Consider the following 55,943-nt stretch of genomic DNA (forward strand, 5'->3'; position numbering starts at 1 on the left):
CGTTCCGGTCGCGGGGGATGTCCAGAACGACCTTGCCGCTGTCGGTGGTCACGGTCTTCTGACTGCTGCCATTGCGCCGATTGGCCGGCTGATTATACCCCTCAGGGGCTTCCTCGGCGCGTTCTTCACCGAGATGGACGTCCATCTCCGTGCTCAGTGCCCGTTCCGCCAGCGCCTTTGTCAGCTCGGACAGAATGCCGTCCTTGCCAAACAAATCACCAGGCGCGCGGCCTTCCATCAATCGGTCCAAGATCTCTTTATCGATGCTCATACGTGGGTCTCCTCTTCGAGCAGTTACCACGTCAGCGCACAAAATTCAGGATAGTCCCTGATCCTCGCGGTCGCCCCTGAGGTAATTGCTGAAGAGACAGACGCCCTCGGCTGTGAGATAGTCGCCCCGAAGGGCAGGGCATCCCCCATTGGCAAGCACCTGCGCCACAGGCTGCCGGACGGGACATACCTGCATCTCGTCGCTCCCCTGAAACACCGTGGTCGGCTTGTTGCCACTGTTCCTCTCGGCTCCGAGGGGCTTGACCGCATGGAGGCGATCCAGCGGCTCCTGGCGGACCTGCACCGCCGTCGATCAATCCCCCGCGACACCCGCCTGACCGCGCAGCAGAAAGCACGCCTGCGGCGTGTCCTTCAAGCCTCCGACGCCGCCTTCGACGGCGCGACCCAGAAGCAGATCGCCGAGGTGCTGTTCCGTACCGGTCATCTGGACCGCGATGAATGGCAGGTCTCCTCGGCCCGTTTTGCCGTCTCCAGTCTCCTTCGTGAGGGGCGTGACCTGATCGCTGGCGGCTATCGCAAGCTCCTGCGTCACCAGCGCCGCCTCTAGGTCCGCGATCCCGCACCGCGGTGTGCGAATTTACCCCTGCCAACTCCCCACTGCATCTGACCGGACGCGCTTCGCCATCGTGACCGTCATCAGCCGCTGTTTCGCGGCACTGGTCACACACAGCAGGGAGACGCCCGATGTCCGCCATCTCAACCGAACTTCCCCCGCGCTATCTGCGCACCAAGGAAGCCGCGCAGTTCCTCAGCCTGTCCGCTCGCACGTTGGAGAAGCACAGGACCTACGGCACCGGTCCCGCCTACCACAAGCTGGGCGGGCGTGTGGTCTATGCGATCGAGGACCTGCAGGCCTGGGTTGGACGCGGCGCTGTCACCTCGACCTCCGACCCGCGCGGACAGGTGCTGCCAGCGAAACGCCACACGCTCGCCAATCTCCAGCAGCCCGGCCGCTTCGTGCGCTGACGCAGCGGCAATGCCGTCATGACCGATGGACGCAAACCCCGCTCCGAGCGCGGACAGCTCGATCTGTTCCGCGCGCTGCCCGGTGACTTCGCCCCAAGAGATGCGCAGGACCTCATGGCCTATCCTTTCTTCTCGCTCGCCAAGTCGAAGCGCGTTGCGCCGATCGACTTTGCCGCTGGCAGCGTCAGCATCCGGGTCGAGGCTGTTCCCGATCACGGCATGGCCACGATCTGGGACGCCGACATCCTGATTTGGGCGGCGAGCCAGATCGTCGAGGCGCGTGACGCGGGTCTGCGCACCTCCCGGCTGATGGCCGCCACTCCATACGAGATCCTCACCTATGTCGGCCGCGGAACCAGTTCGCGGGATTACCAGCGCCTGAAGGCGGCGCTGGATCGTCTGCAGTCGACGACGATCTCCACCTCGATCCGCCAGCCGGCGGAAGGACGCCGCCACCGCTTCTCCTGGATCAACGAATGGCAGGAGCGCAGCGACAGGGAGGGGCGCCCGGACGGCATCGAGTTGATCGTGCCCGACTGGTTCTACCAGGCCGTGCTCGACAATGCGCTGATCCTCACCATCGACCGGGCTTATTTCGACCTGACTGGCGGGCTCGACCGTTGGCTCTATCGCCTGGTGCGCAAGCATGGTGGCAGGCAACGGGAAGGTTGGCGTTTCGATTTCCATCATCTTCACCAGAAGTCCGGGGCGCTGTCCCCCTTCAAGCGGTTTGCCTTCGAGCTTCGCGACATCATCCGGCGGCAGCCGCTGCCGGGCTACACACTCTTTCTCGAAACTGAAGTTGGTGGCCGCAAGCTGCTGGCTTTCGAGCCCACTCCCGGCTGTGGAAAACCTGTGAATGCGCTCGTGCTATCGGGAACCCCGACTATCGTGCCATCAGGAACCGGTGGCTCGTGCTATCAGGAACCCAAACAGGGTGTAACGTACGGAAGTAAAATCGGAAATCGCTCCCTTAACTTAGAGTCTAACGAAGACTCTAACTTTGAAGAGCGCGCAGATGATGTGGAGAACATCATCCGCAGCGCAGCCGGGGGCCTTCGAAAGGCTGAGAAACCGGACGCACCGAGCATGCCTGGCGCTGCCGGATCGCTCCCGGACAGTCCCGCATCCGACTCTGTCAGTCGCCCCGTCTTGGCACGCCTTCCACTCGATCTACCGGGAGATCGGTGATGAGCATCATTCTGGGGCCAGACAATTCGTCTGGGACTGTGGGTTACTCTTTCAGCTTCGATGGCATGACCCGTGTCGAATTGATCTGGCTGGAGAAGCGGACCGAGTTCTGGATCCGGTTCGGCAATGGGGCAGGGGAGCAGGTCCTGGACCGCAGTCGCCGCATTGTCTTCTTCCGTCCCGGCTCCGTGTTTGCCTTCGTCCGCTGGGTGGCGAATGACTATGGAACCGTCGTCTCGCGCATCGACATCGTGCGCGCGGTCGCGCCTGGCAGCGCCTGTCAGACGCTGCCCTTCGTGCGCCCAGGTGGCGAGATTTTGTTGAAGATCGAAGGCTGGCCCAAGGTCGAGAAGGTCCTCCGCCATGTCGATGCCATCGAGGGTCTCGGCATCGATCCTGCCGAGGTCGATCCCGATCACTGGCGTCATGTCGCCCACTGGATGAAGGCGGGCGAAGCGCCGCGACCCTATACGGCGGAACGCCATGCCGCATGGCTCCGGCGCGGTGGAGTGAGCACCGGTTCGCGCAGCGTGTCGAAAGCTCCGGTGGAGCTTTCGAAGGGGCGAACGCAATGACCCACGCCCGCTACACCATGGTGACGGTCGCGGCGCTCGCCATTGTCATCGCCAGCAGCATTCCGACTGCGCCACGGCTGGTCTGGAACGCCTCGGCCAGCGTGCCGATTGGTTTCTACACCATCGCGCCGGTGGGCCGGCTCGAGGTGCCAGATCTGGTCGCCGTTATGCCGCCCGAACCCCTTGCGGGTTTCATGGCCGCGCGCGGCTATGTCGGTCGCGATACGCCGATCCTGAAGCACGTCATCGGGCTGCCGGGACAACGGGTCTGCCGTGACGGCGCCGCGATCACCGTCGATGGCAGACACCTGGGGGAGGCGCGAGAGCGCGACAGCCAGGGCCGCGATCTTCCCGTCTGGCAGGGCTGCCGCACCATCGTAGAGGGCGAGGTCTTCCTGATGAACCCGGCGGTCTCTGACAGCTTCGATGGCCGCTACTTCGGTCCGTTCCCCACCTCGGCAGTGATCGGCCGGGCCAGTCCACTGTTCACCGACGAGGGTGGCGATGGCCGCCTCGTCTGGCACGCGCCGGAGCGGTGACGCGCGCTATGGCGGGACGTGCCAGCGGCCTGCCTCCCATTCACCGCATGAGGAAGGAGCTTCCAATGCCACAGATCGGCCAATTCACACGCACCCCGTCCGGCTATTCCGGACAACTTCGCACGCTCTCACTCGACTTGGAGCTGACCTTTGTTCCAACCGAGAACGTCGATACCGAGAAGGCTCCTGCCTATCGTATCCACCTCGGTGACGAGGAGGGTCCGGAGGTTGGCGCGGGCTGGAAACATACCGGCGAGACCGCAGGGGCGTTCATTTCGGTCCTGCTCGATGATCCGGTTTTCCGGCATCCGATCCGCGCCCGCCTGTTCCAGTCGGATGAGGAGGGCAGGGACTGGGGGCTGCACTGGACCCGCCCGAAGAAGCGCGATGAGCAGGACTGACCATGATCATGTCCAGCACCCGTCCCGCCTCGGGGAGAGGTGGCATCTGCCGCCGCATTCTCCTCCTTCTTCTTTCCGGTCTCCTCATCCCGGTCACCGCCACGCAGCCGCTCTTGGCGCAAACCGATGTGCCCGAACACGCAATCGCCGCGCGTCCCTACGCCGCCCAGGTCACCGAGGCATCGCAGCGCTTCGGCATTCCGACGACCTGGATCATGGCCGTGATGCGGGCAGAGAGTGCGGGCGATCTGCGTGCGGTTTCTTCCGCTGGCGCGATGGGGCTGATGCAGGTCATGCCCGACACCTGGGCGGGGCTGCGCATCCGTCATGGTCTTGGCCGAGACCCTTACGATCCGCGTGACAACATCCTCGCGGGCACGGCCTATCTGCGCGAGATGTGGGACCGCTATGGCAATGTCGCGGCGATGCTGGCGTCCTATAATGCCGGTCCTGCTCGTTACGAAGAATACCGACTGGCGGATCGTCCGCTGCCTCCCGAGACACGTGCCTATGTCGCTGCGCTTGCACCCGTTCTGCTTGGCGAGCGGCCATCGGGCACCGGTATCACTGCAGCACGACCACGCGATTGGCGTGAGGCGGCGATCTTCATCAGCCGCGACGACGGGACGCTTGCAACCGATCCTGTGTTGCCTGACCGAACGGTCGGCGGCGCTCCTTCACCCGTCCCGGCGGTGCCGCAGGCGGGCCTCACCCCGCGATCTGAGGGCCTCTTCGTCCAGCCGGAGACTGGTGAGGCCCGGCCATGATCCGCGCGACGACACTTCGCATTCTATCGTGCTCTGGCGTGCGTTTGAGGGGACGGCCGGTGGTGGCGGGCACCACGACCGAAAGATGGCAGGATAAAAGGGCGCACGGTGCGCGGCGGTTGGACGGTTGTTTTTGTTCATGTTTTTGCCGCGCTCCGCACCGTGTGGCGCGTGCCCGCACTGTGCGAGATGTGCCTAACGCTCTGATATTCAGTGCGGTTTCGCACTGTGTGGGGGCCTCCCATGCCCGATGATCGCGAGTTCCGCATCCGTCCGGGACGTATCCGCTCCACCCGGGCGCAGCAGGCCCGGCCCTTCATCGCACAGGCCCTGGCCGCAGCGAAAAAAGCCGGTGGTGGCGTCTCGCGGGCCGGGCGCGTCACCCCAGGCAATCGGTCCCGTTTCGGGAACGGTCAGCGCGCCAGTATTCAGGCCAACCGCCTCATCACCACCCGCACGCGCGGCGCGGTGGTCAAGGCGCGTGTAGTCCGGCACAGCGGGAAATCCGTGCCCCTCGGAGCCCACCTCGATTACCTGCGCCGAGACGGCGTGACCCGCGACGGGGAGAAGGCCAGGCTCTTCGGGCCCGGAACGGAGGATGCCGATGGCCGGACCTTTGCCGAGCGGTGTCGCGATGACCGTCATCATTTCCGTTTCATCGTCTCACCCGACGACGCGCCGGACATGTCTGACCTGCAATCCTTCACCCGCGATCTCGTCGGGCGGATGGAACAGGATCTCGGCACGTCCCTTGATTGGGTCGGTGTCGATCACTGGAACACCGCCCACCCCCATGTCCATCTGATCGTTCGGGGCGTGCGCGACGACGGCCAGGATCTCGTGATCTCGCGGGACTACATCAAGGAGGGCATGCGCGACAGGGCACGGGATCTCATCACCCAGGAACTGGGCCCACGCAGTGATCTCGACATCCGCCAGACGCTTGAACGTCAGATCGGGGCCGAGCGCTGGACGCAGCTCGATCGTCAGTTGCTCCGGGATGCCGGGTGTTCCCGCATCCTCGACATGGCGCCTGATGCGGATCGGCAGCCGGATGCGTTTCACGCGCTGAAGGTCGGGCGGCTGCGCCGGCTGGAAGTGCTCGGCGTCGCCGACCAGATCGGACAGTCGCAATGGCACATCAGGGACGATGCCGAAGCTGTTCTGCGCGAGATGGGGGAGCGTGGCGACATCATCAAGCGGATGCATCGTGCTCTGACGGAACGGGGGATTGAGCGCGGGTCCTCGAGTTACGTCCTTGCCGCGGAGAGCCTCGATGTTCCCGTCATCGGTCGTCTGGTCCAGCGGGGCCTCGATGACGAGCTGAAGGGGACAGCCTATGCCGTCGTCGATGGTGTCGATGGCCGGAGCCACCATATCCGTCTGCCTCATCTCGACGCCGCCGGCGACGGCGCCCCAGGCTCGATTGTGGAACTCCGCGCCTATGACGATGCGCGCGGCCAGCGTCGCGTCGCACTGGCGGCTCGGTCCGACCTGGACCTTGCTGCGCAGGTCTCCGCGTCCGGGGCCACCTGGCTCGACCGGCAGGCAATCGCGCGCGACCCGCTCGCCTTGTCGGACCAGGGCTTCGGTGCCGAGGTCCGGGAGGCCCTGGAAGCCCGGGCCGAGCACCTGGTCACGGAAGGGCTAGGAGAGCGGCGGGACGGCAGGGTGGTCTTTGCCCGGCGCCTGCTCGGAACCTTGCGCGACCGGGAGCTGCAGGCGGTTGGCACGCAGCTCGCAGCGGAAACCGGGTTGCCGTTCAACAAGGCGAATCCGGGTGACTACGTCAGCGGTATCTATCGCCAGCGTCTCGCGCTGGCATCGGGCCGTTTTGCCATGATCGAAGGCTACGGTGCCGACGGCGCTCTCGGCTTCCAGCTGCTGCCCTGGTCTCCGTCTCTCGAAAAGCATCTCGGCCGGGATGTCACCGGCGTCGCGCGCGGGGACGGCGGAGTGGACTGGGACTTTGGCCGTAAGCGCGGCCTCGGCCTCTGATCAACACACCGGAAAGGAGCGACAGTCATGTCCGCGACCAAGATCCTCTGGGGCCAGATCTCCATCGTCTTCCTCATCATTCTGGCCACCACCTGGGGAGCGACGCAATACGTGGCCGCGAGCCTCGGCTATCAGGCACAGCTGGGCCCGCCCTGGTTCGTGCTGTTCGGGACGCCCGTCTACTATCCACCGGCCATCTTCTGGTGGTGGTATTTCTACGAGGCCTACGCGCCACCGGTCTTCGCGACGGGCGGGATCATCGCCGCCTCGGGTGGATTCATCGCCATCGGTGTGGCCATCGCCATGTCGGTCTGGCGCGCGCGCGAGGCCCGCAACGTTGCGACCTATGGATCTGCCCGATGGGCCGAGAAGGGCGAGGTGAAGGCGGCCGGACTTCTTGACCCGGATGGCGTGGTCCTGGGTCGCTATGAGCGGGAATATCTGCGCCACGATGGGCCGGAACATGTGCTTTGCTTCGCGCCGACGCGATCCGGCAAGGGGGTCGGGCTCGTCGTACCCTCTCTTCTCACCTGGCCCGGCTCGGCCATCGTTCATGACATCAAGGGGGAGAACTGGCAGTTGACCGCAGGGTTCCGGGCCCGGCACGGTCGGGTCCTCCTCTTCGATCCAACCAATCCGAACTCTTCGGCCTACAACCCCCTGCTCGAAGTGCGCCGCGGGGAGTGGGAAGTTCGCGATGTCCAGAACATCGCCGACATCCTCGTTGACCCCGAGGGAAGTCTGGAGCGGCGAAACCACTGGGAGAAGACCAGCCACAGCCTGCTGGTCGGGGCGATCCTGCATGTCCTCTATGCCGAGAAGGACAAGACGCTGGCCGGTGTCGCCAACTTCCTCTCCGACCCGCGGCGTCCTGTGGAGTCCACGCTCCGCGCGATGATGCGGACGTCGCACCTGGGCGAAGCGGGGCCGCATCCCGTGGTCGCCAGTGCCGCCCGTGAATTGCTCAACAAGTCCGAGAATGAACGCTCCGGTGTGCTTTCGACGGCGATGTCTTTCCTTGGCCTCTATCGAGACCCCGTGGTCGCACAGGTCACGCGCCGCTGCGACTGGCGGATCGGCGATATTGTCGGGGGCACGCGACCAGTCACGCTCTACCTCGTGGTGCCGCCTTCGGACATCAATCGCACCAAGCCGCTCATCCGACTGATCCTCAACCAGGTCGGCCGACGGCTGACCGAAGATCTGCAGGGCAAGGATGACCGGCATCGGCTGCTGCTGATGCTTGATGAGTTCCCGGCACTCGGCCGGTTGGATTTCTTCGAGAGCGCGCTGGCCTTCATGGCGGGCTACGGGCTGAAGAGCTTCCTCATCGCCCAGTCGCTGAACCAGATCGAGAAGGCCTACGGCCCGAATAATTCGATCCTCGACAATTGCCACGTCCGGGTGAGCTTCGCGACCAATGATGAGCGCACGGCCAAGCGCGTCTCTGATGCCCTCGGCACCGCCACCGAGATGAAGGCGATGAAGAACTACGCCGGGCACCGTCTGGCGCCCTGGCTCAGCCATCTCATGGTGTCCCGATCGGAAACTGCGCGGGCCTTGCTCACGCCCGGAGAAATCATGCAGCTGCCGCCAACCGATGAGATCGTCATGGTGGCCGGCACTCCGCCGATCCGGGCGACGAAAGCACGGTATTACGAAGATACGCGGTTTGCCGAGCGGGTCTTGCCGCCACCCGACTTGGTGGATGTGGGCGCCTCAGGGGAGGATGACTGGAGCAGTCTTGCAGTTCCAGTGCAGGACGACGAGCAAGAGCGAGTATCCGAGATGGGAGCGGGGGAAGAGGACCCGACAGCGTCGGAGCGCCGTCTTCAGCCGGAGCTGGCGCAGCCTCAGCCGGTCGACAGGCAGTCCCCCTTTGAGAACGAGTTTGAATTCGACCCACCCGAGGATGAGGAGGATGGCGCCATCCGCAATCGGCGCATCATGCAGCAGATGCGCGGTGTCGCGCGGCAGGTCTCCCTCAATCGCGATGATGGCATGGAGCTTTGATCATGACTACCAGCCGCAAGAAGACGAAGATCTCGGTCTATCTCGATCCCGAGGTCATGCAAATGCTGGCGGAGTTTGCCGCGCGGCGTGACAGATCCCAATCGATGGTGGCCGAGGCCGCGATCGCATCCTTCCTCTCTCCGGATGACGCGGAGCGCCGCGAGGCGGTTCTAGCGAGGCGCCTGGATCAGATCGACAGACGGATCACACGGCTGGAACGTGATGTCGGGATTTCTGTTGAAAGCCTGGCCGTGTTCATCCGTTTCTGGTTGGCAACAACACCGGCTCTGCCGGAACCCGCGGCGAAAGCCGCACGGGCGAAGGCTGGGGAGCGCTATGAGGCATTTATCTCGGCGCTCGGTCGGCGCCTCGCGCAGGGGCCGAAGCTGCGGCAGGAGGTGTCGGAAGATGTGGACGGCCGGCCAAGTAGCTGAAAGAGGTGCCACCGGCCTCAGCCACAAGGGTTGGGACTGTAGGAGCGATCTTCATGATCGACCCGATCGGCCCAAACCTGCCGTTCGACGGAAGAATTCGCGCCGCAAGGCAGCATTCACCAAACCAGATGGGGTGGATGGCTCCCGCTCCCCGGCGTCGTAATGCGCCATAGTGCAGGTGTCAGAATCTGCGATCGAGAGGAGCCACCCCATGCAGGTTACCACTGTCGGCCTCGACCTGGCCAAGACCATCTTCCACGTCCACGGAGTGACAGAAGGCGGCGAAGTGGCCTTCAACCGACCTTTGCGCCGAGCGCAGGTTCTGGGGTTTTTCGAGAGACTGTCGCCCTGCCTCATCGGCATCGAAGCCTGCGCATCGAGCCACCACTGGGCGCGGGAGCTTTCGAAGCTGGGTCACACAGTCCGGTTGATGCCGCCAATGTACGTCAAACCCTACGTGAAACGGGGCAAGTCCGACGCGGTCGATGCAGAAGCCATCTGCGAAGCGGTCACGCGACCAACGATGCGGTTCGTCGAGATCAAGTCCGAGGACCAGCAGGCGCTTTTGTCACTGCACCGCGCACGAGATTTCGTGGTTCGCCAGCGTACCCAGCTGATCAACATGCTCCGGAGCCTGGCCGCGGAGTTCGGCATCGCCATCGCTCGGGGCGTGGCGCGGGCCATCGACTTTGCGAAGGGGATCATCGATGGCAAGCAGTCCGGACTCCCCGAGCTCGCCCAGGACGTCCTTCGGGTCCTCAGCCGTCAGCTGGTCGATCTGCACAACCGCCTCGGCTGGTACGAGATCACGATGCGCATTCAGGCCCGTCTCAGCCGCCAGGCCCAACTCCTGCAGACCATCCCCGGCGTGGGGCCGGTAACGGCCTCGGCCGTGGCAGCCACGATCGGGTCCGGCTGCCAGTTCCGGAGCGGTCGGGAATTTGCGGCATGGCTGGGGCTGACACCGCGCAACCATTCCAGCGGCGGTAAGGAGCGATTGGGAAAGATCACCAAGATGGGCGATCGGTATCTGCGCCAGCTCATCGTGGTCGGAATGACATCGCGCGTGCGGCAGGTCGCCAATCATCCCGAGCGCGCCGACCCCTGGTTGACGAAGCTGTTACAGAGAAAGCCAGCCCGGCTCGCGACCGTCGCAATGGCGAACAAGACGGCACGGATCATGTGGGCCGTCCTGACCAGGAACGAGCCCTACAAGCCGCACGCCGCGTAAGTCGGGGCGCGACCACGAGATAGCAAGACCGACGATGTGATGGTGTACCCTTCAGCCGCAACGATCAGGACGCTCCGCCGAATGACCCGGGCGACATTGCCCGCAAAGCAGATAGGAACCTGATCTGCGGATCCCATCAGGGCCAGCGGCAATGTCCGCGCAAACAGGCCGGACACAAGACCGCTTCTGAAAAGGTACACGCAATCTCATTTAAGCCTTGCTATGCGGGAGCCATCCACACAGGTCATTCGTAAACACTTGAAAACAGCTATTCTTGAACCCATATACCATGAGCGGGTTTTTTCGGCGGAAACGCCGTGTCAAAAACGTCATACACTTAAGTCGATTTTTGCTGTTTTGCTTCTGGCGACCGGCATCCTCTACGCACTTGGAACTTTCGGAATTGGGCCGATGTCAATTATAGGAGGACTTGCCATGGGAAAAGAACTGAACTCGCTGATTGGAAACTTTAGTCTCGGATACTGCGCTAGCTACATCTGCAACTTGACGTTTTCGCCGAAAGGACCCGTCTGGTAAAATTTTATTTAGAGCTACGAACCGCTCTGAATCTCCATTTATGGCTTCGTCTGTCGCTGCGGTGCCGATACTACAGAGCCGACTTCGCCGTTTGCTCCTGCTCCATTGCTGGTTTCCGGACTTCCCAGACTATGGTTGCCAGTGCTTAAATTCGATTGAGAAGAACCCGGGGCTACCAGCATAATCATCTCCGGATTGGTCTATGTACGTCAGCCAATACAATGATGCTGGGTTGGCATTTACGCATGGGCTGTAGCCCCTAATGTGAGTAGCCGGCCCAAACGTCCGATCCAATTCATGAGTAGTTGGCTGGCTAAGTAGTGAAAGCTCACGCCTAATGCCAAGAACCTGTTTCACGATACCCTTTTCGAACTTGGCGTTGGATTTGCACTCAACGCCCAAAACCACGTCGCTGTGCTGTGGCATGTCCCCATCATGAACACTTGGATCAATCAGTACCAAGTCGATCTCGTGGTATCCACTTTTTCCAATCCAACCCCCAATCATTGATGCGCCTAGTGTTTGGACCTGGATATCAGTGTGAAGTTCTAACAACTTGCCGTGCTTGGCCACTACGAAGAAAGATCTAGAACGATCTATGTTGCCTGGACTGGCTTTGAAATTCACCACAGTCCCGTTTGCAAGCCGAATGCTCACACCATAAGTGGATCGGAGCCATTCCAGCGTTCTAGCCAAACAATAAAGTTCATAGATCTTTCCGCCTTTTGACTTTACCAATGTCGCCTTCATGCAAGCTTTGTGTGTATTGAAAAATGCAGAGATGGCCCTCTTGGCTTTGGCTTGATCCAACATCATTCAAAATCCTCGCCATCAGCACTGCCTGAACTATCGGCCTCCAATAACTGCCCGATCAAGTTCCTCAGGTCCTTCATGGCAGAGGGGATACGTGGGTCACCTTGGAGAAATTCTTCATGATCACGCCCTTCAACGTCGATGTCGTCCCTGTCATTAATCAAGATAGCACCGTCCAGTCCTTTGCTATCACTGTTCTCTCGGATCATATTCAACGCCAGATCTACCGTGTCAGACGAATGGATTGCCATGTGCCGATCCAAGGCTTCAAGCATCAGGATTGACAGCTTCCGCGCGCCAAATGTTCGACGTGCTTCGTGGGTCTCTTCTTCATAGCCAGAGAGTTCTGCTATTGAATGAAGGCCAATTTCTCGCAGTTCCGCTTGAATGTGGCGAAGTATCTCCAACCAGTCTTCTTCGTTCATTAAATCACCACTTCAGCCGTGTTCAATTTAGCCCAAGCTAAAAGCCATATTTCCTTCGGCGGGTCGAAAACGCCTGCTCGCCGCCTTCCAAAAGCTCCTTTATCAGCTCCTGGACTTCTTCTTTGTCGATCGAACCGCACAGCTTTTGATCGATCTTCGTCCGATCTTCGCCATCTTCTACGACTGGCGTGAGACCAATTATCTGATCAGCGTCGCCCAAAACCGGGATATTTGGATTGTGGCTTGAAAACAAGAACTGGCGTTGCTTCTTGGCGACGCGCATTTTATCGACTACATGCCCTGCAATGAACTGGTTATCGAGGTCGTCTTCGGGTTGATCGATGATCAGTGGGGCATCAGACTCCAGAAGCAACAGCATCAGAACTGCCGTGGCCTTTTGACCGGCAGATAGGCGGTCGAGTTCCCTCCAGTTCTCGGCCCCGTCTCGACCAACGTTGAGTTCAATAACGGCCTCGGGCGGTATCCGCGCTTCTTCCACCAGCAAGGCCAGTGTTTCGCCTCCAGCGGCGATCTTCTGAGAGGATGAATCGGTGAACCCGAATTCATCGCTGAGCGCTTGAGCACCCTTACGGATCGTCGCGGCCAGTTTCGAAGGTAGTAGGTCCTCATGCTCTTGCAGCTTCGTCAGGGCTTGACTGATCTGCCCTTCAGTTCCATCCCGCAAAATCTGTTCCAGTGGCCCCAAATCGGAACTGGGGCGAACACTTGCCCGAACCGTTCCTTTTAGCTTTTTGCTGACCTTCTTCGCGGCCATCTCAAGGTCACGATAGGCTTTTCGGTCAGCCTTTTCCCATTCATCGACTATGCTCTGTCGCGACTTTTGTTCGATCGCGAGTTCCGAAACGGCCTGATCCTTCTCCCCTTGCTTCGGTTCAAGTACAGCGACCTGTTTTTTCACGGTCAGATAAGCGTCGGGATCGAAACCCTCACCCTCCAGTTCTTTCTTGAGCGACTTATACGTCGCCTCAACAGCATCGGCCTTTGGCTGCCACACAGATCGTATCGCAGCCAAATCGGCGGTTGCCTTTTGAGCCGCTATTTCTAGTATCTCTGCTGCTTGCACTTTGGCGTCGTGCATATCCTGCGCAATCGCTTGGATATTGGCCAAGTCATCCCTGTGCGGGAGTTTTACCTCTTTTTCTGACGGCAAAACGGTTGATGCGGATGCTCCGTCCGGCTTTAACGCGTCTCCCTCTTTCCCAAATCCAGTTATGGCGTTGGAGAAGTCGTCGAGTATTCGTTGTTCATACTGGACAGATGCCTGTTCTTGCAGGCGGGTCGCAAGCTCGGTCTCTTCGAAGCGTTTGAGTTGTTCCTTGAGTCCAGGCAGAGCCGCCAAAGCAAGGTCCAATTCGGCGATTTTTTCGTCAAGGTCCGTGATTATCTTTCGAGAGGCTCGGAAGCGTTCCCTGATCCCATCCTCACTGACCGCCGCTTCGTTATCCGCACCGACAAATCGCCCAAGCAGTTCGGCAAGCTGGCCTTTGTGCCTCGTGATCTCAGAAATCTCGTGCTGGCCGTACACCTCCAAGTCAGAAATGATGTCACCGGGCTTCAGGTCAGCCACGATTTCACCCGACTGATTTCTAACCCGGGCCTCCTGTTTGTAGGCGCGCTCAATAAGGTAGTAACCGGGCGACGGGCTTGGCGAAAAGATCAAGACGGAAACAGCTGAACGCGACCCCAATAGATGCTTGATCATCGATTCATGACTCTTCGCGGCATCCGCACCCAACGGTGGTATGTCAAAGGCGAAGCGCAGGCTTTCAACGATTGTGGACTTGCCAGCGCCACGACCGCCAATCATAACATTCAATCCAGCATTCAGCGCAACGTACTGTCCATCGAGTAGTCCGCCATCCCAAGCGACGGCGACAACTCGCGCGAATTCAGATGGCGCTTCGTCCGAGTTGAGCATGATTCGGCTTTCACCGTCGAGAAAAGCCTGCCGCAAACCTTCTATCGAGGCCTCTGTCATTTTGAGTAAGGTCGTATTGCCGGGTTTCGCGAAATCCCCAGGTGCTGAAACGTCAGATGCGTTGACAAAGCTGACGGGCCGGTCCCGTTTGTGCGCTCCATCTTTGTTCAAGCAAATTTGCCGGTATTCAGTAGGCACATCGCCAAGCGATCCAGGGATAGCTGACGCAAAATGCAATGGCGACTTCCATGCATTCATGCGCGTCTGACCGGCGAGTTCTTTGAGCAAGCCACTGTTATGGGTCACGTGTGCTGAAATTGTGATGCCGCCACGCTCATTAACAACTTCGAGAAGTTCCTCGAATCCTTTGCGTGCAATGGGTGAAGGATCGTCGCGATTTCGAATATCGCACGCACCCACATTTTCATTCATATCGGTGCCAGATGTTCCGGGTGGAAAGAGGCAAAGTATGTGTACACCTTCAGCGGAATTTGCTTCAAAGCCAGGGAAAACTGTGATCCCAGCCTCTTCCAACTTCGCTCTTAAGTTTTCGGAATCGTCAAAACGGAAGTGATCGGTAAGCGCGACCACCTGAACACCATTTTCCTGGCAAGCCTTAACCATCGCATCATTGTACTGGTTTTCATCTGTAAAACCACTCGATTTGGAATGACGGCTTCCATATGCGAACGGGTTCACCTGAAAGGCGCATTTCATGTATTGGCTGCCATCTGGGGAGGTCAATGCATCCTTGATGCCTTGTGGTGTTGCTCCGTGGGCAGCCAGTGTGGTCAGCATGGGATCTAGAAGCTTTTTCATTGAACAACTTTGTTGAAACTGTTTGGCGGGAACGGGACACGCCATCATTGATGAGGCATAAGCCCGATGCATGTAAAGATTGCTTTCTTAGTTCATAGCGAAGGTCGGCTTTGAGGCATGAGCTTTCGCCGCCTTGCTCATGCAGCGAACCACTGCTCTCCGCCCGTAACACCATTTTCTAGCGACGGTTACCATGACGCTTTCCCCGTGGGATGGGTTAGGGTACGGGCCACCGATCACCTGTCTTTGCACGCCGCGCTACTACGCCCCTCGGAAACCTGTTGAGCCGTAGGCATTTACGGCTTTCTTAATCGACCCCGATCCAGGGCGGCCTGTTGGAGGCGCCCGTGAGGGAACGGGGCCGGCATGGCGAAGACCGATCAGAGACCAGAAGTGAACCGGAGAGGCGCGCGGATGCTGCGCACCGCGCTCGGGCCGGCGATCGCCGGGTTTCTGGACGACCCCATGACCGTCGAGGTGATGCTCAACCCCGATGGGCGGCTCTGGGTCGACCGGCTTTCGGAGGGGCTGGCCGACAGCGGCAAGACGCTGAGCGCAGCGGACGGCGAGCGCATCGTTCGACTGGTCGCCCATCATGTTGGCGTCGAAGTTCATGGACTGTCCCCTCGCGTCTCTGCGGAGCTTCCGGAAACCGGCGAGCGCTTCGAGGGGCTGCTTCCGCCCGTGGTCGCTGCTCCGGCCTTCGCCATCCGCAAACCTGCCGTCGCCGTCTTCACCCTCGAAGATTACGTCACCGCCGGAATCATGACCGGGATGCAGGCCGAGGCGCTGCGTCTGGCGGTCGCCACCCGCGCCAACATCCTCGTCGCCGGCGGCACGTCCACGGGCAAGACCACGCTAACCAATGCGCTGCTCGCCGAGGTAGCGAAGACGCAGGATCGCGTCGTGATCATCGAGGATACCCGGGAACTGCAATGCGCCGCGCCGAACCTCGTGGCGATGCGGACCAAAGATGGCGTCGCCACGCTATCGGAGCTTGTCCGATCCTCGCTGCGTCTGCGCCCCGATCGTATTCCGATCGGTGAGGTGCGTGGCGCCGAGGCGCTGGACCTGCTCAAAGCCTGGGGCACCGGCCATCCCGGCGGCATCGGCACCATCCATGCCGGTACCGGGATCGGCGCGCTGCGCCGTCTCGAGCAACTCATCCAGGAAGCCGTCGTTACCGTGCCCCGCGCCATGATCGCGGAGACCATCGACCTCGTGGCCGTCCTGGCCGGGCGCGGCTCCGCACGGCGTCTGGCCGAACTCGCCCGCGTCGAGGGCCTGGGGCCGGACGGCGACTACCGGATTTCCCCCGCCATTTCAGAACCCGCCATCCCTCACGAACAAGGAGACCCCGAATGATCCGTCACGCCTTGCGCATCCGCCAGCACATCGCCACTGCGGTCGCCGCCACTTATGTCAGCCTGTTCATCGCTCCGGCTGCCCACGCCTCCGGGTCTTCCATGCCCTGGGAAGCGCCGCTGCAATCCATCCTCGACTCCGTCGAGGGGCCGGTGGCCAAGATCGTGGCGGTGATCATCATCATCGTCACCGGTCTGACGCTGGCTTTCGGCGATACCGGCGGTGGCTTCCGGCGGCTGATCCAGATTGTCTTCGGGATTTCCATCGCCTTTGCGGCCTCGTCCTTCTTCCTCAGCTTCTTCAGCTTTGGTGGCGGAGCGCTGATCTGATGGCGGTGAGTTTCGAAGCCCTCGACGCCGTACCGGGGTTCAGCGTGCCGGTTCACCGCGCGCTGACCGAGCCGATCCTGCTCGGCGGAGCCCCACGCTCGGTCGCCATTCTGAATGGCACGCTCGCCGGTGCGGTCGGCCTCGGGCTTCAGCTCTGGCTGGTCGGGATCCTGATCTGGGCCGTCGGCCAGATCGCTGCCGTCTGGGCGGCCAGGCGCGATCCGCTCTTCGTCGAGGTCGCCCGCCGCCATCTGCGCATTCCCGGTCATCTCTCGGTGTGAACCCCCATGATGAATCTCGCAGAATACCGTCGCACCGCCTCGCGCCTCGCCGACTACCTGCCCTGGGTGGCGCTGGTCGGGGAGGGCGTGGTCCTCAACAAAGACGGCTCGTTTCAGAGGACGGCGAAGTTTCGGGGTCCCGATCTGGACAGCGCCGTCGCGGCCGAACTGGTCGCGGTCGCCGGACGGTTGAACAACGCATTCCGCCGCCTCGGTTCGGGTTGGGCGATCTTCGTGGAAGCGCAGCGCTCTGAGGCCGCGACCTATCCTGCAAGCACCTTCCCGGATGCGGCATCGGCGCTGGTCGATGCCGAGCGCAAGGCCGATTTCGAGGAGGAGGGGAGCCATTTCGTATCCGGCTATTTCCTGACCCTCCTCTGGCTTCCGCCCGCCGAGGATGCGGCACGCTCAGAATCCTGGCTCTACGAGGGCCGCGAGACCTCAGGTGTGAACCCCTGGGAACAGGTGCGCGGCTTCATCGATCGTACCGATCGCGTGTTGGCGCTGCTCGACGGCTTCATGCCGGACTGCCACTGGCTCGATGACGCCGATACGCTCACCTACCTGCATTCGACGATTTCGACCAACCGACACCGCGTGCGCGTGCCCGAGGTGCCGGTCTATCTCGACGCGCTCTTGCCCGACCAGCCGCTGGCCGGCGGGCTGGAGCCGCGCCTGGGCAATCAGCATTTCCGCGTCCTGACGATCACCGGCTTTCCCGGCGCCACGACCCCGGGCCTGCTCGACGATTTGAACCGGCTGGCCTTTCCCTATCGCTGGTCGACCAGGGCCATTCTCATGGACAAGCTGGATGCGACGAAGCTGCTGACCCGGATACGCCGTCAGTGGTTTGCCAAGCGTAAGTCCATCGCCGCGATCCTCAAGGAGGTGATGACCAACGAGCAATCCGCGCTGGTCGATACAGATGCCGCGAACAAGGCCGCCGACGCGGACATGGCCCTGCAGGAACTTGGCGCGGACGTGGCTGGCATGGCCTATGTCACCGCGACGATCGTGGTCTGGGACGAGGATGTCCGCCGCGCTGACGAGAAGCTGCGGCTGGTCGAGAAGATCGTCCAGTCCCGCGATTTCAGCGTCATGGTCGAGACGGTCAACGCCGTCGATGCCTGGCTCGGAAGTCTTCCCGGCCATGCCTATGCCAATGTCCGGCAGCCACCGATCAGCACATTGAATCTCGCCCATATGATCCCGCTCTCGGCGGTCTGGGCAGGGCCGGAACAGGATGAGCATTTCGGCGACGCTCCGTTGCTCTACGCCAGGACCGAAGGCTCCACCCCGTTCCGGTTTTCTCTTCATGTCGGGGATGTCGGTCACACCCTCGTCGTCGGCCCGACCGGCGCGGGCAAATCCGTGTTGCTGGCGCTGATGGCGCTTCAGTTCCGGCGGTACTCGCGCAGCCAGGTCTTCGCCTTCGACTTCGGCGGCTCGATCCGCGCCGCTTCGCTCGCCATGGGCGGCGACTGGCATGACCTCGGCGGAGAACTGACCGACGCGGACGAGAGCTCTGTCTCGCTACAGCCCTTGGCCCGCATTCACGAGACGTCGGAGCGCGCCTGGGCGGCCGACTGGATCGTCGCCATCCTGACGCGCGAGAACATCCAGATTACCCCGGATGTGAAGGAACATATCTGGACGGCACTGACCTCGCTGGCCTCGGCCCCTGTGGGCGAGCGGACCATGACCGGCCTCGCGGTCCTGCTGCAGTCCAACGACCTGAAGCAGGCGCTCCGCGCATATTGCGTCGGGGGGCCCTATGGCCGGCTGCTCGATGCCGAGACCGAACAGCTGGGATCGTCGGATGTGCAGGCCTTCGAGATCGAGGGGCTGGTGGGAACCGGCGCGGCGCCCGCCGTCCTCTCTTACCTGTTCCACCGGATCGGTGATCGGCTCGACGGACGCCCCACGCTGCTCATCATCGACGAGGGCTGGCTCGCGCTCGATGACGATGCCTTCGCGGAGCAACTCCGCGAATGGCTGAAGACGCTCAGGAAGAAGAATGCTTCTGTGATTTTCGCGACGCAGAGCCTCAGCGACATCGACGGCAGTACCATCGCACCGGCGATCATCGAAAGTTGCCCGACACGGCTCCTGTTGCCCAACGAGCGGGCCATCGAGCCCCAGATCACGACCATCTATCGTCGCTTTGGCCTCAATGGCCGGCAGATCGAGATCCTCGCGCGGGCCACGCCCAAGCGCGACTACTACTGTCAGTCGCGGCGCGGCAACCGGCTGTTCGAACTGGGCCTCAGTGACGTTGGGCTCGCGCTGTGCGCGGCATCGTCCAAATCGGATCAGGCGCTGATTGTCGAGATCTGCGCCGGGCACGGCCAAGACGGCTTCCTCGCCGCCTGGCTGAAGGCGCATGGCCTCGATTGGGCCGCCGACCTGATCCCCGAGCTCACCAATCTCGCCATCGACGCAGAAGGGGAATCTCCGGCCTCCGCTGTTGTTGAGGACGCCGACATCGACCTTGAAGAAGAGGAAGTCACACCATGACACGCAAGATTACGTTTCGGTTCGCCGGCCCGTCGCTGTTCGCCCTCGCGCTGGCGATGCCCATGGCCATGTCGCCCATCGCAGCGCCCCCCGCCCATGCGCTCTTCGGCATCGGCGGGGGGCCTTTCATCGTCTACGACCCGACCAACCATGCCGAAAACCTCCTGACCGCGGCGCGCGCTCTGGAGCAGATCAACAACCAGATCGCACAGCTCCAGAACGAAGCGCAGATGCTGATCAACCAGGCGCGCAATCTCGCCAACCTGCCGTATTCCGCGCTCCACCAAATCCAGCAGAACGTCAGCCGCACACAGCAACTCCTGGCCCAGGCGCAGAACATCGCCTTCGACGTGCAGAGCATCGACCAGATGTTCCAGCAGGACTATGGCAACCTCTCCCTGACGGCGACCGACCAGCAGCTGATCGCTGAGGCCCGGTCTCGTTGGGAGAACACCGTCGGTGGTCTGCAGGATGCGATGCGCGTGCAGGCCGGTGTCGTCGGCAATATCGAAGCCAATCGTGCCGAGATGTCCGCGCTCGTGGGGCAGAGCCAGAACGCTGTCGGTGCTCTGCAGGCCACGCAGGCGGGCAACCAGCTCCTCGCCCTGCAATCGCAGCAGCTCTCGGATCTGATCGCGGTGATCTCGGCAAACGGTCGCGCCAATGCGCTGACCGAGGCCGAGCGCGCCACCGCTGCAGAACAGGGCCGCATCCAGCGCGAACGCTTCCTGACGCCGGGTGCGGGCTACCAGCCCGGCAACGCGCAAATGTTCAACTGAGGCCGGAAGGGGAGACAATGGAGGGGAAGGTGCTGGCCCGGATCGCGGCCATCGTGTTCGTGGCGATCGCGATCACAGCCACGGTGATCGAGATGACACGCGAGGATGCTCCCGTGCCGGCCAGCACCGCGCCCGCGCTCCAGCCATCTGCCGATCCTCTCCGCGCGACGCTGCGCCGGTGCCAGCAGCTCGGTGAGGCCGCCGCCAGCGATGCCGATTGCCTCGCCGCCTGGGCCGAGAGCCGTGACCGGTTCCTTGGCCGGACGCCAGCGCCCTCTACTCCAGCCGCCTCGAACACCCGCGAAGGACAATAGGCAGATGGGCGGAACCGGCGTCATCGACAACTTCCTGGGCATCTTCACCAGCTATATCGACAGCGGGTTCGGGCTGCTCGGGGGTGAGGTGGCTTTCATCGCCACCACGCTGATCGTCATCGACGTGACGCTGGCGGCGCTGTTCTGGGCCTGGGGTGCCGATGACGATATCATCGCCCGGCTGGTGAAGAAGACTCTCTTTGTCGGGGTCTTCGCCTATATTATCTCCAACTGGAACAACCTCGCCCGGATCGTCTTCGAGAGCTTCGCGGGCCTCGGTCTGATGGCCTCGGGCACCGGGTTTTCCGCCGCCGATCTTCTGCGCCCCGGCCGCGTCGCCCAGACCGGGCTCGAGGCCGGACGGCCGCTGCTCGAAAGCATCTCCGATCTGATGGGTTGGGTCGCGGTCTTCGAGAACCTCGTCCAGATCCTCTGCCTGTTCTTCGCCTGGGCGCTGGTGATCCTCGCCTTCTTTATCCTCGCGGTGCAGCTCTTCGTCACCCTGATCGAGTTCAAGCTCACGACCCTCGCGGGCTTCGTGCTGATCCCATTCGGCCTCTTCGGCAAGACCGCGTTCATGGCCGAGCGCGTGCTGGGCAACGTCATCTCGTCCGGCATCAAGGTTCTCGTCCTCGCCGTGATCATCGGCATCGGATCGACGCTCTTCGGCCAGTTCACCGCTGGCTTCGGCGGCGTGACGCCGACCATCGATGATGCCATGGCGATTGTGCTGGCCGCCCTGTCTCTGCTGGGCCTCGGTATCTTCGGTCCCGGCATCGCCTCGGGTCTGGTGTCCGGCGGGCCCCAACTCAGCGCGGGGGCGGCCATAGGCACCGGCCTTGCCGTTGGTGGCGCTATGATCGGGGCCGGAGGGGCGAGCATGCTCGCAGCGCGCGGGGCCGGGTCCGCGCTCTCCGGTGGTGCCGCCCTCGCACGCGGCGGCGCCACCGCGGCGGGCGCTGCCTCGAGCGCCTACACGCTCGGCTCGATGGGCGGAGGTGGTCTCTCCGGCGGGATGGCTGGTGTGGCGCGCGCCGGGGCCGCTGCCGCGGCATCACCGCTCAAGAAGGCGTCCTCTCGCGCGGCTGGCGGGATCCAGTCCAGCTACGCCGAGGGCGTAAAGGGCGGTGTTGTGGCGACGGGCGGAACCACCTCGATGGGCACGGTCGGCGGCGCGGCACCTGAGCCTGACAGCTCCGGCCCGTCCGCTCCCGATGGCCCGCCAGCCTGGGCGAAGCGCATGCGCCATAGCCAGGCCGTGAGCCATGGCGTGCGCGCTGCCGCCCACGCCGTCCGGTCCGGCGACAGCCATGGCTCGGGCTCCTTCGTTAATCTCTCCGAAAGGGATCGCTCATGAACCTCTTCAAGCGCTCCGCCACCCATTATGGCAAGACACCTCAGCCAGAGACGCCTTACCAGAAGGCCGCGCAGGTCTGGGATGAGCGTATCGGCTCCGCCCGTGTTCAGGCCCGCAACTGGCGCTACATGGCCTTTGGCAGCCTGATCCTGGCGGCGGGTTTTGCTGGCGCCCTGGTCTGGCAATCCGCACGCGGCACAGTAGTGCCCTGGGTCGTTCAGGTCGACGCGCTCGGCGAGGCCCAAACTGTCGCGCCAGCCTCCACCGACTACGAGCCCACCGATCCCCAGATCGCGTTCCATCTTGGCCGTTTCATCGAACAGGTCCGGTCCATCCCCGCCGATCCGATCATCGTGCGGCAGAACTGGCTGCGCGCCTATGAGTTCACCACGGATCGCGGCGCGGCCGCGCTCAACGATTTCGCCCGCGCCAACGACCCGTTCACCCGCGTCGGTCGTCAACAGATCGCTGTCGAGGTGTCCTCGGTCATCCGGGCCTCGCCGGGATCGTTCCGCGTCGCGTGGACCGAACGCCACTACGAGAACGGCCAGCTTTCCACGGCCGAGCGCTGGACCGCGATCCTGACCGTCGTGATCCAGACCCCGCGCAGCGCCGAGCGCCTGCGCGCCAATCCCCTTGGAATCTATGTCAATGCGATCTCCTGGTCGCGGGAGATGAGCCAATGACTGGCACGCATGTTCGTGAGACCAGAGCTCCGATGGTCAGTACGCCGACGTTGGTGGCCCTGCTGCTGTCTGCGACGGTGCTGGAGGGGTGTGCCAGCAACCCGGTGCCGGAATTCAGCTACGACGAGTCCGTGCCACCGCTGCCCACTCCGCCCGCCTCGGCTGCCGAGGAACGTCCTCGGCCACTGCACACGCCGCCGGTCTGGACAGTGGCGCATGGCGGAGCGGTGGCAGGCACACCGACCGGACGTATCGAAAACGCCAATGCTGCCGCCCGGATCGAACCGCGTCGGGAAGGCTATTACAATGCGATCCAGATCTATCCCTGGTCGGAAGGCGCCCTCTATCAGGTCTATGCCGCGCCGGGTCAGATCACCAACATCGCACTCGAGCCGGGCGAACGTCTGACCGGCGCGGGTCCGATCGCCGCAGGGGATACCACGCGCTGGATCATCGGTGACACGGAGAGCGGGTCCGGATCCACCGCCCGCGTCCACATCCTCGTCAAACCGACGCGGGACGACATCTCGACCAATCTGGTGATCAGCACTGACAGGCGGGTGTATACGATCGAGCTGCGTGCGCGCGAGGCACTCTACATGCCCTCGGTCGCCTGGGCCTATCCGGCAGCGCCCCGTGGTGGGCGACAGGCCATGGCAACCGCGCCGACCATTCCTGCGCCCTCTGCCCGCAATCATCGCTACGGCTTGCAGATTCAGGGGGAAAGCCCGCCCTGGCGCCCGGTTTCTGTCTTCGACGACGGCCGTCGCGTCTATGTCGTCTTCCCGGCTGGCATCGCCCAGGGCGAGATGCCGCCGCTCTTCGTGCTCGGCGCCGATGGAGAACCGCAGATCGTCAACAGCCGTATCCTCCGGAACGTGCTGATCGTGGATCGCCTCTTCGGCGCCGCCGAGCTCCGGCTGGGAGCAGGAGACCGCCAGCAGGTGGTCCGGGTCGTGCGCATGGAGGAGCGCGAGGCGGATGCGCGGACGGAGGGGGATGCGCGAAGGGGTGGGGCGTCATGACTGAAACCGATACCGCAGCTCCGATGCGTCTGCGCCCCGATCCGCCGCGCGTGACCAGGCTGTCGCGCAAGGTTCTGGCCGGTGTCGGAGCGATCGCGCTGTTCGGCATCGGGGGTGCGCTGATCTATGCGCTCCAGACCCGTGAGGCAGGGCCGGGAGGTGGAGAACTCTATTCCATAGACAACCGACCGGCAGCGGACGGCCTGGAAGGGTTGCCGTCCGACTATACCGGCCCGGTTCTGGGACCCGCGCTGCCCGGTGACCTCGGGCGGCCGATCCTCGATGCGCAGGAGCGGGGAGTGCCCGTAGGCCCTCCGCCGATTGTGGGCCCGACCGTCGATCCGGACGCGGAGCGCCGCAGGGCAGAGGAGGAAACCGCGCGTCTGAGCGGTGTCTTCTTCCAGACGGCGTCTGGCGGGGCAACGACGGCCGGGGCCGGCGTGAACCTTCCGGGCCTGGGTGGCTCCGAGCAACCTGAGGGGAGTCGGCATACGGCTTTCCTCAACGGTCCGGTGGACCGGCAGACCGTCGCATCGGATCGCATTCAGCCGCCAGCCTCGCCGTACATCCTTCAGGCGGGAGCGGTGATACCCGCCGCGCTCATCACCGGCATTCGCTCCGATCTCCCGGGGCAGATCACCGCGCAGGTCACCGAGAATGTCTATGACAGCCCGACCGGATCGCTGCTGTTGATCCCACAAGGAACCCGCATCATCGGCCAATACGATGACGGCGTGACGTTTGGCCAACGCCGCGTGCTGCTGGTCTGGAACCGCCTGATCCTGCCGGGCGGTCGATCCATCGTTCTCGAACGTCTGCCGGGGGCGGATGCGAGCGGCTATGCCGGTCTCGAAGATGGCATCGACTACCATTGGTGGGACCTGATGCGCGCGGCAGGCCTGTCAACACTTCTCGCGATCGGCGCGGATCTCGCCACCGATGACGAAGACCGCCTGGTCCAGGCGATCCGCGATGGCGCAGTGGACACGATTAACCAGGCCGGTCAGCAGATCGTCCAGCGTCAGTTGCAGGTCGCGCCGACGCTGACCATCCGGCCAGGGTTCCCGGTCAGGATCATCGTCACCCGCGATCTGGTATTCGAGAACGCAGGAGGGTGATCATGGCGAAACTGAAGCTTGGGCCGTTGCCCGATGACAAGCCGGTTAAGGTGACGGTGGAATTGCCCGCGCCGCTTCACCGCGATCTGGTCGCCTATGCCGAGGTGCTGGGGCGGGAGACGGGGCAGCCTGTAAGTGATCCTGTGCGGCTGATCGTGCCGATGCTCCAGAGGTTTATTGCGACAGATCGCGGGTTTGCGAAGGCGAGGCGTGCGGCTCAAATCCACAGAGATGCTCACTGATAGCCGCGCTTCTTTCCGACCCTGCTTTTGTCCTCGCCATGCTCAGAAGACGCCTGAACGCGGGGTTGTCGTTATTCGGCGACCAGATTGCAGAAAACGGAAGGCGCTCGCCCTTGATCGGTCGAAAGACCACTCCCGGATGGGTCGTCACTGTCATTGCCTCGCTGACCACGGTCAAACCTCGCCCAATGGCAACCAATGACAGCAGGTTATCTCGACTTACGGACTGCACATGTATGTCAGGGTGCCAACTGAGCTCTGCCAGCTTCCTCACCAGATAGTCATAGATCTCTTGGCCTGGCGCTGTTTCGCTGACCATGAAAGCCTCGCCGCTAAGCTCGCGCCAGTCGACTGCTGTCCGGATGGCTAACTCATGGCGTTCAGGCAGGACAACGAAAACACCTTCCGACCACATCAATGCGCTGTCGCAATCTTGCCAGGTTCGGGTTCCGGTTAGGAAAGCGACGTCGAGTTTGAGCCCGCGAATGGCAGCGACGTGTTCTTCCGGGTTTCCATCGATCAATTCGATCTGCACATGATTGTGCTGCCCCCCGAAGGAGCGCAGCAATTCGGCCAGAAAGCCCGAGGCAATCGATGAATAAATGCCGACTCTTATACGGCCGTTTTCCGATCTGCCAAGTGCCGCCATCGCGTGCAAGCTCTCATCAAGCCCGCGAATTATCTGACGTGCGCGAGGTAGAAATTGTTGCCCGGCGCGGTTTAGGGTCACACCGCTTCGATGACGGTGGAACAAGGATGTTCCGAGGCGATCTTCGAGATCGCAGATGCATCGACTGATTGATGACTGCTGGACACCCATCGTGCTTCCAGCCTTTCGGAAACTGCCATGATCGGCTGCATTAACGAAGCACCGCAGGTGCCGAAACTCAATGTCACGTGCTCTCCTTTTCATCGTGTGTCATCCGCTCGATGCCCCCATAGGTGGGTCTCGCACTCGATCGTGCAGGGTTCTGGTGCCGTGCTTTTGACGAGATCGTTCGTCCATTTTAGCTATGTGAACTGCTGGGAAGTACTTTTGCGGAAGACCAGTCCCGGGCAACTGCCTGAAGTTCCAACCGGACCTGCATCGCTCTCTCCCGATTGGATTTAGCCGTCCAAGACTGGAGAAGTGTAGGTCGTCGTGCCGACAGCACGGTGCCGCCGGCACGCCATTTGGCATCAGGCGTTTTTCACCTCGATGCGCTTGACCTTGGCCTGCGCCTCCGGGGTCTGCGGCAGCTTGATCGTCAGCACGCCGTTCTTGAAGCTGGCATCGGCCTTCTCACCGTCGACTCCCGGCGGTAGCGGGATCGTGCGATAGATCGCGCCATAGCTGCGTTCGGAGAGATAGTAGCCCTTCTTCTCCTCCTGCCGCTCGATCTTCTTCTCTCCCTTGATGGTCAGCATGTCGTCGGTCACGGTGACCTCGATGTCCTTCATTTCCATCCCGGGCAGTTCGATCGATACCTCCACGTGATCTTCGGTCTCGACCACGTCGGATTTCGCCTCGCCGCCTCCCCATGGCCAGTCGAAATCGCCGACGCGGTTCCAGAAGCCTTCGAACACACGGTTCATGTCGCGTTGAAGGGTGGCGATGGGGTTCTGGTCATCACTTTTCGGGTCGGGCGCATGATCCTTCCGCGCCCAGGGGATCAGGTCCTTGATCTGCATATGAGTCCTCCTTTCTTCTTTTTGGGTGCGACATGTCGGGTTTACGAAGCCGTTACCGTGATCTTTTTGGGTTGGGCTTCCGCTGCGCGCGGCAACGTCAGGGTCAGCACACCATTCGAGACCTGCGCGCCGATCTTGTCGGGGTCGAAGTCGTCGGACATGGTAAAGGCTCGCTCGAAATCGCCCTCGCCGTATTCGGCATAGGCCAGTTGCAGCTTCTCGGGCTGTGTGGTGTGGACCTTGCCGCGGATCGTCAGCACGCGCTTTTCGAGCGTGATGTCCACGTCCTCGGCGGCGACACCCGGCATCTCGAGTGTCAGCGTCACCTCGTCAGCGGTTTCGACGATGTCGGTCAACGGCCTGTAGATGCGACGCCCGGTGGTGGTCTCCGGTGTCTCGGCCGGGGTCTTGTCGGCAGTATGAGTCACGTCGTTGGTCATGGATCAGTCCTCCTCTTACGCAGCCTTGATCTCGATTTTCCGCGGCTTGTCCTCTTCGGGGCGGCCAATCACGATGCGCAGCACACCGTTGGTCATCCGCGCCTCGACCTTGTCCTCCGCGGCCACGAAGGGCAGCCGAACCGAACGGGCGAACTTGCCAAAGCCGCGTTCGTTGCGGTGCCAGCGGGCGCCTTCCGGCATTTCGGGAGCCTTACGCTCGCCGGAGAGTGTCAGCACATTCTCCTTCACCGAAATGTCGATGTCGGCTGGGTCCACGCCAGGGAGTTCTGCCGTGATCGCGACCGCCTCGTCGCCCTGCCAGATGTTCACGGCGGGGAAAACGGGCTGGGTCACGCGGCCAGGAGAAGTCCTCTCAAAATCGCGCAGCATCGAGCGCATCAGCGCAAACGGATCGCTGCGACGTGTGTAGGTGGGATAGAGCATGTTGCGCCTCCTTCGTTTCAGTGGACGGCGTGGATTTGTCACCACGCCACTGAACGCCCGCGGAGAACGGACATGCTTCGAGGTTCGCCATTTCGGCGGTGGTCTGGAGCGTTCGCGTCTGCCATGCGTTCCCCTCGGGCGAACGCCAGGCGGTCCGCTGAATCAGCCGAACCTGTCGCGTATCCGTGAAACCCCAATTGGGCGTTCCGCTGCGGATAAAGTGTTGCTTATTTGCAGCTTCAAGGCCTCAGCGCAAAAAAATGTTCTCATCGATAGACGCCCCAAGGCCCGTAACGCGGCGTGGAGACGCGCACAGTCCGCGGTGCGTTCAGGGGAACGGACGGTTGGACCGGTCGGCTGGGTCCGGAAAGTGCGCGCAGTCGCCGGATTCGATCGGCGGTGGGCGGGTGCGTGCGCAGGAGCGAGGGTTCGGGGATGCGGCGACCGGGCAGGAACATCTCTTCCCAGACCCGCCCGACGCGGCGTTCCAGCTTGAGGAGGGCCGAAGCGAGGCCATCGGGATCGCCGGTCAGCTCGGCGCCGCCCCTGTCGGCATCGTATTCCCGGGCCCGCGACAGCGCGAGCTGAAGAAGGGCCATGATCGTGGGTGAAAAGATCAGGACAAGTGGTACCTGCCAAGGCACATAAGCCGCGCCGGCCAGGATGAGCGGCAGGTTCAGCAGCAGGATAAGTTGCCCAACCCAGGACGCGAGCGACACTGCGCGCGACATCGCGTCGGCCAGACCCATGATCCAGAGATCGCGGTTGGCGATGTGAGCGACCTCGTGCGCCAGGACCCCGGCCAGTTCGCGCTGGTTCATCAATCGAAGAAGACCATCGCTGACGCAGACGGCGCTTTCATCCGGAGAGCCCATAGCGAAGGCGTTCGGCATCTGGCTCGGTACATAGTAGAGTTCCGGTATACGTGGCAGCCCGGCGCGGCGTGCGAGTTCGGCCAGTATCGCCATGCCCTCTGGAAATTCCCGCCCGCTGAGCCTGCGTGCGCCGTAGGCGTTCAGTAACAGGCGTTTCGGGATGCCGGGTGACAGCAGCAATCCCAGTAAGGATCCGATGACGATCGCAATCGCCAAGCCCTGTCCCGCAATCGCTGAAACGATGAACCAGGCGATGACCGCCATACCCGCCAAAAGCAGGATGGATTGGAGCAGGTTCAGGAATTTGTGGCGCGGCGTCGCAGTCATGATCGCAATAAATTTCACTCGCAGCTAACGGGAAGTGGCACGCCACGGGATGTAAGAATTTTGGGCATCGTTGCCAGCTTCGATCTTTATGTCGGATCCCTCTTGAACTCGGCTCAGGCAATACCAATCTGGCCGAGTGTGATAAATCAGCAACATCTCTACGGGTTGGCGCCGAGGAGAGAAGGGGATGGAAAAGAGAACCGAATTTAACATCTGGTACTGGATCGTCGCGTTTTTTGCGGTGATCTTTATTCAGGATCTGATCGCCAGCTACCGCAGCATCGCACCGATCAGCTACAGCCAATTCGAACAGTATCTGGCCGACGGCGACATCGCTTCGGTTGCGGTCGGGTCCGATACGATCACCGGCACCTTCGAGACTTCCATCGACGGCCGCTCTGGCTTCGTCACCACGATCGTCGATCCCGCAATTCTTGAACGGCTGGACGACGCGAATGTTGAGATCACCGGCGTTCCGCAAAACACCTGGATCGGGGCGCTTCTCTCCTGGGTGGTGCCTGCAGTGGTCTTTTTCGGTCTCTGGATGTTCGTCTTTCGCAAGTTCGCCGAGCGTCAGGGCTTTGGCGGTTTCCTGCAGGTCGGCAAGAGCAAGGCCAAGGTCTACATGGAGAAGGAAACCGGCGTCAGCTTTGCAGATGTGGCCGGGGTCGACGAGGCCAAGGCCGAGCTGGAGGAAGTGGTCGATTTCCTGAAGACGCCCGAGGAATACGGCAAGCTCGGCGCCCGTATCCCGAAAGGCATCCTGCTGGTCGGCCCGCCGGGTACCGGCAAGACCCTTCTGGCGCGGGCCGTGGCGGGCGAGGCGGGCGTGACCTTCTTCTCGATCTCCGGCTCTGAATTCGTCGAGATGTTTGTGGGCGTCGGCGCCGCAAGGGTGCGCGATCTGTTCGAGCAGGCCCGCAAGAACGCACCCGCGATCATCTTCATCGACGAGCTCGACGCGCTCGGCCGCGCCCGCGCCTCCGGTCAGATGGCCGGCGGGCATGACGAGCGCGAGCAGACGCTGAACCAGCTTCTCACTGAGCTGGACGGCTTCGACCCGTCGTCGGGGATCGTGCTGCTAGCGGCCACCAACCGGCCGGAAATCCTCGACCCGGCGCTGCTCAGGGCCGGGCGCTTCGACCGGCAGGTGCTGGTGGACAAACCCGACAAGAAGGGCCGCATCCAGATCCTCGGGGTACACATGAAGAAGGTGACGCTCGCACCGGACGTGGATGCCGAGAAGGTCGCCGCGCTGACCCCGGGCTTTTCCGGAGCGGACCTGGCAAATCTGGTCAATGAGGCGGCGCTATTGGCAACCCGCCGAAAGGCCGATGCGGTGACCATGGAAGACTTCAACAACGCAGTAGAGCGTATCGTCGCCGGGCTGGAAAAGCGCAATCGTGTTCTGAACGCGCGCGAGCGGGAAATCGTGGCGCATCACGAAATGGGGCACGCGCTGGTCGCGATGGCGCTGCCGGGGATCGATCCGGTGCACAAGGTCTCGATCATCCCGCGCGGGATCGGTGCGCTCGGCTATACGATCCAGCGCCCGACCGAAGACCGCTTCCTGATGACCCGCGAGGAACTGGAGAACAAGATCGCCGTTCTTCTGGGCGGGCGCGCGGCCGAGAAGGTCATATACGATCACCTTTCGACCGGTGCCGCCGACGATCTGGTGAAGGCAACCGACATCGCCAGGGCCATGGTCGCGCGCTACGGCATGGACCCCGATCTGGGCCATGTCAGCTATGATACCGAGCGGCCCGGCTTCCTTGGCACGCGGGATCAATCCGCCTGGCTCAACCGCCGCCACAGCGAGGCAACGGCCGAGCGGATGGATACCGCTGTCAAGGCGATCATCGACGACATCTTCGGGCGTACGGTCGCACTTCTCGACGCGAACCGGGCGCTGCTGGAGGAAACGTCCCGCGATCTGCTCGACCGCGAGACGCTGGACGAGCCCGACCTTCGGGCCATCGCAGAAAAGGTCCGTGCTCAGGAGGTCGAGGCGGCCTGAACACAGAGACCCAGTCCGGACGTTCCGGCTGGGAGCAAGACGGAGGTGAGAAATGGCAAACGGCATCTGTGATATCTGCAAATCCCGACCTGCCAGCTTTCGTGCGCAGGTCTCTGTCAACGGTGAACGCAAGGTGATGGAGCTTTGCGACGAGGACTACCGCAGGATCGCCCGACGGCAGGGGCGTAGCGCATCGCCACTGGAATCGCTTTTCGGAGGGCGCTCGCTCTTCGATGAATTCTTTGGCGATGCCGGTGGCCTTTTCGATCGGCTTGGCGAAGATCAGGGGCAACCCGTCCCTATCCGACAGGCGGGGCGCACCGCGCGGCGTGGCGGCATCAATATCGCTGACCGCCTGAGCGAACAGGCCAACCGGCTTTTGCAGGAGGCGGGCCAGAAGGCGCATGAATTCGGCCGGACCGAGGTTGATACGGAACACCTTCTGCTGGCGCTGACCGGCTCGGATGTTGTTCGGACGGTGCTGGGGCAGGTCAAGATCGACGCCGACGATCTGCGCCGCCAGATCGAGAGCGAAGCGAAGAAGGGCGACGCAACGGGGGAGGACCGTGAGATCGGCGTCAGCCCGCGGGTGAAGGATGCGCTGAACCGCGCCTTCATCGCCTCGAACGAGCTGGGCCATTCCTATGTCGGCCCCGAACACCTTCTGATCGGTCTCGCCGAAGAGGGCGAGGGCGTTGCGTCGGGAATCCTGAACCGGCTGGGCCTGACCCCGCAGGCGCTGCGTCAGCAGGTGACGAAGGTCGTCGGTCAGGGGGCCGAAGAAGGCCGCGTCGAAACCCCGTCGAGCACGCCTGATCTGGATGAATATAGCCGCGATTTGACCAAGCTGGCGTGCGAGGGCCGGCTCGACCCGGTGATCGGCCGGGCGCGTGAAATCGAGACGACGATTGAGGTTCTGGCGCGGCGCAAGAAGAACAACCCGGTGCTGATCGGCGAACCGGGCGTCGGCAAGACCGCGATCATCGAGGGGTTGGCGCAGCGTATCGTCGCGGGCGAGGTGCCCGAGGCGCTGCGCGACAAACGGCTGATCGAACTCAACATCAACTCGATGGTGGCCGGATCAAAATATCGCGGCGAGTTCGAGGAACGCGTCCAAAAGATCCTCAAGGAGATCGAGGCCAACAAGGCCGACATGATCCTGTTCATCGACGAGATCCACACCATCGTCGGTGCCGGGCAGGGTGGTGGCGAAGGCGGGCTCGACATCGCCAACACCTTCAAGCCGGCCCTCGCCCGCGGCGAGTTGAACCTGATCGGTGCGACCACCCTGAACGAGTACCAGAAATACATCGAGAAGGACGCCGCGCTGGAGCGCCGCTTCCAGCCGGTCTATGTCGATGAGCCGACGGTGGCGCAGACGATCATGATCCTGCGCGGCCTGCGCGACACGCTGGAAAGCCATCACAAGGTGACGATCACCGACGAGGCCATCGTCGCGGCGGCCGAGCTTTCCGACCGCTACGTAACCGGCCGCTTCATGCCCGACAAGGCCATCGACCTGATCGACCAGGCCGCCGCCCGGGTGAAGATCAGCGCCACCGCGCGTCCCGTCGACGTGCAGGAGCTCGAGGCCGAGGTCGCCCAGATCCGGCGCGAGCAGGATTACGCCGCCGGCCGCAAGCAATTTGACCGCGCTGCAGATCTGAAGAAGGAGCTGGAGGCGAAACAGGCCGAACTCGACGAATTGATGGAGACCTGGAAGCGCGACCGCGCCTCGGCCACGGCTGAGGTGCGCGCCGACCACGTGGCGCAGATCGTCTCGAAACTGACCGGCGTGCCGGTGAGCGAGCTGACGACAGAAGAGCGTGAAAAGCTCCTGAAGCTAGAGGACAAGCTGCATGAGCGGGTAATCGGCCAGGAAGAGGCCATCCACGCCGTTGCCGATGCCGTGCGACTGGCGCGCGCCGGGCTGCGCGAGGGCTCCGGCCCGACCGCGACCTTCCTGTTCCTCGGCCCGACCGGCGTCGGCAAGACCGAGCTGGCCAAGACCCTGGCTGAGACGATCTTCGGTGATCAGGACGCGATGATCCGCATCGACATGTCCGAATATGGCGAACGTCATGCGGTCGCGCGGCTGGTTGGCGCGCCGCCGGGCTATGTCGGCTACGACGAGGGCGGCCAGTTGACCGAACGGGTCCGGCGCCGGCCCTATTCTGTCGTGCTGCTCGACGAGATCGAGAAGGCGCATGCGGATGTCTATAACATCCTGCTGCAGGTCTTCGACGATGGCCGCCTGACCGACGGCAAGGGCCGCGTGGTGGATTTCACCAACACCATCATCATCGCCACGTCGAACCTCGGTTCCGACATCATCCAGCGCAACCTTCGCAAGCGCGGAACCAAGGAGTTCGACGAGGCCGGGCAGAAGGCCGAACTGATGGACGTTCTGCGCGTTCATTTCCGGCCCGAGTTCATCAACCGGATCGACGAGATCATCGTCTTCCATTCTCTGAACCAGTCGGAAATCCGGCAGATCGTCGAGCTGCAGCTGGCCCGCGTCGCCCGCACGGCGATGACCCAGGGGGTCGAACTCGACTACGACGAAAGCGTTGCGGAGCATTTTGGAGCGGTGGGTTTCCGGCCAGAGTTCGGCGCCCGCGAGTTGCGACGGCTAATTCGGTCGGAGCTGGAGACCGAGCTCGCCCGCGAGATGCTTTCGGGCCGGATCGAGGACGGCGACAAGGTGCGCGTCGCCTGGACCGCGGATGATCAGAAGATCACGTTCCAAAAGCTGGAGAGCGCAGGAGAAACCGAGGCTCTCGGCGAGCCCGGCAATAGCGATAGCGAAGAGACCGAGCCTGCCGCCGAATGACGGCCCGTGCACCGGCGACGGTAACGCCGCCGGTGCCGCAATCCGAAGAGAGGTAAATCATGATGAAAGGACATAACCGCCCCCCATTCCGGCCGAAGATCCCCGGAACTGACCTGACATCTCCAGACGTGCCGACAGCGTTGATCTACAGGCCAGCTCGCTCGTCCCACACCTCCGCTCCAATCAGGCGGCAGCATTGGATACTCGAGTTTGAGCCGGCCCGGGCGCCGGTCATCGAGCCTCTTATGGGCTGGACCGCAACCGAAGATCCTTATCGTCCGATCCGCCTGACATTCCCTGATCTCGACAGCGCCATCGCCTTCGCGGAACGAAACGACTGGCAGTATATCGTGCGCCACGAGCCGGACAAACGTCGATCCGTGCCACCGCGCCGCTTCTGGTGGGAAACCGTGCCAACCAGCAAGGGAGCCGATGCTCCTGGCGCCCATCGCATCGAGACCGGCCACCGACCGAGTTCCGGGCACCGGCTTCACCGAGGCATCGACGCGGCCAGCGTTCGTGATCTCTCAGCGGAACTCGCGACGGCTGCAGACCCGGTCAGTGAAGCGAGTGCTGAGTCCTTCCCCGCGTCCGACCCACCGGCGTGGATCGGGGCGACTGTCTATGGAAGCGGGCGACGTTGATGCACTCCGACCAGGGGCTGTTGGAGGCCGCCGCGTTGCTCGCCATGATGGCTTTTTGCCATGTCGCAATCTGCGCACGGCTTGGCATCCCCGCACTGGTCGGTTTCCTGCTGTCCGGCATTGTGATCGGGCCGTCGGGTCTGGGGCTCATCGCCGAGGGTGCAACACTGACGCTTATCGGTGAGGTCGGGGTGATCCTGCTTCTCTTTGCGCTTGGTCTGGAATTCTCCCTCGACAAGCTCGTGTCGCTTCGGCGACTGATCTTCGGACTCGGTCTAGCACAGGTGCTCGTAGTCGGAGGGTTAGTCACCGTAGGGCTCCTCGTCTTTACCGAGATCGCGCCGGCGGCGGCGGTTCTGATCGCTGGCGCGGTCGCGATGTCGTCGACCGCGCTTTGCCTCAAGGTCCTGGCGGGCGGCGATGCGCTCGGAACGCCTCAGGGACGGGTCGCGATCGCTGTTCTGCTGTTTCAGGATCTGGCGGCCGTCGGCTTTCTGGCGTTTCACGATGTCATCGCCGCAGCAGGAGCCGTGGGAAGCGCGCACGACGTCCTGAAGATGGTTGGGGGCATGGGCGTGCTCGTCGGGGCGCTCTTCATCGCCCGGTCAATGCTTCAGCGGCTTGCCGGATGGGTCGCAACCCAGGGCGAGGCTGAACTCGCACAGCTTCTGGCCCTGACCGTAGCCTTGCTCGCGGCCATTATTGCGCAGGTTGCGGGTCTTTCGCCGGCGCTCGGTGCATTCACTGCCGGCATGATGATCGCCGAGGGCGACGCCCGCCAATTTGTCGAACGGGAAATCAGGCCGTTCCGGGATCTGTTCGTCGGGGTGTTCTTCATCGGTATCGGAACTCAACTCCATATAGGAGCGGTTTGGTCGACATGGCCAACGGTGTTGGCATGGCTTTTTGTGCTCATGGTAGTGAAACTCGCGCTTGTTGTTGCCCTGACCCGTATGTTCGGAGAACAGCTCGAGACTGCGCTTCGCGCGGGCGCCATCCTGGCCCATGGCGGCGAATTCAGCTTGATGCTCATCTCTGTCACGACTGCCTCCGGCCTGTTGCAATCCAAGGTCGCCGAGCCTCTGTTCCTCGCGTTGGGGCTGAGCATGCTGATTGGAGCGGTTGTGGTTCGTCGCGCAGCGTAAATGCGACCGACGCACACTCAGCAGTTGCCTGCTTCGCCTAATATTTTTGCGCGTCGTAGGGGTTGAAACTCCAAAGTCGATTTCTAACTGAACTTTTTGCAGGGGTTCCCTGCTATCTGACATCGCTGTTTTGCGCAGGAGGTTTTGCCGGGCAAGGCCATCTCGCGTTCCGGCACCATAGTCCGGCGGATGGCAGTGATCTTGTATCACGACTGTCCGAATTCGAGATGCCACATCCGGCGGTCATGCCCAGGCGGGGTGATTGTAGACGACCTTCTCGCATCCATTGTTGAGGCTTCGCTCAGAAGAGGAGGTTTTGCCGATGAAGATCGCACAGATCGCACCGCTGGAAGAAAGTTGCCCGCCGCGTCTCTATGGGGGAACAGAAAGGATCGTCTCCTATCTCACCGAGGAACTGGTCAGGCAGGGCCATGAAGTCACGCTGTTCGCCAGCGGCGACAGCCGGACCAAGGCCCACCTGGTCCCGTGCAGCAAGGAAGCGCTCCGGCTCGATCCGAACGTGAAGAACTCGCTGCCGTGGCATGTCGCCATGCTGGAGGAAGTCCGCTTGCGGGCCGATGAATTCGACGTGCTGCATTTTCACATCGACTTCCTGCATTATCCCATGGCGCGCGCATTCGCCGATCGCATGGTGACGACCATGCACGGCCGGCTCGACGGGCCTGATCTGCGTCCCTTCTATGCGACCTTCCCGAACTATCCGCTCGTTTCGATCTCGGACGACCAGCGCCGTCCGCTGCCCTTCGTGAACTGGGCAGGAACAGTTTATCACGGTCTTCCCAAGAATCTGCTGCCCTTCACCGAACGCCCGAACGGCGACTATCTTGCTTTTCTCGGACGTATTTCGCCGGAGAAACGCCCGGACCGCGCCATCGAAATTGCGGCGCGGGCGGGGATGCCACTGAAAATCGCCGCCAAGATCGGCGATGCGGATCGCAAGTATTGGGAAGAGATCATCGCGCCTATGGTCGACGCCCACGACAATGTCGAGTTCATCGGAGAGATCAACGAGAAGCAAAAGGCCGAATTTCTCGGGAACGCGCGGGCGCTGCTCTTCCCGGTCGACTGGCCCGAACCTTTCGGCTTGGTGATGATCGAGGCCATGGCCTGCGGCACGCCGGTGATCGCATGGGCGAATGGCTCAGTGCCCGAGATCGTGGAGCCAGGGCTGACCGGCTATGTCGTACATTCGCTGGAGGACGCTGTCGCGGCCGTCAGCAAGCTGGACCGTATCAGCAGAGGAATCGTGCGCGAGACGTTCGAAGAACGCTTCACCGCGGATCGCATGGCGCGCGACTATGTCGAAATCTATCGCGGGCTGCCGGGCGTCGAGGCCGTTACGATGCCGCTCCCGCATATGCTCGGCGGCCATGGGGCCCAGGTCCTGCATGCAGCCGAATGAGAGCGAAGGAGAGTAAGATGACCGAGGCGCTGCAACAAACGGGCTTGCGTGCGTCGCAACTGGTCGCGCCGCCGACGCAATTCTTCATCCCGGCGGCAGCCTCCTTGCAGGAGCGGCGGCCACGAACCCTGAAGCACGGCGATACCTTCGCCGTGTTCGATCACAATGGCGATGTGCTCTCGGGGCCGGGCAGCCCCGAGGGCCTGTTCCATCGCGACACCAGGTATCTCTCGCATTACTATCTGACCATCGGGGGAGAGCGGCCCATGCTGCTCTCGTCCACATTGCGTGACGATAACGCCACGCTGACCTGCGATCTGACGAATCCGGATCTTTATGACGAAACCGGTCGCTGTCTGATTGCGCATGATCGCATCCACATGCGCCGGACGCGTTTCCTTTGGCAAGGCACATGTTATGAGCGGTTGGCGGTACGCAATTTCGACGAAGCCCCACACGAGATCACCGTGGAAATCACATTCGAATCCGATTTTGCGGATATTTTTGAGGTCCGTGGCCGGGTGCGGGCCCGCCGGGGAACGTTGCTTTTGCCGGAGGTGGATAGCTCGCACGTGCTCTTGTCTTACCGAGGGCTCGACCACAATCCACGCAGCACCGCTTTGCGTTTCGATCCTGCGCCTGCGCAGCTTGAGGCCGGAAAAGCGGTCTATCGTCTGAGGCTCGCGCCCGGCGAAGCGCGTTCGCTCTTTATCGAGATCGGCTGCGACGTGAATGGGGCCGAGGACCCTCCGTCGCGTCTGTTTTTCCGCGCCTTGCGGGATGCGCGCCGCGCACTTAGGCGTTCGTCCTCCCGAGCAGCCACAGTGCAAAGCTCCAACGAGATCTTCAACGAGACCATGCGCCGTTCGGTCTCCGACCTCTATATGCTCATGACCGATACGGAAGAAGGGCCCTATCCCTATGCGGGAGTGCCCTGGTTCAGCACCGTGTTCGGGCGCGATGCACTGATCACCGCTTGGGAAATGCTCTGGCTCGACCCGGCGGTCGCGCGGGGCGTTCTGCTGCATCTCGCGGCCAACCAGGCGACGGAATTCGATCCGGACACCGATGCCGAGCCAGGCAAGATCCTTCATGAAGTGCGTTATGGCGAAATGGCGGAAACCGGCGAAGTTCCGTTCCGGCGCTATTACGGCAGCGTGGATTCGACACCGCTGTTCGTGATGCTCGCCGGGGCGTATTTCGAACGCACCGGCAATCGGGTGGTGCTGGAAACACTCTGGCCGCATGTCCGTGCGGCGCTCGACTGGATCGAGACCTATGGCGATCGGGACGGCGACGGTTTCGTGGAATACGGGAGGCGCAGCGACAAGGGGCTCGCCAACCAGGGGTGGAAGGACAGTCATGATGCGGTGTTTCACGCCGATGGGACGCTGGCCAAGGGGCCGATCGCGCTATGCGAGGTACAGGGCTACGTCTATGCTGCCCGGCTGGCTGCGTCCGAGATCTCACGGGAACTCGGTCATGACGGGATCGCGGAGGAACAGGCGCAAAAGGCCTCGGAACTGAAGTCCCGTTTCGACGCGGCGTTCTGGGACGGTGAGCTTGGAACCTATGTGCTCGCCCTCGATGGTGACAAACGGCCCTGCCGAGTACGGAGTTCGAACGCGGGCCATCTGCTTTGGACGGGAATCGTCCCGGAGGAACGCGCCGAAACGGTTGTTCGAGCCCTGATGGGGCCGTCGTCTTTCTGCGGATGGGGAGTACGGACCATTGCCGCGGGCCAGGCACGGTACAATCCGATGAGCTATCACAACGGGTCGGTCTGGCCCCATGATAACGCGCTGATCGGGACGGGGCTGGCGCGCTACGGGTTCCGCGAAGAGGCCGCGCGGATATTCGAGGGCATCTTCTCCGCCGCCACCTATATCGATCTGAGACGGTTGCCGGAGCTGTTCTGCGGTTTTCCGCGCCGCGAGACGCAAGGGCCGACCTTCTACCCGGTGGCCTGTACGCCGCAGGCCTGGGCGGCGGGAGCGCCGCTGTTGCTGCTTCAGGCCTGTCTCGGGCTGCGCTTCGATGCCGAGGCGCGGCAGGTGATCTTCGAGCAACCGATACTTCCGGAGTTTCTGGGAGAGGTCGTCCTGCGCAATCTGCGCCTTGACGGTGGAACTATCGATGTGGCTCTACGCCGGTCCGGCACCCACGTGGTTGCCGACGTTCTGCGTCGCGACGGACCGGTTCGGGTTATCGTAACCACCTGAAGGGACGGGCTGGCGCCATCTTCTGCGCCAGCCCGATTTCTGTTATAGCAGATCGTCTTCTTCCTGATCGGCTTCGAGCAATTCTACCAACCGGGCGATGCGGCCCGATGGGAAGGGGCTATGGGCATCGACCTGCGCTTCATCCGCCTCGACCCAGGCCTTGGCACGGGCAAGCTCGGAGGCGTTGGCGCCGGTGCGCAGAATATCAGACAGTAGCGTGGGGTCCGTGCCGGGACCCAGGATGCTTTTCACGTCGTTTTCGGTCATGATCTCCTCCTTTCGAATGCCACAAGGAAGCAAGAGAAATATAGGATTTCTGTTCGCAGAAAAAAGTTTTGAGCACCCTCTTGAAACCGTAAGGTGCTGTTCCAAATCAATTTATGCTGATCGCCCAGATGGGGATCGGTGACAAGGCGGGACGCCGTTCCTGCGGTGCTTCCGTCGTCTGTACCCATGTTGCTCAAAGGAGGATATGGCTATGGCAACGAGACTTGATTTTGCACCTCTGTTCCGTTCGAGTATCGGTTTCGACCGTATGCTCGACGCACTTGAGGCCGCCCGTCGGGTGGAAACGCTCGACAACTGGCCGCCCTACGACATCGTCAAGACCGGCGAGGACGACTATCGCATCGACATGGCGGTGGCTGGCTTTGCCGAAGACGATCTGACCCTGACCCAGGACAAGAACATGCTGATCGTGTCGGGCCACAAGGAGACTCCCGATGGTGACGACGGTGCCAGCTATCTCTATCGCGGCATCGCCGGTCGGTCGTTTGAACGTCGGTTCGAACTGGCTGATCACGTCCGGGTCGAAGAGGCCACCTTGTCGAACGGCCTGCTGACTGTCCAGTTGAAGCGCGAGGTCCCCGAGGAACTCAAGCCGCGTCGGATCGAGATCGCGTCTCCTGAGGCGACCGAAGGTCTCGAGACCAGGCAGCTCGAGACGGCTCGTGAGCCGGAACCTGTCGCGGCCTGAAGCACCTCGGGCCCAGGATGGGATGCTCCGGCCGCTTTCTTGGCGGTCGGACGCCGTTCCCGAAATCTGGAGGGTAAGTAGTGAACTTGATCAGTGGAGATTTCACAGCACAATCACATGCCTCACCCATTCCGAGCCTGGCCGGTTCGCGACCCGACTGGGACTCTTCTCTGCCGGACGATGCGGTCGCCCGGATCTGGAAGCCGTCGAAATCGGCGATGACCTCGGGGCGCGCGGGTACGCAGGGCTGGAAGATGAGCTTTCCGCGCCGGACCGGTCCTTGGCTCGAGCCTTTGATGGGCTGGACGGGTGGGGACGACACGATCCAGCAGATAGACCTGAGCTTTCCGACGCTGGAAGCTGCTATTCGCCATGCAAAGCGTCTGGGGGTGGCTTACGAGGTGCATCTGCCGGCAGGCGAAGCCGCGCGCGGTGCCGCCCGGGCACGGGACAGGCAGGCCGGGCTGTGGTCCGATGCCACGCTTTCTCGGCTCGGCCTGTCGGAGATGCGGCAAACCTATCGCGACGCGATGGCCGGCGCCAAACGGCGGGGCGATCCGAAAGGCGGCGATGATGGGCGTCCTCCCATTGAGGTTGCTTCGGACGCCAGCCTGTCGTTGGAGGCTCGCCGTTCTATCCTGATGAACTGGGCCTACACGGAGTATCTTCAGGATGTCGCCAGCACCGAAGGCATGCCGGAAAACCAACGTGAATCGCAGCTTGCCGAGGTTGAACGAGCGCTGTTGGCGCTCGAAGCGGCGGTGGCCGCCGACGGCATGTATCCGTCCGTTGAGGAAGGGAGGGCGGCATGAATCCCTTCGTTGGAATTGATGCCCAGCAGGCGGTGCCCGATCGTTTCGCTCTGGTCCTCGCCGCGAGCGCCCGCAGCCGGGCGCTGAAGGCCGGGGCAGAACCGCGGGTCGAACCTAAACGGCAAGCCACCGAAGAGCTTGCCTTGGAAGAGATCGCGACCGGCGCGATTTCGCAGGAGGAGTTGTTGCCCTTCCTGCCTGCGCCGGCGCCCAAGCGGCTGGCTCGGCCGCATTGAATCCCTGGTGAAGAGAAAGGAGGTAACACCATGAGCAAGACCTGGACTACGAACTATGACAAGCTTGGCGACGGCATCAGCCTTCTCGCGGGCCTCGCCCTCGCTGGGTTGCCCTTCGTCATCACGATGACCGATATTGCCTTCTGGAGCGCCCTGCTGACAGGCGGACTGATCGCAGTGCTTTCCGCAATTGCGCTTTGGCGACCGCATGAAGGGCTTGACTGGGCACGTATGGTTGCGGGGGTCTGGGCTGCGATCAGCCCATGGGCTCTCATAGCCGGCTTCACGCTCAGTATCGCACTCGCCCATGTGGCTCTCGGCGCGCTCGCGCTGGCCTTTCCCGCCTGGCGGCGCTGGAAAAACGACGGCGGCAACTCTGCTCTGACCGCCTGATACGACTGTCGGCCCCACGCGCAGGGCCGACAATCTATGAACTTGGTTCAAGGAGACGCATTGTTCTCCGGTTTCTTATTGATGCGGTTACGGTGTTACAATTGACCCACCGTTGTCTGTTGCTGCGGAATACTGACGAGGTATTGTGGCGTTGCGCAAATCCCTCCGGGGTTTGTCTTTCTCCCGTGTTTGAGAGCGCACATTCCTTGCTCCGGCACTCGGCACAGACAGTATGAAACCATATCCTAGCCTTTGCCGGTGCAAGATCCCGGCTTCGCGCGGGCCATAGGGTCTTGGCTGGAAAATGATCAGGAGAGGCGCGAAATCCCAGGGTAAGGATCCGGGGTCATGACGGCGCCGGACCCAACACAGACAGGTGAAGATGAACACCGATCCTTATGAGATACTTGGCGTGCCGAAGACCGCCACACAGGACGAGATCAAGAAGGCCTATCGCAAGCTGGCGAAAGAGCTGCACCCGGACCTGCATCCCGATGACAAGGCCAAGCAGGAACGGTTCAAGGAGGTGTCGGCGGCCAACGATCTGCTGGGCGATCCCGAGAAGCGCCGGCGTTTCGATGCCGGCGAGATCGACGCCAGCGGACAGGAACGCCCCGAGCGCCAGTATTACCACCACTATGCCGGCCAGGATGCCGGCCGCCGCTACGACCCGGGTCCGGGTTTCGAGGGTGGAATGGATCAGGACGATCTGAACGACATCTTCTCGCAGTTCTTCAGAGCGCGCGCCGCCGGGGCGGGCGGCGGTGGGTTCCGGCACGAGGTCCACGCCCGCGGTTCGGATATGCGTTATCATCTCGAGGTCGATTTCCTCGATGCCGCGCGCGGCGCGAAGCGTCGTGTCACGATGCCCGATGGCAACAATATCGAAATCACGATCCCGCCTGGCGTCAGGGATGGCCAGACGCTTCGGCTGCGCGGCAAGGGCGCTCCGGGGATCGGCGGTGGCGCCGCCGGCGACGCTCTGGTGACCGTTTCGGTGGGGACGCATCCGGTGTTCGCCCGGCTGGATGACGATATCGAGATGGAATTGCCAATCACCTTCGATGAAGCGGTGCTCGGCGCAAAGGTCGATGTGCCGACCGTATCGGGATCCGTCTCGGTCACGATTCCGAAAGGGGCGTCGTCGGGTCGGCGCCTGAGATTGCGCGGCAAGGGCATCAAGGGCCCGAAAGGCAAGCCGGGCGATCAGATCGTGAGGTTGAAGATCGTGCTGCCTAAAAAGATCGACCCAGAGATGGAGGAACTGGCGGAGCGCTGGCGCCGGATGGCCGTGTTCGACCCGCGCGCCGAATTGCGGAGGATGACATGAGACACACGGAAGAGATGGTCCTCACCAAGATCCGGCGCCTGTCCCGGCGGGAACTCCGGCTTTGGGTGCGCCAAGGGTGGGTACGCCCGGCGGTGGGCGAGGCTGGCCCGGTCTTCGACGAACTCGATATCGCGCGCCTGCGCCTTCTTTGCGATTTGCGAAAGGAGATGGCGCTGCCCACGACTGCTATGCCGGTGGTTTTGAACCTCATCGACCAACTCTACCAAACCCGACGCGACCTGCGAACATTGCTCAGGGCACTGGACGATCAACCCGAAGATGTAAGAAGCACACTAGCGGCACGCCTTCGTCTTAGCGATACCAACGACGCGGCTGAAGACAGCGATTGAAAATGACTGTTGCGGCCGGTTTTGCCAGAAAACGGTAGTCAAAGGCGGCCGTGTTGCGCAAATCCGGCTCTGATCACAGTTCCCCTTTCCCCGGACGAAATTACCCTATGGCCTCTGTGAGAGGTATGCCGAGCGCGGCGTAACCGCCGAGGACTGCAATGCGGATCTGCAGCTCCACAATCAGGTGGTCAAAGTCTAGAGCCATCAGGGATTTGCGAAGCATCTTGGTGCATTTCATCTTGCTCTCAACACAGCTTCAGCGGTGGTAGCCTGAGCTATTACCCATCTCTTGAACAGGACCTGGTGTGAATTAAGCTAGCGACGCAATGACAGCGCTGCCGCGTCAAGATCGTTCAGGGCGATTAAAGCGTCTGCCAAAGCGAAATGCGCCCGCGCATCTTCAGGACTGGCAGCGGTGACTTCGGCAAGAAGGTCGGCTGCTGTAGAAAAATCCGCCAGATCCATTGAGGTGACAGCCAAATTGTACATCGCTTCCGCATATCCGGGCCGTGTTTCGATGGCCTTCCTGAAGGCTGCAATTGCGTCTTCAGGCCGCTGCCCCTTACGCAGAGCTATGCCGAGATTGTTGTAAGCTTCCGGCGAGGGTACCGGTGCATGTACGCACGCGGCCTCGAGGGCCTCGATCGCCGCGGTGATGCTACCATGAGCGAGCAGTGCGACCCCGAGCAGGTGAAGCAGGTCCGGGTCGTTAGGGTAGTCCAACGCCGTGGTGGTGCGCAGGATGATGGCGGGGCTGCGCGAGCGGGGGATCGTGTCGTCGGAAAAGGGTCATGGCGGTGGCTGGCAGCTTGCTTGCCCGCTGGCTGAGATCAGCTTGCGCGACGTCTACGAGGCGGTCGGCCACCCGCCGCTGTTCAACATTGGACCGCAGGCGGATCCGTCGCCCTGTCTGGTCGAGCAGGCGGTCGACACGCGGCTCGATGCGACGCTGGCAGAGGCCGAGACACGGCTGCTGGCGCAATTCGCCGCGATCACGGTGGAGGAGGTCGCGCAGGATTTCGAGCGTCGTTTCGAAGAAAGCGGCCATACGGTGCCGTTCCCTTGGCATGGCGCGACGGGGGAATGATCGGTGGTGGCACTATCTGTACCGAGATTGCAGCGATGTGAGCCGCCAGAAGTCATTTCCAGATGTGAAGGCTAGGCAACCCTGCTTGCCGCGAGCGCATGGAGACCCTCTGGGCGGATGTGGGTGTAGCGGCGCAGCATTTTCCAGTCCTTGTGCCCGGTGACAAGGGCAACCTGTTCAATGGTGAAACCTGCCTCGAACAGTCGACTGGTCGCTTCGTGGCGCAGATCATGAAAATGCAAATCCTCGATGCCCAAGGTACGGCAGACCCGTCGGAATGCCGTGCCGATTGAGCGTCCGTTGTAAGGGAAGATTCTGCCGCGACTGCCCACCAGCGCACGTTGTTCTTCGATCAACGCGCAGGGGTCGTAACCAGAAACGGACAGCAGCGGGATGCGTTGGTCGTTGCCCGTCTTGCGGCGAGGGTCTTTGCGGTCCCGGATGAGCAGCATTTTGGTTCGAGGGTTGTAGTCTTCCCATCGCGCCCGAGAGATTTCATCTTGTCGCATGGCCGTCGCGATGGCGAAACGAACGACGCGCGCTACGGGGATGAACTGTCGTGGGTTGCTTTCAAGCGCCTTCAGGATCGCGTCGATCTCCTCTTCGCTCGGCCGACGATCCCGTTCGTTGCCTTTGCCCACCAGTCCGAGCCGGGTGAGCGCAATCCGAGCGAGATCGACTCCTTCGGTTGGTGCGATGATGCCGTGAACGGCGGCAGCATGCGAAAGGATCGTCTTGATGTATCCGAGGTCGATGCCAACCGTTACCGGGCCGGCGCCTTCTTTGGCGCGCTGACGACCGAACTCGACGAGCTTTTCCCGGCCGAGCTCGGCGGGTTTCAACGCCCCGAGGCGTAGCGCAAGAAAATCCAGGCTCGCGGCTTTCGACCTACCGAGCGTTCTCCCGACTTCCGCCAGATCCGCTCTGTGAAGATCGATGAGGTCTCCGAATGTCTTGGCCGTGGCAACGCGAGTGTGTATAGGTTCCCCCCGATCGATCTTGCCCTCAATGGTCCGCGCCCAAAGCTCCGCGTCACCGCGGCGCAGGAAGGATTCACTGATGTAGTGCCCTTTGCGTCTGACCTGGACTCGCCAGGAGCCCGAAGGAAGCTTTGATATGGTCGCCATTTCGTGTGCTCTATGTGTGCAGTGCGCGGTCGAAACGTGGCGAAAAGGGGCGTATTGGGTCGTAAATTAGAGTGCACACGCCGCCGCGCAATGAGTTGATACTACTGGAAAAATGACGAAATATCAAGCACATAGACTTGCCATTGCGCCTATGATGGATTGGACGGACCGGCATTGTCGGTATTTTCATCGCCTCCTGTCGCGCCGGACCCTGCTTTATACGGAAATGGTGACCGCTCCGGCGCTGGTACGGGGGGGGGCGATGCATCTGCTCGATTACAGCCCCGAGGAGCATCCGGTCGCGCTGCAGCTTGGCGGCTCCGACCCGGCAGAGCTGGCGGCAGCGGCCAAGCTTGGCGCGGCGGCGGGGTATGATCAGATCGACCTCAATTGTGGCTGCCCTTCGGATCGGGTGCAGTCGGGCACCTTTGGGGCGATCCTGATGACTGAGCCCGATCTGGTGGCCGATTGCGTCAAGGCGATGCAGGATGCCGTGTCTTGCGAGGTGACGGTGAAATGCCGGATCGGCGTCGATGACCAGGACCCTGAACAGGTGCTGCCTGATTTCCTGTCCCGCGTCGCGGCGGCGGGCTGCCGACGTTTCACCGTTCATGCCCGCAAGGCCTGGCTTAAGGGGCTCAGCCCGAAGGAGAACCGGGATATCCCACCGCTCGACTACGATCTGGCGCTCAGGATGAAGACGGCGTTTCCCGAACTTCACATTTCTGTGAATGGTGGCGTCGCAACGCTTGATCAGGCGCAGGCGTTTCTGGCAGCGGGCTTCGACGGGGTGATGATCGGGCGCGCGGCCTATCACCAGCCCTGGGATATCCTGGCCGAGGCCGATACCCACATCTTCGGCGCAAAGGCCGCGCCCTTTAGTACGCCCGATCAAGCCGCCCGTGCCATGCTGCCCTATATCGAAACCCATCTGGCCGCTGGCGGGAGACTGCATCAGATCACCCGCCATATGCTGGGCCTTTTCACCGGGCGTCCCGGCGCGCGCGCCTGGCGGCGGATCCTGTCGGAAGGCGCCAATCGCCCCGGTGCCGGCCCCGAACTGGTGGAAGAGGCATTGACACATATCCGGGCTGCCGAGCCGGCGGGCTGAACTGTTACCGCCAATGGTTCTGGCCTCTCGCCCTGCCGGGGTGTAAGTCGCCGGCAAAATCCCAATCGGAGAGAGCGAATGCCCGATACGATGTTGTTGTTGCAAATGCTGGTACTGCTGCTGGCGATTGGCGCGCTGGCCGGCGTTCTGGCCGGTCTTCTTGGCGTAGGGGGCGGGATCGTGTTGGTGCCCTCCTTCTTCTATGCGTTCCAGACGCTGGGGTATGGCGGGCCGCAACTGATGCAGGTCTGTCTGGCGACCTCGCTGGCGACGATCATCGTGACATCGACCCGATCGGTGCTCAGTCATAACCGCAAGGGGGCGGTCGATTGGGTGATCCTGCGCGGCTGGGGGCCGGGGATCGTCGTGGGCGCGGTGATCGGCGTTCTGGTCGCCTCGCAACTGAGGTCGAGCGCGCTGCAGGCGCTGTTCGGCGTTCTCGGCCTGCTGATCGGCCTCTACATGGCGCTGGGCAAAGCCGAATGGCGGCTGGGGGAGGAAATGCCCAAGGGCATCAAGCGCGCCGTTCTGTCGCCCTTCGTGGGCTTTCTGTCGGTGCTGATGGGGATCGGCGGCGGCAGCTTCGGTGTCCCGTTGATGAGCCTGCATGGAACCCCGATCCACCGTGCGGTTGCGACGGCAGCGGGCTTTGGCGTGATCATTGCGGTGCCCTCGGTGCTGGGCTTCATGCTCATGCCGGTCGATGCCGCGGCAAAACTGCCCTATTCGATCGGGGCGGTGAACATCCCGACCTTCCTGGTGGTGATCGCGATGACCACGCTGACCGCGCCCCTGGGCGTCAAGATCGCCCATGCGATGGATCCGAAGCCGTTGAAACGTGTCTTTGCGGTCTTTCTGATCTTCGTTGCGCTGAACATGCTGCGCAAGGCGATGGGGTGGTAAGCGATTTCTTCACCCGCGGTTGGGCCCGGTTCGGGCCCGATCCGCAGGTACGCCTGTGGGCCGATGTGGCCCTGAGGGTCGGGCGCGCAGCCCTGCGCGACCCGGCCTTTTCGCATTGGCACGTCTGTGGGGGCACCTGGTTCGTCGGGCTCGACGCCCTGCCCAACGATGCCGAGGGGCGGGTGGCGGGCTCGGGTCCGCTGACAGGGCCGGCGGTTGACTTCATCAAGGACCACCTCGGTGGCTTGCCGCCGCTCCACCGTGGCCAGCTGTCCACCGTCTTTCCCGGCTATCCCCGCCCGCGTGAGGGCGAGGGGGAGGGCGCCTTTCGCTATCGGCTCAGGAGCGACGCGGCGCATCTCGACGGGCTGAAGGCCGCGGGCCCGGATCGGCGCCGCCGGATCGACGAACCGCATGCCTTCATCCTGGGGCTGCCGCTGAGCGAGGCGGCACCTAATGCCGCCCCGCTGGTGGTCTGGGAGGGCAGTCACGAGATCCTGCGAGCCGCATTGAGCGAGGCCCTGGCGCCCCATGATCCGGCCGATTGGCCGAAGGTGGATGTGACCGAGGCCTATCAGGCGGCGCGCAAGCACATTTTCGAGACCTGCCCGAGGGTCCTCCTGCCGGCGCGTCCGGGAGAGGCGGTCCTGGTGCACCGCCTGCTATTGCACGGTGTCGCGCCCTGGTCCGAGGAGGGCGCGTCAGCGCCCGATGAGGGGCGGATGATCGCCTATTTCCGGCCGCTGATGCCCGGCGGCCTGGCAGAGTGGCTGCACGCGCGCTGAGTGGTAAAGGCAGGCGGCGCCCCCGGAGACCGAAGGCGCCGCGTTTCGGTTCAGTGCCGGATCACTTCAGGTCGAAGCGGTCGGCGTTCATCACCTTGGTCCAGGCGGCGGCGAAATCCTTGACGAACTTGCCGGCATTGTCGTCCTGGGCATAGACCTCGGCATAGGCGCGCAGGATCGAGTTCGAGCCGAACACCAGATCGACGCGGGTCGCGGTCCATTTCACCGCGCCGGTCTTGCGGTCGCGGATGTCATAGACACCGTTGCCGACCGATTTCCATTCGTTCGCCATATCGGTCAGATTGACGAAGAAATCGGGGGTCAGCGCGCCGACACGGTCGGTAAAGATCCCATGCGCGGTGCCGCCGTGGTTGGTGCCCATGGCGCGCATGCCGCCCATCAGCACCACCGTTTCCGGCGCGGTCAGCCCCATCAACTGGGCCCGATCCAGCAACAGCTCTTCCGGGCTGACGATGTAATCGGCCTTCAACCAGTTGCGGAAACCATCGGCAATCGGCTCCAGCGGCGCGAAGCTGTCGGCATCGGTCTGCGCGTCGCTCGCATCCCCGCGACCCGGGGCGAAGGGCAGGGTCAGATCGAAGCCTGCCGCCTTTGCCGCCTGTTCGACGCCGAGGTTGCCGGCCAGCACGATGGTGTCGGCGACGCTCGCGCCCACCTCTGCCGCCAGCGGCTCCAGCACCGCAAGGACGCGCGCCAGACGCTCGGGTTCGTTGCCGGCCCAGTCCTTTTGCGGCGCCAGCCGGATCCGCGCGCCGTTGGCCCCGCCCCGCATGTCCGATCCGCGATAGGTCCGCGCACTGTCCCAGGCGGTTGCGACCATGTCGGCAATCGACAGGCCCGAGGCAGCGATCTTGGATTTCAGCCCGCCGATGTCATAGTCGTTCGGGCCTTGCGGCACCGGATCCTGCCAGATCAGATCCTCGGCCGGCACGTCCGGGCCGACATAGCGCGCCTTCGGTCCCATGTCGCGGTGGGTCAGCTTGAACCAGGCGCGGGCGAAAGTGTCGCGGAAGTATTCCGGATCGGCCATGAACTTTTCGCAGATGGCGCGATAGGTCGGGTCCATCTTCATCGCCATGTCGGCATCCGTCATCATCGGATTGTGGCGCTTCGAGGGATCGGAGGCGTCGAGCGGCTTGTCCTCTTCCTTGATGTCCACCGGCTCCCACTGCCAGGCGCCGGCGGGGGATTTGCGCAGCTCCCACTCATGACCGAAGAGCATGTCGAAGAACCCCATGTCGAACTGGGTGGGATGGGTCGTCCAGGCGCCTTCCAGCCCCGAAGTCACGGCGTTCGCGGCCTTGCCCTTCTGGTTCGGATTGGCCCAGCCGAGGCCTTGAAGTTCCAGGTCCGCCCCTTCGGGATCGGCGCCGAGGGCTGCGGCATCGCCATTGCCGTGGGTCTTGCCGACGGTATGGCCACCGGCGGTCAGTGCCGCGGTTTCCTCGTCATTCATCGCCATGCGCGCGAAGGTCTCGCGCACCTGGGCGGCGGTCTTCAGCGGATCGGGCTTGCCGTTGACGCCCTCGGGGTTGACGTAGATCAGCCCCATCTGCACCGCGGCGAGCGGGTTTTCCATCGTCTCGGGCTTGCTGACGTCGGTATAGCGTTCGTCCGACGGCGCCAGCCATTCCTTTTCGGCCCCCCAATAGGTGTCGACCTCGGGCGCCCAGATGTCCTTGCGGCCAAAGCCGAAACCGAAGGTCTTCAGCCCCATGCTCTCATAGGCGATGGTGCCGGCGAGGATGATCAGATCGGCCCAGGAAATCGCGTTGCCGTATTTCTTCTTGACCGGCCACAGCAGCCGCCGCGCCTTGTCGAGGCTGACGTTGTCGGGCCAGGAATTGAGCGGTGCAAAGCGCTGGTTGCCGGTGCCGCCGCCGCCACGACCATCGGCGGTGCGATAACTGCCCGCCGCGTGCCAGGCCATGCGGATGAAGAGGCCGCCGTAATGGCCCCAGTCGGCCGGCCACCACTCCTGACTGTCGGTCATCAGCGCGTGCAGGTCTTTCTTCAGCGCCTCGACATCCAGCGTCTTGAGCGCCTCGCGATAATCGAAGTCCGGCCCCATCGGGTTGGTCTTGCGGTCGTGCTGATGCAGGATGTCGAGGTTCAGCGCATTCGGCCACCAGTCCATGACCGAGGCCTTCACCTCGGTATTGGCGCCGTGCATCACCGGGCATTTGCCCATCGGGGCTGCGTCGTTTCCGTCCATTTCGATCTCCAATCGTGGCGTTCAGTCGTTTCGAATGCTGCGGCAACGAGAAGGACACCCCCGGACACACGAAGACCCTCCCCTGACGGGGCTCGTGCCGGCCTGCGCTGCGACGGGGTTCCCGCCCTTGGTCGGCGCCTTGCGGTGCCGTCTCGGTCGGGATGTCATCCTCCTCCTCGTCTGGACCAAAGCTAACAGGAAAATATTATTGGATTAAGTTGTATAAATTGATTGTAATGATAGTTTTAAATTATGATGAATGTAACATTCCGCCAGTTGCGCTATTTCGAGGCGCTCGCCCAGCATGGGCATTTCGGTCGCGCCGCCGAGGCGGTGGCGATTTCCCAGCCGGCTTTGTCGGTCCAGATCAAGGAATTGGAGGAAACCCTCGGGGTAGCGTTGTTCGAGCGGGGGGCGCGTCAGGTGCGGCTCACCGGATTTGGCGAAATCTTCGCTGAACGGGTGCGCCAGATCCTGAGATCGGTCGATGAATTGGGTGATCTGGCCCGCGCGTCACGCGGATCGCTGTCGGGGCGGCTCAGGATCGGGGTGATTCCCACTGTTGCGCCCTATCTCTTGCCGCGCATCGTCGGCGATCTGGGTCGCGCCTATCCGGGGCTCGACATCCGGCTGCGCGAGACGATCACCCCCCGGTTGATCGAGGAACTGGCCGATGGGCGGCTCGATACCGCCATCGTGGCGCTGCCGGTGTCGGAACCCGGGCTGGAAGAGGTGGCGCTGTTCTCCGAGGATTTCGTCCTGGTCCGCCCGGGAGAGGACGCGGACAAGCCGGTGCCCAGCCGCGAGCGGTTGAGGGAAATGCGTCTGCTGCTGCTGGAGGAGGGGCATTGTTTCCGCGATCAGGCGCTGTCTTTCTGCGAGATGCAGGCGAACCGGCCGCGCGAAATCCTCGACGGCTCTTCACTGTCGACGCTGGTGCAGATGGTGGGGGCGGGGATCGGGGTGACCCTGATCCCCGAGATGGCCGTGGCGGTCGAGACCCGATCGGCCAATGTTTCGATCGCGCGCTTCGAGGGGGCGCAGCCCAGCCGCACCATCGGGATGATCTGGCGCAAGACAACGCCCCTGGCGCAGCAGTTGAGCGCGATCGCGGAGATCCTGCGCCAGTCCGGTGCGGAGCTGCGCCTTGCTGCGGGGGAGGCAGGACGCACCGTCATTCCCGCGGCTACTGGACAGGGGGCCCCGGCCTGAGGATGGTGGCGCCGGATGGCGGGCGGCGCGCCGGTGTCGCGCCGCTTTCGCGTTTCTGGAGGAGGATCATATGAGAGAAGCAGTCATCGTCAGCACTGCCCGCACGGGGATCGGCAAGGCCTATCGCGGCGCACTGAACGCCACCAAATCGCCGACGTTGGCCGGCCATGTGCTGAAGGCCGCTGTCGAGCGGGCCAAGATCGACCCGGCCGAGATCGAGGATGTGGTGATGGGCACGGTTCTGGCCGCTGGCACCGCCGGCATGAACTTGGCGCGCAACGCCTCTTTCGCCGCTGGTCTGCCGGTAACCGTTGCCGGCCAGACGATGGATCGTCAATGTGCTTCGGGCCTGATGGCGATTGCCACCGCTGCCAAGCAGGTGATGGTCGACGGCATGGATGTGGTTGCCGCCGGCGGGCAGGAAAATATCTCGGCGGTGCAGGACAAGTATACCGCCTGGGTGCAGGAAACCGTCGATCCCAACGTGTTGGCCCAGGCCAAGCATGCTTATATGCCGATGCTCTTCACGGCGGAAAATGTCGCCAAGGTCTATAACGTCAGCCGTGACGCGCAGGACGAATATGCGCTGATCTCGCAGCAGCGCACGGCGGCGGCCCAGGCAGCGGGCAAGTTCGATGACGAGATCGTGCCGTTTTCGACCACCATGATGGTCAAGGACAAGGCCACCGGCGAGATCAGCGAACAGCAGGTCACGCTGGACCGCGATGAGGGCAACCGCCCGAGCACCACGCTGGAGAGCCTGCAGGGGCTGAAACCGGTGATCGAGGGCGGCGTGATCACCGCCGGCAACGCCAGTCAGCTCTCGGACGGCGCCTCGGCCTGCGTGCTGATGGAGGCCAAGCTGGCCGAACAGCGCGGGCTGGAGCCGCTGGGCATCTATCGGGGCATGGCGGTGGCTGGCTGCGCGCCGGAGGAAATGGGGATCGGTCCGATCTATGCCATTCCGAAACTGCTGAAGCAGCACGGGCTGAAGGTCGACGATATCGGTCTTTGGGAGCTGAACGAGGCCTTCGCGGTGCAGGCGCTCTATTGCCGTGATCACCTGGGCATCGACCCGGAAATCTATAACGTCAACGGTGGCGGGATTTCCATCGGTCACCCCTATGGCATGACCGGTGCGCGTCTGGTCGGCCATGCGCTGATCGAAGGCAAGCGGCGCGGCGCCCGTTATGTCGTTGTCACCATGTGCATCGGCGGCGGCATGGGGGCTGCGGGTCTGTTTGAAGTGAACCTTTAAGATCCCAGCGCCTAGGTGCACTCATCGGCCCCCGCTTGCGCGGGGGCCTTTTCGTTCAGGCCAGTTGCCGGCCCGGTCGCGACAGCAGCGCCGACAGCCAGGCCAGGGCGGCGCAAAGCGCGATGGCCAGCACCATGCTGAGCGCGGTGTTCTCCAGAAACGCGCCGGTGACGGCGATCATCAGCCCGCCGGTCAGCATCTGCATCGTGCCGCCCAGCGAGGAGGCGAGCCCGGCGATATCCGGATGCGGATCGAGCGACATCACCGCCGCAGTCGGGATCACCAACCCGAGGCAGGCATTGCCCAGGAACAGGCCCACCATCACCACCGGCAGGCTTGCGCCGCCCAGCCAGGCCACCAGGCTGAGACACAACATGGCGGCCAGAAAGCCGCTGATCGCCAGCCAGATCACCCGGTCCATGCCGTATCGTTGGCATAGCTTGCCGGCGAACTGCGAGGCAGAGAAGAAGCCCACCGCATTGGCCGCGAAGGCGAGGGAGAAACCGGTGGGGCTGAGGCCGAATTCACGGGTGTAGACGAAGCTGGCGGTGGCCAGGAAGACAAAGAAGCTTGCCATGCCGAAGCCGCCGACCATGGTCAGCCCCATGAACTGGCGGTTGCCCAGCAACCGTCCCGCGCCGGAGATCATCGCCGACAGTCGTACCGGGCGGCGATCCGAGGGCGCGAGGGTTTCGGGAAGCGCGAACACCACCAGCGCCAGGCTGAGCAGCGTGGCGATCGAAAGCACCGCAAAGATCTCGCGCCAGCCGCCCCAGAGCATGATCAGCGATCCGGACATCGGTGCCAGCATCGGCGAGACCGAGATCACGATCATCACCGCCGCCATCATCCGCGCCGCCTCGGGGCCGGAAGCCTTGTCGCGGATCACCGCGCGCGGCACCGCCATCAGCGAGGCGGCGCCAAGCCCCTGGGCGCCGCGGGCGACGATCAGCCAGCGGATATCGGGGGCGAGCGCCGCCGCCACGGTGGCGGCCAGAAAGATCGTCAGCCCGATCAGCATCGGCCGCTTGCGGCCAAGGGCATCCGCCATTGGGCCATAGATCATCTGCGCGAAGCCGAACACGATGAAATAAGATGTCAAAGTCAGGGCCGCCCCGGCCTCGGTGGTGCCGAGATCGTCGGCCACCTGGGGCAGGGCGGGCAAATACATGTCGATGGCGAAAGGGCCGACCGCGGACAGAAGGCCCAGGATCAACGCCATGCGGAACAAGGGGTCACGCATCGGGGAACCTGTGGAGTTTTTCAAGATGTGGAAAGAGACGGCGCAGAATCGCACCAGGGATGATCACCGCCGCCGTGCGCCCTGTGTCGCAGGTCGTGCGCACGGGGACAAGCGCAAATTGTCGCAACCGGGCTCATCGGGAAATTGACCTTTGTCCGTGCTGCCGCAACACTGTCCTAGAGGAGAGCCGCCCGGGAGGGCAGGCAACAAGGGGGGAGGGGCCGCATGCGGCAATCCAGCGGCAAGCTGATGTTCGTCAATCGTGACCGGGTGTTCTATTTCGGCCTGCTGGGGGCTCGGATGAAACCGCGCCGGCCGGGGGGGATCACTCTTTATTTCGCAGCGGAGGGGGATATTCGCCTGCGTCTTGCGGGTGGCGCCTGGCAAAGCCTGCCCTGCTGTATCTTGCCGGCCTATTGCGCCCATCAGGTCGAAATCGACTGTGACGAGGTGTTCAGCCTGCTGTTCGAACCCGAACGGCTGACCATGGCAGAGCAGGCGTGGCTGCTGGAGTTTTGCGCCTCTCCCTCTGCAATGAGGACGGCGATGGCACGGATCCGGGCGGCCGCCTCCGGCCCGTTGTCCCAGGCCTGGGCGCGGGGCGGGCTTGACACCGCAGCCTTCGATCAGCTGCTGCTGGGGCGGGTGCTGGAAACGCGCCGGATCGACCCGAGGATCGAGCGGGCGCTGGCGCTGTTCGAAACCGATCTGGGCGAGGCCGAGCTTGCCGCCGATGCCTGTGCGCTACAGGCAGGATTGTCGACCTCGCGCTTTCTGCATCTGTTCAAGGAGGAAACCGGGGCGTCCTTTCGCAACATGCGGATGTGGAAACGCGCCCGTCGTTTCCTGCAGCACGCCGTCGAGGACAGCACTCTGACCGAGGTGGCGCTGGATCTGGGCTATCCCGATTCCAGTCACTTCAGCCATTCGATCCGCCGTACCTACGGGCTCAAGCCCCGGTCGATCCGCGAAGGATCGCGCGAATTGCAGGTGATCGGCGCGGGGCTGCGCCGGGCATCATAGCGCCCCGGCACAAGATCGCACACCGGGCCGCCGCTAGGGTGCCGGGGACGGGCGCGGGCCGATGGACCTGCGCCGCCCCGAACCCCGAAGCGGACAGAATATGGCACGGATAGACAGCGCAATTTCCCCAACTTCCGAAAGTTTCCAGACCAATCGCGCCGGCATGCTGGCGCTGCTGGCCGAGCTGGAACAGATCGAGGGGCGTACCCGCGCCGCCTCGGAACGCGCACGGGAGCGGTTCGAGAAACGCCATCAACTGTTGCCGCGCGACCGGGTGGCGCTGCTGCTCGATCCGGCGCGGCCGTTTATCGAACTGTCGAAACTGGCGGGCTTCGGCCTGGATCATCCGGATCCTGCGAAATCCGTGGCGGGCGGCGGGGTGATTGCCGGCATCGGGTATGTCGCCGGCATCCGCTGCATGATCAGCGCCTCGGACAGCGGCATCGCAGCGGGGGCGCTGCAACCGATGGGGTTGGAAAAGCAGCTCCGCGTGCAGGAGATCGCGCTGGAAAACAAGCTGCCCCTTATCCAACTGGTCGAAAGCGCCGGCGCCAATCTGATGGCCTATCGGGTGGAGGATTTCATTCACGGCGGCAGCATCTTCCGCAATCTGGCGCGCTTCTCGGCCGGAGGCCTGCCGGTGCTGACGGTGACGCATGGCAGCTCCACCGCCGGGGGCGCCTATCAGACCGGGCTGTCGGATTACATCATCATGGTGCGGGGGCGAACCCGGGCGTTTCTGGCCGGCCCGCCGCTGTTGAAGGCCGCCACCGGCGAGATCGCCAGCGAAGAAGACCTGGGCGGGGCAGAGATGCACACCGGTATTTCCGGCCTGGGCGACTATCTGGCCGAGGATGACCGCGAG

The 55,943-nt window shown here is 62.8% G+C and carries 56 protein-coding genes and 2 pseudogenes (1 of these 58 running past the window's edge); 42 read left to right on the forward strand and 16 right to left on the reverse strand.

All coding sequences use genetic code 11. The annotated features are described in order from the left end of the window. Positions 1-271: transposase (locus G455_RS23475; protein WP_205620461.1), on the reverse strand; the 271-nt coding region annotated here is incomplete at its 3' end. A gap of 207 nt (positions 272-478) precedes the next feature. Between G455_RS23475 and G455_RS0106340 the strand changes: the two genes are divergently transcribed. The 11 genes from G455_RS0106340 (at position 479) to G455_RS0106390 (ending at position 10,406) form a co-directional block, all read left to right on the forward strand. Next, positions 479-838, forward strand: coding sequence for a DUF2285 domain-containing protein (locus G455_RS0106340; protein ID WP_268246068.1), 360 nt, complete (start codon positions 479-481; stop codon positions 836-838). A gap of 137 nt (positions 839-975) precedes the next feature. After that, entirely contained in the window at positions 976-1,257 is a 282-nt protein-coding gene (locus G455_RS0106345) for a helix-turn-helix transcriptional regulator (protein WP_028092925.1), read from the forward strand. An 18-nt stretch (positions 1,258-1,275) separates the two neighbouring features. After that, positions 1,276-2,448 (forward strand): replication initiator protein A, encoded by a 1,173-nt coding sequence (locus G455_RS0106350; RefSeq protein WP_028092926.1) that lies wholly within the window; start codon positions 1,276-1,278, stop codon positions 2,446-2,448. A gap of 65 nt (positions 2,449-2,513) precedes the next feature. Next, a complete protein-coding gene (locus G455_RS23480; protein WP_456153976.1) occupies positions 2,514-3,023 on the forward strand; it encodes a DUF2840 domain-containing protein in 510 nt (169 codons plus the stop codon). Further along, the gene (locus G455_RS0106360) at positions 3,020-3,562 is read left to right on the forward strand and encodes a S26 family signal peptidase (protein WP_028092927.1); all 543 of its coding nucleotides are present in this window, start codon (positions 3,020-3,022) and stop codon (positions 3,560-3,562) included. The genes G455_RS23480 and G455_RS0106360 overlap by 4 nt, the downstream gene beginning before the upstream one ends. Positions 3,563-3,627: 65 nt before the next feature. Further along, positions 3,628-3,963 carry a DUF736 domain-containing protein gene (locus G455_RS0106365; RefSeq protein WP_028092928.1) on the forward strand — a complete coding sequence of 112 codons (336 nt, stop codon included), beginning with the start codon at positions 3,628-3,630 and terminating at the stop codon, positions 3,961-3,963. Between the two features lie 2 nt (positions 3,964-3,965). Then, a complete protein-coding gene (locus G455_RS23485; protein ID WP_035366283.1) occupies positions 3,966-4,730 on the forward strand; it encodes a lytic transglycosylase domain-containing protein in 765 nt (254 codons plus the stop codon). A gap of 243 nt (positions 4,731-4,973) precedes the next feature. Then, a complete protein-coding gene (locus G455_RS0106375; RefSeq protein WP_028092929.1) occupies positions 4,974-6,728 on the forward strand; it encodes a relaxase/mobilization nuclease domain-containing protein in 1,755 nt (584 codons plus the stop codon). Between the two features lie 27 nt (positions 6,729-6,755). After that, positions 6,756-8,741: a conjugal transfer protein TraG gene (locus G455_RS0106380; RefSeq protein ID WP_028092930.1), complete on the forward strand. Its 1,986-nt coding sequence runs from the start codon at positions 6,756-6,758 to the stop codon at positions 8,739-8,741. A gap of 2 nt (positions 8,742-8,743) precedes the next feature. After that, positions 8,744-9,175 carry a hypothetical protein gene (locus G455_RS0106385; RefSeq protein WP_028092931.1) on the forward strand — a complete coding sequence of 144 codons (432 nt, stop codon included), beginning with the start codon at positions 8,744-8,746 and terminating at the stop codon, positions 9,173-9,175. Between the two features lie 211 nt (positions 9,176-9,386). Further along, the gene (locus tag G455_RS0106390; RefSeq protein WP_028092932.1) at positions 9,387-10,406 is read left to right on the forward strand and encodes an IS110 family RNA-guided transposase; all 1,020 of its coding nucleotides are present in this window, start codon (positions 9,387-9,389) and stop codon (positions 10,404-10,406) included. A gap of 666 nt (positions 10,407-11,072) precedes the next feature. Here the strand turns inward: G455_RS0106390 and G455_RS26360 are convergent. Genes G455_RS26360 through G455_RS0106400 form a run of 3 tightly spaced genes read right to left on the reverse strand, consistent with a single transcriptional unit; the run spans position 11,073 to position 14,939 of the window. After that, on the reverse strand, positions 11,073-11,759 hold the full coding sequence (locus tag G455_RS26360) for a hypothetical protein (RefSeq protein WP_154664351.1): 687 nt from the start codon (positions 11,757-11,759) through the stop codon (positions 11,073-11,075). Further along, positions 11,756-12,181: a hypothetical protein gene (locus G455_RS0106395; protein WP_028092933.1), complete on the reverse strand. Its 426-nt coding sequence runs from the start codon at positions 12,179-12,181 to the stop codon at positions 11,756-11,758. The genes G455_RS26360 and G455_RS0106395 overlap by 4 nt, the downstream gene beginning before the upstream one ends. Positions 12,182-12,218: 37 nt before the next feature. After that, positions 12,219-14,939, reverse strand: coding sequence for a TrlF family AAA-like ATPase (locus G455_RS0106400; protein WP_154664352.1), 2,721 nt, complete (start codon positions 14,937-14,939; stop codon positions 12,219-12,221). 414 nt (positions 14,940-15,353) lie between these two features. Here G455_RS0106400 and trbB point away from each other — a divergent pair, with 414 nt between their 5' ends. The 11 genes from trbB to G455_RS0106455 are packed head-to-tail and all read left to right on the forward strand — an operon-like array spanning position 15,354 to position 24,952. After that, entirely contained in the window at positions 15,354-16,304 is a 951-nt protein-coding gene (gene trbB, locus G455_RS0106405) for a P-loop NTPase family protein (protein ID WP_456153977.1), read from the forward strand. Next, positions 16,301-16,633 (forward strand): TrbC/VirB2 family protein, encoded by a 333-nt coding sequence (locus tag G455_RS0106410; RefSeq protein ID WP_028092936.1) that lies wholly within the window; start codon positions 16,301-16,303, stop codon positions 16,631-16,633. Before trbB ends, G455_RS0106410 begins: the two co-directional genes overlap by 4 nt. Continuing rightward, positions 16,633-16,914: a VirB3 family type IV secretion system protein gene (locus G455_RS0106415; protein WP_028092937.1), complete on the forward strand. Its 282-nt coding sequence runs from the start codon at positions 16,633-16,635 to the stop codon at positions 16,912-16,914. Before G455_RS0106410 ends, G455_RS0106415 begins: the two co-directional genes overlap by 1 nt. Before the next feature lie 6 nt (positions 16,915-16,920). After that, positions 16,921-19,431 carry a conjugal transfer protein TrbE gene (trbE, locus tag G455_RS0106420; RefSeq protein ID WP_028092938.1) on the forward strand — a complete coding sequence of 837 codons (2,511 nt, stop codon included), beginning with the start codon at positions 16,921-16,923 and terminating at the stop codon, positions 19,429-19,431. Next, a complete protein-coding gene (gene trbJ, locus G455_RS0106425) occupies positions 19,428-20,210 on the forward strand; it encodes a P-type conjugative transfer protein TrbJ (RefSeq protein ID WP_028092939.1) in 783 nt (260 codons plus the stop codon). The genes trbE and trbJ overlap by 4 nt, the downstream gene beginning before the upstream one ends. A 17-nt stretch (positions 20,211-20,227) precedes the next feature. Then, positions 20,228-20,524, forward strand: a complete 297-nt coding sequence (gene trbK-alt, locus G455_RS0106430) for a putative entry exclusion protein TrbK-alt (protein WP_028092940.1) — start codon at positions 20,228-20,230, stop codon at positions 20,522-20,524. A gap of 4 nt (positions 20,525-20,528) precedes the next feature. Continuing rightward, on the forward strand, positions 20,529-21,881 hold the full coding sequence (gene trbL, locus G455_RS0106435) for a P-type conjugative transfer protein TrbL (RefSeq protein ID WP_028092941.1): 1,353 nt from the start codon (positions 20,529-20,531) through the stop codon (positions 21,879-21,881). Continuing rightward, a complete protein-coding gene (gene trbF / locus G455_RS0106440; protein WP_028092942.1) occupies positions 21,878-22,567 on the forward strand; it encodes a conjugal transfer protein TrbF in 690 nt (229 codons plus the stop codon). Before trbL ends, trbF begins: the two co-directional genes overlap by 4 nt. Continuing rightward, the gene (gene trbG / locus G455_RS0106445; protein ID WP_028092943.1) at positions 22,564-23,592 is read left to right on the forward strand and encodes a P-type conjugative transfer protein TrbG; all 1,029 of its coding nucleotides are present in this window, start codon (positions 22,564-22,566) and stop codon (positions 23,590-23,592) included. The genes trbF and trbG overlap by 4 nt, the downstream gene beginning before the upstream one ends. Then, positions 23,589-24,710, forward strand: a complete 1,122-nt coding sequence (locus tag G455_RS0106450) for a TrbI/VirB10 family protein (protein WP_028092944.1) — start codon at positions 23,589-23,591, stop codon at positions 24,708-24,710. The genes trbG and G455_RS0106450 overlap by 4 nt, the downstream gene beginning before the upstream one ends. 2 nt (positions 24,711-24,712) lie before the next feature. After that, on the forward strand, positions 24,713-24,952 hold the full coding sequence (locus G455_RS0106455) for a DUF2274 domain-containing protein (RefSeq protein ID WP_028092945.1): 240 nt from the start codon (positions 24,713-24,715) through the stop codon (positions 24,950-24,952). Here the strand turns inward: G455_RS0106455 and G455_RS25950 are convergent. The 6 genes and pseudogenes from G455_RS25950 to G455_RS0106475 all read right to left on the reverse strand — a co-directional run bounded on the left by G455_RS25950 (position 24,885) and on the right by G455_RS0106475 (position 28,709). Next, on the reverse strand, positions 24,885-25,601 hold the full coding sequence (locus G455_RS25950) for a LysR family substrate-binding domain-containing protein (protein WP_229861740.1): 717 nt from the start codon (positions 25,599-25,601) through the stop codon (positions 24,885-24,887). The genes G455_RS0106455 and G455_RS25950 overlap by 68 nt on opposite strands. Before the next feature lie 117 nt (positions 25,602-25,718). Then, a pseudogene (locus G455_RS26885) lies at positions 25,719-25,865 on the reverse strand (LysR family transcriptional regulator); the annotation flags it as partial. A gap of 266 nt (positions 25,866-26,131) precedes the next feature. Further along, on the reverse strand, positions 26,132-26,623 hold the full coding sequence (locus G455_RS0106460; protein WP_028092946.1) for an Hsp20/alpha crystallin family protein: 492 nt from the start codon (positions 26,621-26,623) through the stop codon (positions 26,132-26,134). A 41-nt stretch (positions 26,624-26,664) separates the two neighbouring features. Beyond that, positions 26,665-27,063, reverse strand: a complete 399-nt coding sequence (locus tag G455_RS0106465; RefSeq protein WP_028092947.1) for an Hsp20/alpha crystallin family protein — start codon at positions 27,061-27,063, stop codon at positions 26,665-26,667. A 15-nt stretch (positions 27,064-27,078) separates the two neighbouring features. Further along, positions 27,079-27,507 (reverse strand): Hsp20/alpha crystallin family protein, encoded by a 429-nt coding sequence (locus G455_RS0106470; protein WP_028092948.1) that lies wholly within the window; start codon positions 27,505-27,507, stop codon positions 27,079-27,081. A gap of 266 nt (positions 27,508-27,773) precedes the next feature. Further along, complete coding sequence (locus tag G455_RS0106475) at positions 27,774-28,709, reverse strand: zinc metalloprotease HtpX (RefSeq protein WP_028092949.1); 936 nt, start codon at positions 28,707-28,709, stop codon at positions 27,774-27,776. A gap of 187 nt (positions 28,710-28,896) precedes the next feature. Between G455_RS0106475 and ftsH the strand changes: the two genes are divergently transcribed. The 6 genes from ftsH (at position 28,897) to G455_RS0106500 (ending at position 38,996) form a co-directional block, all read left to right on the forward strand. Beyond that, positions 28,897-30,729, forward strand: a complete 1,833-nt coding sequence (gene ftsH / locus G455_RS0106480) for an ATP-dependent zinc metalloprotease FtsH (protein ID WP_028092950.1) — start codon at positions 28,897-28,899, stop codon at positions 30,727-30,729. Between the two features lie 52 nt (positions 30,730-30,781). Then, positions 30,782-33,562 (forward strand): ATP-dependent Clp protease ATP-binding subunit, encoded by a 2,781-nt coding sequence (locus G455_RS23490; RefSeq protein ID WP_035366328.1) that lies wholly within the window; start codon positions 30,782-30,784, stop codon positions 33,560-33,562. 62 nt (positions 33,563-33,624) lie between these two features. Next, entirely contained in the window at positions 33,625-34,206 is a 582-nt protein-coding gene (locus tag G455_RS25955) for an NADH dehydrogenase ubiquinone Fe-S protein 4 (RefSeq protein WP_179949495.1), read from the forward strand. Further along, positions 34,206-35,351 (forward strand): cation:proton antiporter, encoded by a 1,146-nt coding sequence (locus G455_RS0106490; protein ID WP_028092951.1) that lies wholly within the window; start codon positions 34,206-34,208, stop codon positions 35,349-35,351. The genes G455_RS25955 and G455_RS0106490 overlap by 1 nt, the downstream gene beginning before the upstream one ends. 322 nt (positions 35,352-35,673) lie before the next feature. Beyond that, complete coding sequence (locus G455_RS0106495) at positions 35,674-36,774, forward strand: glycosyltransferase family 4 protein (RefSeq protein WP_028092952.1); 1,101 nt, start codon at positions 35,674-35,676, stop codon at positions 36,772-36,774. A 17-nt stretch (positions 36,775-36,791) separates the two neighbouring features. Further along, positions 36,792-38,996 (forward strand): amylo-alpha-1,6-glucosidase, encoded by a 2,205-nt coding sequence (locus G455_RS0106500; RefSeq protein WP_028092953.1) that lies wholly within the window; start codon positions 36,792-36,794, stop codon positions 38,994-38,996. Positions 38,997-39,038: 42 nt separating this feature from the next. Here the strand turns inward: G455_RS0106500 and G455_RS0106505 are convergent, their stop codons facing one another. Further along, positions 39,039-39,263, reverse strand: a complete 225-nt coding sequence (locus tag G455_RS0106505) for a hypothetical protein (protein ID WP_028092954.1) — start codon at positions 39,261-39,263, stop codon at positions 39,039-39,041. Between the two features lie 211 nt (positions 39,264-39,474). Here G455_RS0106505 and G455_RS0106510 point away from each other — a divergent pair, with 211 nt between their 5' ends. From G455_RS0106510 to G455_RS0106535, 6 genes are all read left to right on the forward strand, one after another. Beyond that, positions 39,475-39,972, forward strand: a complete 498-nt coding sequence (locus G455_RS0106510; protein WP_028092955.1) for an Hsp20 family protein — start codon at positions 39,475-39,477, stop codon at positions 39,970-39,972. Between the two features lie 86 nt (positions 39,973-40,058). Next, positions 40,059-40,784: an NADH dehydrogenase ubiquinone Fe-S protein 4 gene (locus G455_RS23495; RefSeq protein ID WP_073034037.1), complete on the forward strand. Its 726-nt coding sequence runs from the start codon at positions 40,059-40,061 to the stop codon at positions 40,782-40,784. Further along, a complete protein-coding gene (gene rpoZ / locus G455_RS23500) occupies positions 40,781-41,020 on the forward strand; it encodes a DNA-directed RNA polymerase subunit omega (protein ID WP_051312242.1) in 240 nt (79 codons plus the stop codon). Before G455_RS23495 ends, rpoZ begins: the two co-directional genes overlap by 4 nt. Positions 41,021-41,050: 30 nt before the next feature. Continuing rightward, the gene (locus G455_RS23505) at positions 41,051-41,413 is read left to right on the forward strand and encodes an SPW repeat domain-containing protein (protein ID WP_035366285.1); all 363 of its coding nucleotides are present in this window, start codon (positions 41,051-41,053) and stop codon (positions 41,411-41,413) included. A gap of 382 nt (positions 41,414-41,795) precedes the next feature. Continuing rightward, the gene (locus G455_RS0106530) at positions 41,796-42,743 is read left to right on the forward strand and encodes a DnaJ C-terminal domain-containing protein (protein ID WP_028092956.1); all 948 of its coding nucleotides are present in this window, start codon (positions 41,796-41,798) and stop codon (positions 42,741-42,743) included. Continuing rightward, entirely contained in the window at positions 42,740-43,093 is a 354-nt protein-coding gene (locus tag G455_RS0106535) for a MerR family transcriptional regulator (protein WP_028092957.1), read from the forward strand. The genes G455_RS0106530 and G455_RS0106535 overlap by 4 nt, the downstream gene beginning before the upstream one ends. Before the next feature lie 100 nt (positions 43,094-43,193). Here the strand turns inward: G455_RS0106535 and G455_RS26890 are convergent. Both G455_RS26890 and G455_RS23510 read right to left on the reverse strand, forming a co-directional pair. Then, positions 43,194-43,367, reverse strand: a pseudogene (locus G455_RS26890) (IS5/IS1182 family transposase); the annotation flags it as partial. 41 nt (positions 43,368-43,408) lie between these two features. Beyond that, positions 43,409-43,816, reverse strand: a complete 408-nt coding sequence (locus G455_RS23510; protein WP_035366287.1) for a tetratricopeptide repeat protein — start codon at positions 43,814-43,816, stop codon at positions 43,409-43,411. Between the two features lie 4 nt (positions 43,817-43,820). On the opposite strand from G455_RS23510, the gene G455_RS23515 reads away from it, so the two are divergent. Further along, positions 43,821-44,180: an RrF2 family transcriptional regulator gene (locus tag G455_RS23515; RefSeq protein ID WP_240474623.1), complete on the forward strand. Its 360-nt coding sequence runs from the start codon at positions 43,821-43,823 to the stop codon at positions 44,178-44,180. A 71-nt stretch (positions 44,181-44,251) separates the two neighbouring features. Here G455_RS23515 and G455_RS0106550 read toward each other — a convergent pair whose 3' ends face one another. Next, complete coding sequence (locus G455_RS0106550; protein WP_028092959.1) at positions 44,252-45,307, reverse strand: site-specific integrase; 1,056 nt, start codon at positions 45,305-45,307, stop codon at positions 44,252-44,254. Positions 45,308-45,419: 112 nt separating this feature from the next. Here G455_RS0106550 and dusA point away from each other — a divergent pair, with 112 nt between their 5' ends. The 3 genes from dusA (at position 45,420) to G455_RS0106565 (ending at position 48,106) form a co-directional block, all read left to right on the forward strand. Beyond that, entirely contained in the window at positions 45,420-46,418 is a 999-nt protein-coding gene (dusA, locus tag G455_RS23520; RefSeq protein WP_084437014.1) for a tRNA dihydrouridine(20/20a) synthase DusA, read from the forward strand. Positions 46,419-46,496: 78 nt separating this feature from the next. After that, on the forward strand, positions 46,497-47,321 hold the full coding sequence (locus G455_RS0106560) for a sulfite exporter TauE/SafE family protein (RefSeq protein ID WP_028092960.1): 825 nt from the start codon (positions 46,497-46,499) through the stop codon (positions 47,319-47,321). Next, positions 47,315-48,106, forward strand: coding sequence for a hypothetical protein (locus G455_RS0106565; RefSeq protein ID WP_028092961.1), 792 nt, complete (start codon positions 47,315-47,317; stop codon positions 48,104-48,106). Before G455_RS0106560 ends, G455_RS0106565 begins: the two co-directional genes overlap by 7 nt. A gap of 61 nt (positions 48,107-48,167) precedes the next feature. Here the strand turns inward: G455_RS0106565 and katG are convergent, their stop codons facing one another. Further along, positions 48,168-50,342 (reverse strand): catalase/peroxidase HPI, encoded by a 2,175-nt coding sequence (katG, locus tag G455_RS0106570; protein ID WP_035366335.1) that lies wholly within the window; start codon positions 50,340-50,342, stop codon positions 48,168-48,170. A 252-nt stretch (positions 50,343-50,594) separates the two neighbouring features. Between katG and G455_RS23525 the strand changes: the two genes are divergently transcribed. Together G455_RS23525 and G455_RS0106580 are read left to right on the forward strand one after the other, a co-directional pair. Continuing rightward, a complete protein-coding gene (locus tag G455_RS23525) occupies positions 50,595-51,554 on the forward strand; it encodes a hydrogen peroxide-inducible genes activator (protein WP_051312244.1) in 960 nt (319 codons plus the stop codon). A gap of 70 nt (positions 51,555-51,624) precedes the next feature. After that, positions 51,625-52,812 (forward strand): acetyl-CoA C-acyltransferase, encoded by a 1,188-nt coding sequence (locus G455_RS0106580; protein WP_028092963.1) that lies wholly within the window; start codon positions 51,625-51,627, stop codon positions 52,810-52,812. A 55-nt stretch (positions 52,813-52,867) separates the two neighbouring features. Here the strand turns inward: G455_RS0106580 and G455_RS0106585 are convergent, their stop codons facing one another. Beyond that, complete coding sequence (locus G455_RS0106585) at positions 52,868-54,055, reverse strand: multidrug effflux MFS transporter (RefSeq protein ID WP_028092964.1); 1,188 nt, start codon at positions 54,053-54,055, stop codon at positions 52,868-52,870. Between the two features lie 225 nt (positions 54,056-54,280). Between G455_RS0106585 and G455_RS0106590 the strand changes: the two genes are divergently transcribed. Beyond that, complete coding sequence (locus G455_RS0106590; RefSeq protein ID WP_028092965.1) at positions 54,281-55,078, forward strand: helix-turn-helix transcriptional regulator; 798 nt, start codon at positions 54,281-54,283, stop codon at positions 55,076-55,078. 100 nt (positions 55,079-55,178) lie between these two features. Continuing rightward, on the forward strand, positions 55,179-55,943 hold the 5' portion of the coding sequence (locus G455_RS0106595; RefSeq protein ID WP_028092966.1) for an acyl-CoA carboxylase subunit beta. 852 nt of this gene lie beyond the right edge of the window; only the first 765 of its 1,617 coding nucleotides appear in the window; it begins with the start codon at positions 55,179-55,181; the stop codon falls past the right edge of the window.

Origin of the sequence: Pseudodonghicola xiamenensis DSM 18339 (assembly GCF_000429365.1) — a bacterium.
GTDB classification, from domain to species: Bacteria; Pseudomonadota; Alphaproteobacteria; order Rhodobacterales; family Rhodobacteraceae; genus Pseudodonghicola; species Pseudodonghicola xiamenensis.

What these genes read in the sequence shown, in the direction of transcription:
- G455_RS0106345 (WP_028092925.1), top strand. Translation starts at nt 976, where the DNA reads ATGTCCGCCATCTCAACCGAACTTCCCCCGCGCTATCTGCGCACCAAG.
- G455_RS0106350 (WP_028092926.1), top strand. Translation starts at nt 1,276, where the DNA reads ATGACCGATGGACGCAAACCCCGCTCCGAGCGCGGACAGCTCGATCTG.
- G455_RS23480 (WP_456153976.1), top strand. Translation starts at nt 2,514, where the DNA reads ATGACCCGTGTCGAATTGATCTGGCTGGAGAAGCGGACCGAGTTCTGG.
- G455_RS0106360 (WP_028092927.1), top strand. Translation starts at nt 3,020, where the DNA reads ATGACCCACGCCCGCTACACCATGGTGACGGTCGCGGCGCTCGCCATT.
- G455_RS0106365 (WP_028092928.1), top strand. Translation starts at nt 3,628, where the DNA reads ATGCCACAGATCGGCCAATTCACACGCACCCCGTCCGGCTATTCCGGA.
- G455_RS23485 (WP_035366283.1), top strand. Translation starts at nt 3,966, where the DNA reads ATGATCATGTCCAGCACCCGTCCCGCCTCGGGGAGAGGTGGCATCTGC.
- G455_RS0106375 (WP_028092929.1), top strand. Translation starts at nt 4,974, where the DNA reads ATGCCCGATGATCGCGAGTTCCGCATCCGTCCGGGACGTATCCGCTCC.
- G455_RS0106380 (WP_028092930.1), top strand. Translation starts at nt 6,756, where the DNA reads ATGTCCGCGACCAAGATCCTCTGGGGCCAGATCTCCATCGTCTTCCTC.
- G455_RS0106385 (WP_028092931.1), top strand. Translation starts at nt 8,744, where the DNA reads ATGACTACCAGCCGCAAGAAGACGAAGATCTCGGTCTATCTCGATCCC.
- G455_RS0106390 (WP_028092932.1), top strand. Translation starts at nt 9,387, where the DNA reads ATGCAGGTTACCACTGTCGGCCTCGACCTGGCCAAGACCATCTTCCAC.
- G455_RS26360 (WP_154664351.1), bottom strand. Translation starts at nt 11,759, where the DNA reads ATGATGTTGGATCAAGCCAAAGCCAAGAGGGCCATCTCTGCATTTTTC.
- G455_RS0106395 (WP_028092933.1), bottom strand. Translation starts at nt 12,181, where the DNA reads ATGAACGAAGAAGACTGGTTGGAGATACTTCGCCACATTCAAGCGGAA.
- G455_RS0106400 (WP_154664352.1), bottom strand. Translation starts at nt 14,939, where the DNA reads ATGAAAAAGCTTCTAGATCCCATGCTGACCACACTGGCTGCCCACGGA.
- trbB (WP_456153977.1), top strand. Translation starts at nt 15,354, where the DNA reads ATGCTGCGCACCGCGCTCGGGCCGGCGATCGCCGGGTTTCTGGACGAC.
- G455_RS0106410 (WP_028092936.1), top strand. Translation starts at nt 16,301, where the DNA reads ATGATCCGTCACGCCTTGCGCATCCGCCAGCACATCGCCACTGCGGTC.
- G455_RS0106415 (WP_028092937.1), top strand. Translation starts at nt 16,633, where the DNA reads ATGGCGGTGAGTTTCGAAGCCCTCGACGCCGTACCGGGGTTCAGCGTG.
- trbE (WP_028092938.1), top strand. Translation starts at nt 16,921, where the DNA reads ATGATGAATCTCGCAGAATACCGTCGCACCGCCTCGCGCCTCGCCGAC.
- trbJ (WP_028092939.1), top strand. Translation starts at nt 19,428, where the DNA reads ATGACACGCAAGATTACGTTTCGGTTCGCCGGCCCGTCGCTGTTCGCC.
- trbK-alt (WP_028092940.1), top strand. Translation starts at nt 20,228, where the DNA reads ATGGAGGGGAAGGTGCTGGCCCGGATCGCGGCCATCGTGTTCGTGGCG.
- trbL (WP_028092941.1), top strand. Translation starts at nt 20,529, where the DNA reads ATGGGCGGAACCGGCGTCATCGACAACTTCCTGGGCATCTTCACCAGC.
- trbF (WP_028092942.1), top strand. Translation starts at nt 21,878, where the DNA reads ATGAACCTCTTCAAGCGCTCCGCCACCCATTATGGCAAGACACCTCAG.
- trbG (WP_028092943.1), top strand. Translation starts at nt 22,564, where the DNA reads ATGACTGGCACGCATGTTCGTGAGACCAGAGCTCCGATGGTCAGTACG.
- G455_RS0106450 (WP_028092944.1), top strand. Translation starts at nt 23,589, where the DNA reads ATGACTGAAACCGATACCGCAGCTCCGATGCGTCTGCGCCCCGATCCG.
- G455_RS0106455 (WP_028092945.1), top strand. Translation starts at nt 24,713, where the DNA reads ATGGCGAAACTGAAGCTTGGGCCGTTGCCCGATGACAAGCCGGTTAAG.
- G455_RS25950 (WP_229861740.1), bottom strand. Translation starts at nt 25,601, where the DNA reads ATGGCGGCACTTGGCAGATCGGAAAACGGCCGTATAAGAGTCGGCATT.
- G455_RS0106460 (WP_028092946.1), bottom strand. Translation starts at nt 26,623, where the DNA reads ATGCAGATCAAGGACCTGATCCCCTGGGCGCGGAAGGATCATGCGCCC.
- G455_RS0106465 (WP_028092947.1), bottom strand. Translation starts at nt 27,063, where the DNA reads ATGACCAACGACGTGACTCATACTGCCGACAAGACCCCGGCCGAGACA.
- G455_RS0106470 (WP_028092948.1), bottom strand. Translation starts at nt 27,507, where the DNA reads ATGCTCTATCCCACCTACACACGTCGCAGCGATCCGTTTGCGCTGATG.
- G455_RS0106475 (WP_028092949.1), bottom strand. Translation starts at nt 28,709, where the DNA reads ATGACTGCGACGCCGCGCCACAAATTCCTGAACCTGCTCCAATCCATC.
- ftsH (WP_028092950.1), top strand. Translation starts at nt 28,897, where the DNA reads ATGGAAAAGAGAACCGAATTTAACATCTGGTACTGGATCGTCGCGTTT.
- G455_RS23490 (WP_035366328.1), top strand. Translation starts at nt 30,782, where the DNA reads ATGGCAAACGGCATCTGTGATATCTGCAAATCCCGACCTGCCAGCTTT.
- G455_RS25955 (WP_179949495.1), top strand. Translation starts at nt 33,625, where the DNA reads ATGAAAGGACATAACCGCCCCCCATTCCGGCCGAAGATCCCCGGAACT.
- G455_RS0106490 (WP_028092951.1), top strand. Translation starts at nt 34,206, where the DNA reads ATGCACTCCGACCAGGGGCTGTTGGAGGCCGCCGCGTTGCTCGCCATG.
- G455_RS0106495 (WP_028092952.1), top strand. Translation starts at nt 35,674, where the DNA reads ATGAAGATCGCACAGATCGCACCGCTGGAAGAAAGTTGCCCGCCGCGT.
- G455_RS0106500 (WP_028092953.1), top strand. Translation starts at nt 36,792, where the DNA reads ATGACCGAGGCGCTGCAACAAACGGGCTTGCGTGCGTCGCAACTGGTC.
- G455_RS0106505 (WP_028092954.1), bottom strand. Translation starts at nt 39,263, where the DNA reads ATGACCGAAAACGACGTGAAAAGCATCCTGGGTCCCGGCACGGACCCC.
- G455_RS0106510 (WP_028092955.1), top strand. Translation starts at nt 39,475, where the DNA reads ATGGCAACGAGACTTGATTTTGCACCTCTGTTCCGTTCGAGTATCGGT.
- rpoZ (WP_051312242.1), top strand. Translation starts at nt 40,781, where the DNA reads ATGAATCCCTTCGTTGGAATTGATGCCCAGCAGGCGGTGCCCGATCGT.
- G455_RS23505 (WP_035366285.1), top strand. Translation starts at nt 41,051, where the DNA reads ATGAGCAAGACCTGGACTACGAACTATGACAAGCTTGGCGACGGCATC.
- G455_RS0106530 (WP_028092956.1), top strand. Translation starts at nt 41,796, where the DNA reads ATGAACACCGATCCTTATGAGATACTTGGCGTGCCGAAGACCGCCACA.
- G455_RS0106535 (WP_028092957.1), top strand. Translation starts at nt 42,740, where the DNA reads ATGAGACACACGGAAGAGATGGTCCTCACCAAGATCCGGCGCCTGTCC.
- G455_RS0106550 (WP_028092959.1), bottom strand. Translation starts at nt 45,307, where the DNA reads ATGGCGACCATATCAAAGCTTCCTTCGGGCTCCTGGCGAGTCCAGGTC.
- dusA (WP_084437014.1), top strand. Translation starts at nt 45,420, where the DNA reads ATGACGAAATATCAAGCACATAGACTTGCCATTGCGCCTATGATGGAT.
- G455_RS0106560 (WP_028092960.1), top strand. Translation starts at nt 46,497, where the DNA reads ATGCCCGATACGATGTTGTTGTTGCAAATGCTGGTACTGCTGCTGGCG.
- katG (WP_035366335.1), bottom strand. Translation starts at nt 50,342, where the DNA reads ATGGACGGAAACGACGCAGCCCCGATGGGCAAATGCCCGGTGATGCAC.
- G455_RS23525 (WP_051312244.1), top strand. Translation starts at nt 50,595, where the DNA reads ATGATGAATGTAACATTCCGCCAGTTGCGCTATTTCGAGGCGCTCGCC.
- G455_RS0106580 (WP_028092963.1), top strand. Translation starts at nt 51,625, where the DNA reads ATGAGAGAAGCAGTCATCGTCAGCACTGCCCGCACGGGGATCGGCAAG.
- G455_RS0106585 (WP_028092964.1), bottom strand. Translation starts at nt 54,055, where the DNA reads ATGCGTGACCCCTTGTTCCGCATGGCGTTGATCCTGGGCCTTCTGTCC.
- G455_RS0106590 (WP_028092965.1), top strand. Translation starts at nt 54,281, where the DNA reads ATGCGGCAATCCAGCGGCAAGCTGATGTTCGTCAATCGTGACCGGGTG.